Origin of the sequence: Brevundimonas sp. (assembly GCF_029946145.1) — a bacterium.
Classification (GTDB): domain Bacteria; phylum Pseudomonadota; class Alphaproteobacteria; order Caulobacterales; family Caulobacteraceae; genus Brevundimonas.
In genome coordinates, this window is the sequence record NZ_JAQSDY010000030.1 from 54,848 (window position 1) to 110,271 (window position 55,424).

The window sequence follows — 55,424 nt, forward strand, 5'->3', positions numbered from 1 at the left end:
TCGCCTTCCAGACAGGGTTTGCACTGGCGGCAGCTGTCGACCATGCAGCCGACGCCGACCCGGTCGCCGACCTTGAAGCGGGCGACATTGCCGCCGACCGCCGTGACCACGCCCGCGATCTCGTGACCCGGGACGATTGGATAGGTCGTGTTGCCCAGGTCGTTCTTCACGACGTGCAGGTCGGAGTGGCAGACGCCGCAGAATTTGATCTCGATGGCCACGTCGTCCGGGCCCGGGTCGCGCCGGTCGAAGCTGAAGGGCGACAGGGGGGCGGCGCTGGACGTGGCGGCGAAGGCGCGGGTGGCGATGGGCATGGAAACTCCTGCAGGGGCTTTCGTTCAAGTGAGCGCCGGAGCGAGCGCCCGCAAGGGCGCGTTGCCGGGTTGGCGGCGAAGCGCTAGGGTTGCTCTGTCGAAAAGGACCAGCGTCGGCAATTGGTAAGCCCGGCGTCCTTCCAAATTCTGGAAGGCTCCGTCGCCGCCCGGGCCCCCATGGGTCGGCGACCCTCGGCAAGCCTGGCGCACCCCGCGTCGCCCGGCTTGTCGGGCGTGTCCGCAGCGGCCCTCCCGTCAGGCCAATTTTGCTGGAGAGTCCCCATGCCCACGATCACCGCCGATGCAGGCGTCGTCACCCAGATCAATGTCTTCGAGGTCCTTCCCGGTCAGACCGGAAACCTGATCGCCCTGTTGCAGGAGGCCGCCGCGGCGTGCCGCACCAACGTGCCCGGATGGCTCTCCGCCAGCCTCCACGTCAGCGACGACGGCCGCCGGGTGATCAACTACGCCCAGACAAGGGATCGCGCGGCCATGGGCGAGGTCTTCGCCTTCCTCACGCGCCAGGGATTCCTGGAGCGGAACAAGGCTTTCGGCGTCGCCGGTCCGGGCCTCTACGAGGTCGTATGGACGCTGGAGCGCTGACCCGAAGGCGGCTCAGCCCAGCTTTTCGATCAGCGCCTGGGCCGCCGCCGGATTGCGCACCTTCGCCCCGGCGATGAAATAGGCGAAGACGTCGCCCGTCTTCGCCCAGTCGCGGGTCTGTTTGACGATCGCGTCCAGCTCGTCCGGGGACAGGCCCGTGGGCTCGTCCTCGCGGCTCGACATCAGCCGCGCGTACCTGAAATCGGCGGTGTTCTGGTCGATCCGCGGCCATTCCGGCGCCTCGTCGTCGTGGCCGTAGACGATGGCCGCGCCGTATTTGCGGGCCAGATCGTAGAACTGCTCGTTGTCGAACGTTCCGCTGCGGACCTCCAGCGCATGCCGCAGCCGCACCCCGTCCTTCTCCTTGGGCAACAGCTTCAGAAAGCCCTCGAAATCGACCGGATCGAACTTCTTGGTGGCCATGAACTGCCAGTTGATCGGCCCCAGCTTGTCCCCGAGCACGGTCAGGCCCTGATCGAGGAACCGATCGAAACTCTCGGCGCCTTCCGACAGGATTTTCCGGTTGGTGCAGAACCGGCTGGCCTTGACCGCGAAGACGAAGTCGTCTGGCGTCTCGTCGCGCCACTTCATCCAGGTCTCGGGCTTGAAGCCGGAATAATAGGTGCCGTTGATCTCCAGCGACTGCGTAGTTAGGCTCATAAACGCAAGCTCTTGTTTTTGCGGTAGTTTTTCTGGATAGAAGACTCCACGCCATGGTTCGTACGTCCAACCACCCACGCCAACCCTGATTTTGCCGGTCATTTCAGTCCCCAATTCCACCGAGACAGTTTAGCCGTTGGTGAGCTTCCAGATGAGCGGATTTTCACCGGCTTTTTGGCCCACGCGCATTTTCTGGAGAGCCTTTCTCGGATCGCTGAAGGCAGCCACGTCGGGATGAAAGCTACAGTTCTCACCCCTGACGGAATAGTGGCGCTCCAGTTGTCCGCAAACTAGTCCGGGCCGCACAATCCCGCCGCATCGCATGTGGTCATAAAACGCTGGGCGCGCATGCCATTTCCGACGGACCTGTTGATCCCGAAGCTGCTTCCATTGTTCGTCGTGCGTCATAGTGCTCTCCTCGCTGTCTGCTCTCCTATTTAACTTGGCGATTTCCTCCCGGACTTAGATACAGGACTCACCTTCACTGGGTGACATTTCCTGATTCGGCTTTGGCTATGTTATTATCGCTGCATCCACTAGGAGATTAGAAATGTCACGTACTAACAACACTGATTTCATCAACCCAAACCTCACTGCCATTCCTGCCCCTAATGCTGCCATTATGGAAGAGCTTCGACAAATCAAGGCGGCCGTTAAGCGCATCGAACAGCGTCAACTTCGAGACAAACAACAGCCGGACACTTAACACGCTTTATGGTGGCGCTTGTTTCTAGCAGGCCGCGGCCCATACTTGGCACCTCAGCAATAGGACAAAATATGAACTCGACTTCTTCTTTTGCGGTAATCAAGGCCTTGGTAGAGACCTGCTCTGAAATTCAGGGCGGCGGCCAACCCAATCTGGCCCATAAACTAGCGCCTGCACTGGCACAGGCAGAAGCCTACGGTTGGCATCAGGATGTAGACCAGCTCAAAGAGCTTATCGCCGCGCAACCCAGCTAGGGCAAAGAGGGACGCCCTTAGGGCTGTATAGACCGACTCTGTGACCTAATGCAGCATTTTCAACGACTTAGCCAGGTGCTTAACTCCGCACTACTGCTCGATCGAGGTCGTGTGCCGGCTGGCGTATTCCAGCTCGCGCTTCTGGCTCCATTTCTCGGGATAGAAGACGCCGCGCCACGGCTCATAGGTCCAGCCGCCGATGCCGACGCGGATCTTGCCTGTCATGTCGTCCTCCCTGTCCACAAGGGACCTAGGATCAGAGGGGCGAACTCACAAGCGCCCGGTAGGCTGCGGTCGCCTGCCCCCGCGCCGTCTCGTCATCCAGCAGGCGGCGCGAGTGTCCATAGGCCAGCACCAGCCCCTTGAACTGGAACACCTTGAGTTCCAGCGTCGTGTCGTCGGCGTCGGGACAAAGGGCCCGGAATTCGCGCTTCAGCGTCTTCGCCCAGAGCACCTGGCTGCCCTTCAGCGTGTCGCGCAGCGGACCCGGCTGGTCGTCCAGTTCCATCGCCGCGGCCTTCAGGGGGCAGCCTCCCGGGCGGTCCTCGCCGTCGATCCAGTCCAGTTCGCCCTTGAAGATCCGATCCAGCCGTTCGCGACCGGGGGCAAGAGGCTCAGCCGGGTCCCAGACCGCCGTCCTGAAACGGTCGATCATGGCGTCCACCACCTCGGCCTGCAGCGCCTCCTTGGACTGGAAATGCTTCAGCACGGCGCTCTTGGACACGCCCGCGGCGCCCGCGACGTCCTGCAGGCTGACGGCGGCGAGGCCTCGCACGGTGACCTGCGCCATCGCCTCGTCGATCAGCCGGGCATGCGTAGCGTCGCCTTTGGGCGGCATGAAATCAAACCTCTTGACTCGAAGTGACCGATCGGTCACTTAATGGTGCACGAACGGTCACTTTCCCACGGATCGTTCGCCATGACCAGCCCCGGAGGATACCATGCTCGTCCTGTCCCTGATGGCGGCCCTCGCCGTCCAGACCGCCGCCCCCGCACCGTCGTCGGGCGCCGCGGCCACCCTGCTTCAACCCCGCGAGGTCCAGCTGAACCTCGACGGCCGCAACTGGAACTGCGGTCCCGCCGGCCAATGCGTCGGGCGCGGCGGCGGCACGACCCAGCCGCTGATGCGCGAATGCCGCCGCTTCGTCAGCCGCGCGGGCCTGGTGTCCAGCTTCGGCCGCGCCGGCCTTTCCCTGACCGAGGCCGAGGTGGCCGAGTGCAACGCCACCGAAATCGCCCGCACCCGGCGGGCGGTCGGCGCCTGATGGCCGCCGGACGCAACCGCGCGACGCTTGAAGCCGTCTTCGAAGGTCTGGCCGTCGGTGACGGCCGGGCCTTCGTCGACGCCATGGCCGAGGACTTCACCTGGATCATGATCGGATCGACCGACTGGTCCGGCGTCTATCGCGGCAAGGCGGCGGTGCGCGGCGAGCTGCTGCGCCCGCTGATGGCGCGCTTCAAATCCTACCGGAACACGCCGCGGCGCTTCATCGTCGATGGCGACCGGGCCGCGATCCAGTGTCAGGGCGACGCCGAGACCCTGGACGGCAAACGCTATGACAACACCTACTGCTGGGTGGTGCGGTTCCGGAACGGCCAGTTGGTCGAACTGACCGAATACATGGACACCCAGCTGGTCGTCGACGCCCTCGGCCCCTACGAGCGCGGCGCGGCCTAGTAGGCGAAATCCCGGTACATCCGCCGGACATCGCCCTGCCACTCCCCGTGGTAGAGCTCCAGCAGCCGATCGGCGGGGGTGACCCCGCTGTCGGCGATGTCTTCCAGTTCCGACAGATAGCCCCGCTCGTCGACCATCCCGCCAGAGAAGCGGGCGCGGTTCTTGAGACCTTCGCGGGCGATGTGGACCATGTCCACGGCCACGTCCCGGACCGACCGGCCGGCCACTTCGGCCTTGAGACCCAGCCGTGTGACGTCGCGGCGCAGCCGCTCGTGGTCGGCGATGTCCCAGTCCTTGACCAGGTCCCAGGCCGCGGCCAGGGCCGCACCGTCATACAGAACGCCGGCCCACAGGGCCTGAAGCGCGCAGATCCGGCTCCACGGCCCGCCGTCCGCGCCGCGCATCTCCAGATACGACTTCAGACGCACCTCGGGGAAGAGCGTCGTCAGATGGTCGTTCCAGTCCTTCTTCGTGGCGCGCTCGCCCGGCAGGGCGTCGAGACCCTCGGTCATGAACCGGCGGAACGACCGGCCCGACAGGTCGACGTATCTCTCGCCGCGCTTGGCGAAATACATCGGCACGTCCAGGGCGTAGTCGGCGTAGCGCTCGTAACCGAAGCCGTCCTGGAACACGAAGTCCAGCATGCCGGTGCGGTCCGGATCGGTGTCGGTCCAGACGTTGGCGCGCGAGGACAGGAAGCCGCTGGGCTTGCCCTCGATGAAGGGCGAGCAGGCGAACAGGGCGGTGGCGATCGGCTGCAGCGCCAGCGAGGTGCGGAACTTGGCCACCATGTCGGCCTCGTCAGCGAAATCCAGGTTCGACTGGATGGTGCAGGTGCGCAGCATCATGTCGAGGCCCAGGGACCCCTTCTTCGGCATATAGGCCCGCATGATCTTGTAGCGGCCCTTGGGCATGACCGGCACGTCCTCGCGCCGCCACAGGGGATCGAAACCGGCGCCGATGAAGCCGAGGTTCAGGTGGTCGGCGACCTGTTTGACCTCCATCAGATGCTGGCCCGTCTCGTTGCAGATGTCGTGCACGTCCTTCAGCGGCGCGCCCGACAGCTCGAACTGGCCGCCCGGCTCCAGCGAGATCGAGGCGGTCATCCCTTCGTCGTTCTTCCGCTCGAGTGCGATGACGTAGCCAGCTTCCTCGACCGGCGCCCAGCCGAACCGCTGCAGGCCGGTCAGCATGGCGAGAATGCCGCTTTCACCCTCATAGGCCGGGCGGCGCAGGGTCGTGCGGTCGAAACCGAATTTCTCGTGCTCCGCGCCGATGCGCCATTGATCCTTCGGCTTGGCGCCTTTCGACATGGCGCCGATCAGGTCTTCCCGGGAAAGCGGCGCGTCGTCGGTCATGCGGATCTTTCAGCCCCAGAGCCCGAAGGCTGTCGTTGCGGCTAGATGGGGCGAAACAGCGCGTTCCTCAAGGGACGTCGCGATGAACCATGCCGTGTTTGCGGCGGGCCGTGAACGGCGTCATGACGCTGACGAAGAAGGCGACCGACCATCCCAGCAGGATGGCCCCCGCCACGCCCTCGATCGCGCCGAGCAAACGCCACTCCGGCGCCATCAGCGAGTCGTCGTAGCCGATCGAGCCGTAGCTGATGCTGGAGAAATAGACGGCCTCGCGCAGGTCGGGCACCGCGCCGATCAGCTTGTAGACGGCGGCGTACATCCAGATTTCCGCCCCGTGGACGACGAACAGGCCCAGGACCACGGCGATGGTCAGCAGCGCGTGCCGCCACAGCGGCCCCTCGACATAGGACCGGCCCGCCCTGCGTTCGTAGAATTCCAGCCCGCGGCCGAGGCCCAGCAGGCCGAAGCCATGAATGCTGACGGCGAGCAGGGCCATAACCGTCGACAGGGCCAGTTCGTTGAACATGCTGCATCCTGCCCTTAAGCCGCTGCTCCTGCTAGCGGTCCCAGTCGCCGACCGCCGCCTGCCATAGCGTCAGCGCGGCGATGGCGGCGGTGTCGGCCCGAAGGATGCGCGGACCCAGCGACACGGCGGTGGTGAACGGCAGGGCCCGCAGACGGTCCCGCTCCTCCGGCGAGAAGCCGCCCTCGGGGCCGATCAGCACGGCCCAGGGGGCTTCGCCCGCGACCTGAAGCGCCGGACCCGCCGGCACGCCGCCGGTCTCGTCGCAGAACATCAGCCGCCGCCCGGCCTCCCAGCCGTCCAGCAGTTCGGCCAGCTTCACCGGCTCGTCGATCATGGGCGCGTCGACCCGTCCGGTCTGCTCGGCGGCCTCGATGGCGATGGCGTCCAGCCTGTCCATCCGCACATGCTGGGTCTGGGTCCGGTGGGTGACGATCAGGCGGATGCGGCGCACGCCCAGTTCGGTCGCCTTTTCGACGGCGAACTCCAGCGCGCTCTTCTTCACCACGCTGATCAGCAGTTCCACATCGGGGCCGGTCGACTGGGCCCGGACCTGTTCTTCTGCTTTCAGCACGACGCCCTTCTTGAGCACTTCGGCGATCACGCAGCGCCACTCCCCGTCGTGGCCGTTGAACACCAGCAGGCTGTCGCCGATCTTCAGCCGCATGACCTGGGTCAGGTAACGCGACTGGTCGAGCGTCGGCATGACGGCGGCGTCGGACGACAGGGGCTGGGGAACGTGAAGGCGGATCATTCTCCCAACCTCTCCTTGAGCAGTTCGATGGCGATCGTGAAGGCCGCGATCCTGCGCGTGAGCAAGGTGTGCTGGGCCGTGCCGGGCTTGAGGTTCACCAGCGCCTTTTCGCATTTGGCGAGGGTCGACCCGATCGCCCGCAGCGCTTCCCTGAGATCGTGCTCGCTGTGAACGGTCATTGGACCGGTCCCATAGAGCGAACCCTCGGGCCCGTCGACAGCGACCCTACAGCGTCCGCGCAATCAGCAGCTTCATGATCTCGTTCGTGCCGCCGTAGATCCGCTGGACGCGGGCGTCCTTGTACAGCTGGGCGATCGGATATTCGTTCATATAGCCGTAGCCGCCGTGCAGCTGCAGCATCTCGTCGATGACCTCGCCCTGGATGTCGGTGACCCAGTATTTGGCCATCGAGGCTGTCGCGGCGTCCAGCTTGCCCTGCAGATGCAGGCCCAGGCAGTGATCGACGAAGACCTTGGCGACCGTCAGTTTCGTCTTCACCTCGGCCAGTTTGAACTGGGTGTTCTGGAAGTCGATCACCCGCTTCCCGAACGCCTTGCGCTCCTTGACGTAGGCCAGCGTCTCCCGCAGCCCGCGCTCGGCCGCGGCCACGCCCTGGACGGCGATGTTCAACCGTTCCTGCGGCAGCTGCTGCATCAGCTGGATGAAGCCCTGGCCCTCGCCGCCGCCGATGATGTTCTCGCCCGGGACCTTCACGTCGTTGAAGAACAGCTCGGAGGTGTCATTGGCCTCCATGCCGATCTTGTGCAGGTTCCGCCCGCGCTCGAAGCCCTCGGCCCCGTCGGTCTCGACCACGATCAGCGAGGTGCCCTTGGCCCCCTCGGCCGGGTCGGTCTTGGCCACGACGATGATGAAATTGGCCAGCTGGCCGTTGGTGATGAAGGTCTTCGACCCGTTCACCACATACTGGTCGCCGGTCTTGATGGCGGTGGTCTTGATCCCTTGAAGGTCGGACCCGGCCCCCGGCTCGGTCATGGCGATGGCGCCGACCAGTTCGCCCGACTGCAGGCGAGGCAGCCAGCGCGCCTTCTGCTCCTCGGTGCCGTAATGCCAGATGTAGGGCATGACGATCGCATTGTGCAGCGAGATGCCGAAGTGATCCGCCCCCTTCCAGCCCAGCTGGCGCATCAGCACCACCTCATGCCGGTAGTCGCCGCCCATGCCGCCGTCCGCCTCGGGCATCGACAACCCCAGCAGCCCCGCCTCGCCGGCGTCGTTCCACAGCTGGCGCGGCACCGAGGAGGCGGCGATCCACTGCTGGAATTTCTCCGGCGGCGCATGCTCATCGATCCATTTGCCGACGCTGTCGGAGAAGAGGACGATCTCCTCCTCCTGCATGAAATCGGGCTCGGGGACGTTGAGGACGTTCATGGGCTCGCTCCGTCGTCTTGAGAGCCCTCCCCCCTGGAGGGGGAAGGGTTGGGATGGGGGTGGAGGCGCCGGCCTCGACGACGGTGTCTCGCGACCGCGACGGACCAGGGCGGACAGCGGCTCATCGGAACCACCTCCACCCCCAACCCCGGCCCTTCCCCCTCCAGGGGGAAGGGAGCAGAATTCTAGAACGCCTCCGCCGGCATCTGCATCAGCACCTCGGCGCCGGTCTTCAGCTTGGTCAGATGCGCCCCCGTATCCGGCAGGATGCGCTCGACGAAATAGCGGCCGGTCATCAGCTTGGTGGCGTAGAACGGATCGGTCGACCCCTCATCCACCTTGGCCTGCGCCGCCTTGGCCATCTGGGCCCACATATAGGCCAGGGCCGTCAGGCCGAAGATGTGCAGATAGTCGGTGCTCGCCGCGCCGGCGTTGTCCGGGTTCTGCATGCCGTTCTGCATCAGCCACATGGTGCCTTCCTGCAGCTTCTTCTTGGCGTCGGCCAGGCCGTCGACGAAGGGCTTGATCGGGCCCTCGGCGCCGTTCTCGGACACGAAGGCGTCGATGTCGGCGAACCAGCTCATGATCGCCCGACCGCCGTTGGCCGGCAGTTTGCGCCCCACCAGATCCAGCGCCTGGATGCCGTTGGCGCCCTCGTAGATCATGGTGATCCGCGCATCGCGCAGATACTGGCTGGCCGGGAAATGTTCGGTGTAGCCGCTGCCGCCATGCACCTGCATGGCCAGGCTGGCGACGTGGAAGCCCTTGTCGGTCAGATAGGCCTTCAGCACCGGGGTGATCAGACCCATGTAGTCGCGGGCCTTCTGCGCCTCGGCCTCGTCGTTCGAATGCTGCAGGTCGGCCTGCAGGGCGGTCCACAGGGTGAAGGCCTGGCCGCCCTCGACGAAGGCCTTGGCCTCCAGCAGCATCCGCCGCACGTCCGGGTGGACCATGATGGAGTCGGCGGGGCCTTCCGGGTTCTTCGCCCCGGTCAGCGAACGGCCCTGCAGGCGGTCATGGGCGAACTCGACGGCGGCCTGATAGGCGGCGGCGCCGATGGACAGGCCTTGGAGGCCGGTGCCGAGGCGGGCCTCGTTCATCATGACGAACATCGCCGCCATGCCCTTGTTCTCGGTCCCGACCAGCCAGCCCTTGGCGCCGTCATAGGCCATGACGCAGGTGGCGTTGCCGTGGATGCCCATCTTGTGCTCGAGGCCGGCGCAGGCTGCGCCCTCGTTGCGCTCGCCCAGCGAGCCGTCCTCGTTGACGAAGACCTTGGGCACCACGAACAGGCTGATGCCCTTGATCCCCGCCGGCGCCCCCTCGATCCGGGCCAGCACCAGATGGATGATGTTGTCGGTGAAGTCGTGCTCGCCCGAGCTGATCCAGATCTTCTGGCCGGTGATGTTGTAGCTGCCGTCGCCATTGGGCACGGCCTTGGTGCGGATCAGGCCCAGGTCCGTGCCGCACTGCGGCTCGGTCAGGTTCATGGTCCCGCCCCATTCGCCGGTCGCCATCTTCGGCAGGTACATGGCCTTCTGCTCTTCCGAGCCGTTGGCGTTCAGACCCCAGTAGGCGCCGGCCGTCAGGCCCGGATACATCGAGAAGGCGGCGCTGGCCGCGGCCGTCATCTGGCCGAACGCCATGGCCACGACCGAGGGCATGCCCTGGCCGCCGTGCTCGGGCAGGGCCGACAGGGCGGGCCAGCCGGCCTCGACCATGGCCTTGTAGGCTTCCTTCCAGCCGGTCGGGCCGGTGACCTTGCCGTCGACCCATTTGCAGCCTTCCTGATCGCCGACGCGGTTCAGGGGGGCGATGACCTCCTCGGCGAATTTGGCGCCTTCCTCGAGGATCTGGCCGACCAGGTCCGACGACACGTCGGCGAACCCGGGCTGGTTGGAATAGCGGTCGATCTCCAGCACCTCGTCCAGAATGAACGTCAGGTCGCGGACAGGCGCCTTGTAAGCCATGGGATTACGCTCTCGCTTTGAAGGGCTGGTGGTGGGGATCGGGATTGAGCCGGGCCTTCAGCAGGTCGGCGTATTCCTCGGCGCCCGGGAGCAGGTCCGGGCGATATTCGCCCAGCTTCCGTTCCATCACGGCGCAGGCTTCCTCGGCCGTCTCGATGGCGGCGTCGAGGTCTTCGCGCTGCTGTTTCAGCGCGGCGATCTGTGTCCGGTGGCGGCGCAGGGCGACGGCCATCTGGTGGGCGTTGTGATTGTCGTGGTCGTAGAGGTCCAGCATCTCCTGGATCTCCAGCAGGCTGAAGCCGATGCGCCGTCCGCGCAGGATCAGCTTCAGCCGGGCCCGGTCGCGGGCGTCATAGACGCGCGTCTGACCCTTGCGGGCCGGGGTCAGCAGGCCCTTGTCCTCATAGAAACGCAGGGCCCGCGCCGTCGCCCCGAACTCGCGGCACAGCTGGCGGATCGAATAGGTGCGATGGTCATCGGCGGTCGCCATGCTGTCGTCATAACTTGACGTGCACGTAAAGGGAAGCCTTTAGCTCCGTATGGCTCGCAAACATGCCAACCCGGGCAGCGCCACGGACAAGCGCGATCTGCCGCAGAAGACGTGCATCGTCTGCGGCAGGCCGTTCTCATGGCGCCGCAAATGGGCGCGCGACCGGGACGGCGCGAAGGTGTGCTCGAACCGTTGCCGGGCCGCCGGGACCTAGGCTTGGCGAACTTCCCGCGCCCGATACCACAGCACGGGGGCGGTCATCGCGATCAGGATCAGGTTGGTCACGGCCGGACCGACATCCCCGCCGACGGCGTGCAGTCCCAGCATGACGACTTCCAGCGCCAGCAGGCCCGAGGCGGCCATGACCAGAAGCGGGCGACCCTGCTTCCACGACACCAGCGGGGCCAGAACCAGAAGGGCCAGGAGGATTTCCGCCAGGCCGAGCCCGCGCACCATGTTCGGCGCGACCAGCGCCGGCCAACGCATCAGGTCGACCAGATTGGCCATCGGCTCGGTGAGCTTGGCATAGCCAGCGCCGATGAAGAACATCACGAGCCAGCCCTGCAGGGTCCACAGGGTCAGGTTGCGATAGCTTGCGTTCAGGCGCGAACGGGCGGGGGAGAGGGTCTGAGAAGTCATTTTTCTGACGCCGGGGAGGGCGCTCTTGTGATTGGCAACAGTGGCGATGTCGGATCGCATGAGCCATTCCGCAAGGGTGCGAAGCGTGACCGTAACCATCCGTGACCGCCTTCTGCGTGAGCTACGGGGCCGAAGCGTGGCCGTATGCATAAATCTTTGTAATGCGAACGGCGTTGCAGCGGAGTTAAGGTCAGGCCTGCGGCGGGCGGCCTTCACGGACGGGTTGGGCATCGGGGCGGCTCACAGGCGGGCGAACCGGCTGACATCCGGCCCCGTCTTCCTACGCCCGCCCTGCCGCCACCCTGCTGTCAGCAGCCGCCAGGCCCCACGCCTCGCCCGCTTCGCGAACGCGTTCGATCTTTGTTTTCAGTGCCCCCCAGTCGTTGTCATCGTCGATCGCCGTCCAGATTGCCTCGACCTCGTCGATCAGCATTTCCTCGGGTTCAGGACGGGCGAAGACGGGATGCTCCAGCCGTTGGGGTCGGTCCGGCTCATGCTCGAACAGGGCGAAGCGGAAGGCGTCGAACGCCTCGCCCTGGTACAGCTTGCCGCGCAGTCCGCCCAAGGCTCTCGCGGACGAGGCGAAGCCGCCGAACCAGTCGAAGAACAGCGGCTCCCAGCGCAGCCCTTCGGCGCCTTCACGCAGCAGCGCCAGGGTCGTGTCCAGCAGCCGTTGGTCAGCCGCCTCGCCGACGCTCAGCACGCCCAGCCGGGCCAGGAAGGCCGCGCGCAGCTCGCGGATATAGGCCGGGCCGAAACCGTTCAGCGCCTCGGTCAACGGCCCGGCGTCGGTGACCGGCTTCAACGCTCCGCCCAGCTGGGTCAGAGCCCAGAACACCGCCTCCGGCTGGCGGGCGAAGGCGTACAGCCCGGTCTGGTCGAAATAGGCGGCCGTGAAGCCGGGTTCGTAATACGGCAGGAAACGCCACGGGCCGTAGTCGAAGCTCTCGCCGGTGACGTTCAGATTGTCGGTGTTCAGCACTCCGTGCACGAAGCCGGCGGCGATCCATCGCGCCGTCAGCCGGGCCGAGGCCTCGACCACGGCGCGCAGAAAACCGGGGACGTCGCCCGGCGCGACCTCGGGGTGATAGGCGGCCCGCGCATGCTCGACCAGGGTCTCGACCATGTCCTGGCGGCCCAGATACGCCGCCCGCTGAAAGGTGCCGAAGCGGATATGGCTGTGCGAAAGCCGCACCAGCACCGCTGACCGGGTCGGCGACGGCTCGTCGCTGCGCTGCAGGGGCTCGCCCGTCTCGATCAGGCTGAACGCGCGGCTGGTGGGAACGCCGAGCGCCTCCAGCATTTCTGCGGCCAGAACCTCGCGCATTCCGCCCTTCAGCGTCAGTCGCCCGTCCGCGCCGCGCGACCACGGCGTCTGGCCCGAGCCCTTGGTTCCGAGGTCCAGCAATCGTCCCCGGTCGTCCCGCAACTGCGCCGCCAGGAACCCCCGGCCATCGCCGAGGTCGGGGTTGTAGGTGCGGAACTGGTGACCGTGATAGCGCATCGCGATCGGACCGGGCTGGCCGGGCAGGGGCTCGAACCGGCCGAAATGCGCGATCCATTCGGCATCGGTCAGGGAGTCCAGCCCGACGCTCGCGGCGGCCCGGTCGTTGCGGACCCGCAGAATGGCCTCCGGAAAGTCAGCCGCCCTGACGGCGTCGCCGTAGTCCTCGCCCAGATTGAAAAAGCGGGGATCGGGGCAATAGGCGGGTGAGATCGGCATAAAAGTGCAGATGCGGTCTTCATACTCCGGGCGCAACGGTTGAATGTGCGCGGTCTGCCTCTATTGTGTGCGGCAGAGATCAGGCCGCCGCGGGCGGTCAGGCTGGCGTCCCGACGAGGATGAATCCGGTCCGGCGCCCGTCGATAACCTGGCGTCACGACTGACCTTTCTGATCCGGAGGCCGCCGTGGCGCGTAAACTCACTCTCGAATTCCTCAAGACCGAGGCTGGCTCAGGCGCGGTGCTGGGGTTCGCGGCTCTGTCCGCACTCGTGGTCGCCAACTCGCCGTGGTCGACGTCCTATTTCGGCTGGCTCAAGAGCGAGCACGTCCTGCAGCTCGGCCCGCTGGTCCTGAAGATGTCGATCTCGGAATGGATCAAGGAAGGGCTGATGGCGGTCTTCTTCCTCGTGGTCGGGCTGGAGATCAAATACGAGATTCTGCGCGGCGATCTCAGCGATCCGCGCAAACTGGCCACGCCGGTTCTGGCTGCGGCGGGGGGCATGATCGCCCCGGCCCTGGTCTATCTGGCGTTCTCGAGCCTGATGGGCGGGCCGCACGGCGGCTGGCCGATCCCCCTGGCCACCGATATCGCCTTCGCCCTCGCTGTTTTCGCCGTGATGGCGCGGCGGCTGCCCTCGTCGCTGCGGGTCTTCCTGCTGACCCTGGCCATCGTCGATGACCTCGGCGCCATCGCCCTGATCGCCGCGCTCTTTTCCAGCGGGGTCAGCCTGCAGCCGCTCGCCGCGATCGTCGCGGTTCTGGTTGTCGGCTTCTTCGTGGCCCGAAATCGCAAGATTCCGGCGCCCTTCTGGGTCCTCGGCTTCGGCGCGGTCTGGTATCTGACGGTGCTGGCCGGGCTGTCGACCTCGCTGACCGCGGTCGCCTTCGCCGCCATCGTGCCGGTCGTCGACCGCCGTTGCGACGGACAGAGTCCGTTGCAGGAGGCCATGCATGACCTGCACCCCTATGTGGCCTTCCTGGTCCTGCCGCTGTTCGCCTTCGCCAAGGCCGGCGTCAGCTTCGCCGGCCTGTCGCTGGACCAGATGCTGGCTCCGCTGGTGCTGGGCATCGCGCTCGGCCTGTTCATCGGCAAGCAGGTCGGGGTGCTGGGCGCGGCCTGGCTCGCCTCGGCCTTCCGGATCGGCTCCAAACCGACGGGCGCGACCTGGCTGGAAGTCTACGGGGTCAGCCTGCTGTGCGGCGTAGGCTTCACCATGAGCCTGTTCATCGGCGCCCTGGCGTTCCCGGGCGCCATCGACTCGCCGGAACAGGTCGAGGTCAAGTTGGGCGTGCTGCTGGGGTCGCTGCTATCCGCGATCGCCGGCGGCGCGGTGCTGGCGGTGGCCTCGCGACGACGCAAGATTTTGGCCGAGCAGGCGCCGGATACTGCCTCGGTCTAGGCGAATATTGACCTAGGGTCATCGATTTCTGTCGCTTTTGCGTCACAGTCATGCTTGCGCTATGGCGGAAACAGGGCCGTGAGCTGTCGCGCTGCTTGTCGCTGAGTCCGGCTTGGATTACCCCGGATGCTGGACTTTCCGCGCTCCACAGAAGGGCGCGGGCCAGGGATCAGGAAACGCCGCGGTCGCCGTCCTTGACGGGGTCCCGGCCCATGTCGGGGAGCGACCATGCGCCTTACCAACCTTCTTCGCACAACCGTGTCGGCCGCCGTCGTGGGCGCCTGCGCCTTCGGTATCGCCGGCGCCGCCTCGGCCCAGCAGGCGCCGCAGGAGCAGCCCACCACGATCGACGACATTATCGTCACCGCCCAGAAGCGCGAGCAGAACCTGCAGGACGTGCCGATCGTGGTCACCAGCCTGTCGCAGGAAGTGCTGCAGGACGCCGGCGTGCGCGACATCAAGGACCTGCAAATCCTGACCCCCGGCATGACGGTCACCTCGACCTCGTCGGAGGCCTCGACCACCGCCCGCATCCGCGGCGTCGGCACGGTCGGCGACAACCCCGGCCTGGAAAGCTCGGTCGGCGTGGTCATCGACGGCGTCTATCGTTCGCGCAACTCGGTCGGCTTCGGCGACCTGGGCGAACTGGCCCGCATCGAGGTCCTGAAGGGCCCGCAGGGCACGCTGTTCGGCAAGAACACCTCGGCCGGCGTCATCAACATCATCACGGAAGCCCCCTCGTTCACGCCAGGCTTCAACGCCGAACTGACCGCCGGCAACTACGGCCAGATGGGCGCTTCCGGGTCCGTCACCGGCCCGATCAGCGACACCCTCGCCTTCCGCCTGTACGCCGGCCGCCGTGTCCGCAACGGCTTCATGAACGTCGACACCGGCGACGGCCCGCGTCCGGAGACCACCGACGGCAACCAGGATTTCGGCACCGTCCGCGGCCAGCTGCTGTGGCTGCCGAACGACAATGTCTCCATCCGCATGATCGCCGACTATTCGTCGCGCGACGAGTTCTGCTGCATCGGCACCCAGATCCGCACAGGACCCACCTATCCGTTCGTTGACGGTCTCTCGAACGGCACGGGCCAGCGTCCGCCGGCCGCCGGCTTCGGCGCCCTGCCATTCTCGCGCACCGGCTTCGCCAATCGTGCGGACGGCCAGGAAGTCGAGGACAAGGGCGTCTCGATCGAGGCCAACATCGACATGCCGACCTTCCTCGGCGGGTCGACCCTGACCTCGGTCACCTCGCTCCGTCGCTGGACCTCCAGCCTCGGCCAGGACATCGACTATACGGGCGCGGATCTGCTGTATCGCGTCCAGGACGGCGACTACGGCTATGAGGTCGACAACCTGACCCAGGAATTCCGCCTGGCCGGGTCGAACGACCGCCTCGACTGGCTGGTCGGCCTGTTCGCCACCAAGGAAGATATCGGCCGGACGGACAGCTACTACTTCGGCGCCGACTATACGCCCTATCTGTCGTTCGTTCTCAGCGCGGCCCTGAACCGCGCCAATCCGGCCCTTCCCATCAGCCCCAACGACATCGGCTGCTTCACGCGGACGGCGCAGACGGCGCCGGGTCTGGGCGCCTGCCTGGGCACCGGCGGCGCCGTCAGCGGCGGCGGCATCGGCTTCGTGGTCGGACAGGGCGTCGAGGACCAGTACGACCAGCAGTCCGAGTCGATCGCCCTCTTCACCAACAACAGCTGGCACGTGACCGAGGCCTTCGACATCACTCTTGGCCTTCGCTACACCATGGATGACAAGAGCCTGGTGGCGCAGCAGCGCAACGTGAACGGCAACGGCAATACGTGTAACGCCGCCCTGGCCAACGCCGGAGCCATCGGCGCGGTGCTCGGCGCCTCGGCCCCGACCATCCTCGGCAACATCTGCCTCCCGTGGGCCAACTCGGCCTTCACCAACCGCAACATCTCCGAAAGCTTCGACGACGGGGAACTGAGCGGAACGGTCAAGGCGTCCTACCGCCTGAACCCGTCGATCCTGGCCTATGTGTCCTACGCCCGCGGCTACAAGAGCTTCGGCTACAACCTGGATCGCGTGCAGAGCGGCATCACCCCGACCGCCTCGCTGCTGTTCCCGTCGGAAGTGGTCGACAGCTACGAAGCCGGCGTGAAGATGACGCTGCTGAGCCGCACCCTGCTGCTGAACGCCACCTACTTCGACCAGACGTTCGAGGACTTCCAGCTCAACACCTTCCTCGGCACCGCCTTCGTCGTGGAATCGATCCCCGAACTGACCTCGCGCGGCGTCGACGCCGACATGGTCTGGTTCACCCCGATCGAGGGCCTGAGCTTCCAGGGCGGCGTCACCTGGACCGACGCCAACTACGGAAACTTCACCGCCGCCGATCTGACGACGCCGGGCAACTTCCCGCAGCTCTCCCTGCTGCCGGGAGCCCGCGCCTCGTTCGCGCCGGAATGGTCGGCCACCGGCTCGGTCAACTTCGAACGTAACATGGGGAACGGCCTGCGCGCCGGCTTCAGCCTCGCCGCCAAATACATGGGCGACTACAACACCGGCTCGGACCTGCTGCCCTACAAGCTGCAGGAAGCCTTCACCACGGTGAACGGCCGCATCATGGTCGGCACCGAGGACGAGCGCTGGACGGCCGAGTTCTGGGTCCAGAACCTGACCGACGAGGAATACATCCAGGTCGCCTACAACGCTCCGCTGCAAGGCTCGGCGTTCCAGACGACGGTGCAGCCGAACGGCACCTACTACAACCCGGCGCTGGACACCCAGACTTACGACGCCTTCCTGGGCCAGCCCCGCACCTACGGCGCGACCTTGCGCTTCAAATACTAGCCGCCCCGCCGCAGGGCGGGACGACCAGCCGGCCGGGGGAAACCCCGGCCGGTTTTGTTTTGGGGGCGGGTCCGTTGGGCCGTTATGGCCGGGAAGCGGGGCCCGAAGGGACCCGCGCCGCTACAGAAACAGAGCCATTGGAATATCGGCCTGACAAGACCCGTCGGAGAGCCGGAAACGCCGTTCGAAGCGGCCTTCCTGGCGGAAGCCGACGCGTTCGTAGAGGCGGATCGCATGCGTCAGGCCTTCCCTGACGACGAGTTCCACCCGCTCGATCCTCGGCGTCAGGGTCGCCGCGTTCGCAAGCAGTTCCGAAAACAACCTGTGGCCTGTGCCCCGGCCTTGCGATGCGGGGTCAACCGCGACGGTCAAATCCCAAAGCACATGCTGGAACTGCACGGAGGGCATGCGGCTCGCCTTTATGAGACCGACCAGCCGCGCCCCCTCCCAGGCGCCGATCGCAAGGCCGCCGTCCAGCGCGCTTGTGAGGGCCTGCTCCATCCATGGAAGCTCCATCTCGTCGGGCAGCCGACCAAGGCCGCCCTCGGCCCGGCGCATGAGGGCGAGAGCCGCGGGCGCGTCGGCCAGGCTCAACGGGCGAAGGGAGATGTGGGCCATCTGGTTCCTGGACTAATCCGCTTCTGCGACGGATCGGAAGCGGGCGGATGATCGCGCCCGCTTCCCAACCCTTCCTCGGCCCGCCCTATTTCGCCGGAGGCGCGACCGGCTCCGGCCGCACCGGCGCATGGCGCTGGCCCGCGAACATCTTGCTCATGCGGCGGGCGAAGAAGCCGGCGATGTCGTCGATGATGGTGAAGATGGGCGGAATGAACAGCAGCGACAGGAAGGTCGAGGAGATCAGCCCGCCGACCACGGCGATGGCCATGGGTTGGCGGAATTCCACGTCCGCGCCCCAGCCGACCGCCACCGGCATCATGCCGGCGCCCATGGCGAAGGTGGTCATCAGGATGGGCCGCGCCCGCTTGTGGGCGGCGTCCATGATGGCGTCCCAGCGCTTCATCCCGTCCTTCTCGGCCATGACGATATAGTCGACCAGCAGGATGGAGTTCTTGGCCGCGATCCCCATCAGCATCAGCACCCCGATCAGCGACGAGATCGAGAAGCTGGACCCGCCGATCACCAGCGCCACGAAGGCGCCGCCGATGGCCAGGGGCAGGGAGGCCATGATGGTGATGGGATAGGCGAAGCTGCGGAACAGCAACACCAGCACAGCATACATCAGCAGGATCCCGGTCAGGAAGGCGACGGCGAAGCCGGTGATCATCTCCTGGATGAACTCGGCGTCCCCGGCCGGCACCTGACGCACGCCGGCCGGCAGGTTGACGACGCCGGGCAGCTTCTTGACCGCGGCGTCGGCTTCGCCAGAACGGATGCCGTCCAGTTCGGCGGTGATCGAGGCGATCCGCGATCGGTCCTGACGCAGCACCTGCGACGGGCCCGAACCGAACTGGATGTCGGCCACGGCGCTCAGCGGCACGGCGCCGCCGCTGTCGGTCGGGACGCGCAGGGTTTCCAGCACCGACAGATCCTCGCGCGCCGCCTCTGACAGCTGCAGGCGGATGGGCACCTGACGGTCGCCCAGATTGTATTTGGGCAGGTTCTGGGCGACGTCGCCGATGGTGGCGACGCGGATGGTCTGGGAGATGTCGCCGGTCGAGACCCCCATCAGGGCGGCCTGATCCGGGCGCGGCGTGACGAGGATTTCCGGCCGCGCGATCGAGGCGGTGTTGACCACATTGGCCAGCCCTGGAACCGAGCGCATCTCGGCCTCGATCTGGCGCGCCGCGGCCTGCAGCGCCGCCGGATTGTCGCTCAGAATTGCGAAGGTGTAGCTGGTCCCGTCGGACGGTCCGCCGCCTTGGTTGCCGGTCCCGGCGCCGATCCGGGCTCCGGGGATGGCCTTCCAGCCGTCCACCATCTGGCGCGCGAAATCCTGCTGACTCAGCTCGCGCTCGCCCTTGTCGACCATGTCGGCATAGACATTGGCCTGATTGACGTCCTGACCTCCGACTGAAGCGTAGACCGAGGTGACCTCGGGCCGCTGACGCAGGTCGCGGGTGACCTGCTGCACGATGGCGTCGGTCTGACGCAAGGTGGCCCCGGGCGGCAGCTCCACCGAGAAGGCGGCGCGCGACTGGTCGCCCGAGGGCGAGAATTCGAACGGCACCTTGGTGGCCAGATACCCGCAGCCGACGAACAGCACGGTGCCCAGGGCGAACACCTTCCAGCGGTTGGCCAGCGACCAGCGCAGGGACTTCAGATAGGTCCCCATCCAGAACGGATCGGCGTCCTCGTGCTTCTGGTGCTTCAGCAGATAGGCGGCCATCAGCGGCGTCAGGGTCCGCGCCACGACCAGAGAGAAGGCGACGGAGACGCAGGCGGCCAGGGCGAAGGCCTTGAAGAACTGGCCGATGATGCCCGGCATGAAGCCGACCGGCGCGAACACAGCCAGAATGGTGGCGGTGGTGGCCACGACGGCCAGACCGATCTCGTCCGCCGCCTCCATCGAGGCGTGATACGGCGACTTCCCGTCCCGCATGTGCCGGACGATATTCTCGATCTCCACGATGGCGTCATCGACCAGGATGCCGACCGTCAGCGACAGGGCCAGCAGGGTGACCACGTTCAGCGACTGGTCCAGCGGCCCCAGGATGGCGAAGGCGGGGATCAGCGACAACGGCATGGCCGTGGCCGTGATGAAGGTCGCGCGCCAGTCCCTGAGGAAGATGAACACCACGATGACCGCCAGACCGGCGCCCAGCAGCAGGGCCTCGATCGAGGCGAGGTAGCTTTCCTCGATGTACTCGACGCTGGACGTGACCTTTTCGATGGTCAGTTCGGGGTGGGCCTCGTCGATCTCGGCCACGCGTTCGCGGACCTTTTCGGCGACCTTGACCTCCGAGGCGCTGCGCGAGCGCAGGAAGTTGAAGGTGACGGCCTCCTGGCCATTGTAGCGGGCCAGACGGCGCGGCTCGCTCCAGTGGTCCTCGACCGTGCCCAGATCGCCGAGACGGGCGGAACGGCCGCCGGGGAGGGGGATCAGCGTCTCGCGCAGCTGCTCGATCGAGCCGGCGGCGCCGAGGGTGCGGATCGACCGCTCGGAGCCCGAGATCGTCACCCGGCCGCCGGGCAGGTCGTTGTTGACCGAGGTCAGCGCCTGGCTGACCGAGGCCGCGGTCAGGCCGAACGAGGCCAGGCGGTCCGGATCGAGTTCGACGCGGATTTCCCGGTCGACCCCGCCCGAGCGGTTGACCTCGCCGACGCCGCTGATGGACAGCAGCGAGCGGCTGACCTCGTTGTCGATGAACCAGCTGATCTCTTCCGGCGTCATGGTCGAGGAGCGGACCACCCAGGTGATCAGGGCGTCGCCGGTGATGTCGATGCGCTGGACGCTGGGCTCCTGCATGTCCTGCGGCAGGTCGGCGCGCAGGCCGCTCATGGCGTTGCGGACGTCGTTGGTGGCGCGCTCGGTGTCGGTGCCCAGCTCGAATTCGATGGTCGTCTGGGATGAACCGTCCAGCACCTGGGAGTTGATGTGGCGCACGCCCGGCAAGCCGGCCAGCGAGTCCTCGATCAGCCGGGTGACCTGGACTTCCATCTCGCTGGGCGCGGCGCCGGGCCGGCCCGCATAGACGCTGATCAGCGGGAAATCGATGTCGGGGTTGTTGTTGATCCGCATCCCCATGAAGCCGTTGACGCCCGCGAGCGTCAGCAGCACGAACATGAGGATGATCGGGATCGGATTCTTGATCGACCAGGACGAGATGTTTTTCATCGTCCGGCCCTACTTCTTCGCCGGGGCGGCCGCACGGACCGGAGCGGGACGGGCGGCAGGCGCGATGGTCACGCGATCGCCCTCGCCGAGGAAGCCGGCCCCCGCCACCACGACCCGCGCCCCTGCGGCCAGGCCGCTGACCGCCGTCGAATTGGTGGTGCGCGACAGCACCGTCACGGGCTGGAAGTGGGCCCGGTTGTCGGCCCCCAGCATGAAGACGCCGGCGCGGTTCTCGCGGTACAGCACCGAGGCGGTTGGCACGGTCACGGCGGGTTGGTCGCCGACCTGGATGCGGGCGCGGGCGAACATACCGGGGCGGAAGCCGCCCCCGGTCAGGGCGATACGGGCCACGCCCAGACGGTTTTCGGCGTTGACCTCGGGGGTCACGATGCGGACACGGCCGGTCGTCTCGCCGATCTGGTCGGAGGTGATGACAGCGCTCTGGCCCGCGCGGACCAGCGCCAGATCGGTCTCTGGCACCTGGGCGTCCAGCTCGAGCCGGCCATCGCGGACTATGCGGAACAGTTCGGTCCCGGCCGAGATGATCTGGCCGCGCGTGACGTTGCGGCTGATGACCAGACCCGAAACGGGAGCCTTGATCGTCGCCTGCGACAGGCGCGTGCGCGTTTCGGACAGAGACGCCTGCGCCGCCAGGACATTGGCGCTGGAGGCGCGCTGGTTGGCCAGGGCCGTGTCCAGCGAGGCCTGGCTGAGGAAGCCCCGTTCCTTCAGCTCCTGGGCCCGGCCCAGGGCCGCCTGATCGCGCGCCGCGTTGGCCTCTGCGGTCTGCACCGCCGCCTGCTGCTGGCGCAGCTGGGCGCGCAGCAGGGCGTCGTTCATCTGCACCAGTGGCTGGCCTTGCCGGACCCAGGTCCCCTCGTCGACGTAGACGCCGGTGGCCGTCAGGCCGCCGGTCTCGGCGCCGACAGGCACTTCTTCCCAGGCCGACACCGTGCCCGAGGCCGTGACGGTGCGCGGCAGGTTTTGCAACGAAGCGACCACCACCGACACGGTCTGGCTGGAGGCGCCGCCGCCTGCCTTGGCGCCCGCCTTGGCCTCGGCCTTCCTGGCGTCGTCGCCGCCGCCGCAGGCCGCCAGGGCCAGGCTGACGATGACCGCGGCCGCGCCGGCCCCCATGTTCCGCTTGATGTTCGCCACGTCTGATCCCCTGCAGGGCGCCGCGGCGGGGAGGCCGCGCGCCGACCATCAGGCGCCGCTCCGGCGCTCTGTCATCAGCTGTTGAATAGCGGGTCCGCAACCGGTTCTCAAACCCGAAAGCGCGGCCTTACAGCGAAGTAATCCGCCACAATCGCGGTGCCGGGGCGACGGCAGGACGGCGTCCGCGTTGGCGATTCCGCCCCGCCGTGCTACCGGCGCGGCCATGACGACCCCTCCCATCGACCGTATCCGGAATTTCTCCGTTGTCGCGCACATCGACCACGGCAAATCGACCCTGTCCGACCGCCTGATCCAGTTCACCGGCGGGCTCACCGCGCGTGAAATGTCGGCGCAAGTGCTTGATTCGATGGATATCGAGAAGGAGCGGGGGATCACCATCAAGGCGCAGACGGTGCGCCTGAACTATAAGGCGAAGGACGGGCTCGACTACGTCCTCAACCTGATGGACACGCCGGGCCACGTCGACTTCGCCTATGAGGTCAGCCGTTCGCTGGCGGCGTGCGAGGGCAGCCTGCTGGTCGTCGACGCGTCGCAGGGGGTCGAGGCCCAGACCCTGGCCAACGTCTATCAGGCCATTGACAACAATCATGAAATTGTCCCGGTCCTGAACAAGATCGACCTGCCGGCGGCCGAGCCTGAGCGGGTGCGGCAGCAGATCGAGGACGTCATCGGCATCGACGCCTCCGAGGCCGTCCTCTGCTCGGCCAAGTCCGGCATCGGCATCGAGGACGTGCTGGAGGCCATCGTCACCCGCCTGCCGGCCCCGAAGGGCGATCCCAACGCGCCGCTCAAGGCCCTGCTGGTCGACGCCTGGTACGACCCCTATCTCGGCGTCGTCGTCCTGGTCCGCGTCTTCGACGGCACGCTGAAGACCGGCCAGCGCGTCAAGATGATGCAGAACGGCTCGACCCATCTGATCGACCGCGTCGGCGTCTTCCTGCCCAAGAACACCCCGGTCGACCAGCTCGGCCCCGGCGAGGTCGGCTTCATCACCGCCCAGATCAAGGAGGTCGCCCACGCCGCCGTCGGCGACACCATCACCGACGAGAAGAAGCCCACCGCCGAACCGCTGAAGGGCTTCAAGGACGTCCAGTCGGTGGTCTTCTGCGGCCTGTTCCCGGTCGACGCCGCCGATTTCGAGGACCTGCGCGCCGCCATCGGCCGCCTGCGCCTGAACGACGCCAGCTTCACCTATGAGATGGAGTCCAGCGCCGCCCTCGGCTTCGGCTTCCGCTGCGGCTTCCTCGGCCTGCTGCATCTGGAGATCATCCAGGAGCGGCTCAGCCGCGAGTTCAACCTCGACCTGATCGCGACGGCCCCGTCGGTGGTCTACAAGATCGCCTTGCGCGACGGCTCGGAGATGGAGCTGCACAACCCGGCCGACCTGCCCGACGTGATGCAGATCCTGGAAATCAGCGAGCCGTGGATCAAGGCGACCATCCTGACCCCCGACGAATACCTGGGCGGCGTCATCAAGCTGTGCCAGGACCGCCGCGGCTCGCAGGTCGAACTGTCCTACGTCGGCAGCCGCGCCCTGGTGGTCTATGAGCTGCCGCTGAACGAGGTGGTGTTCGACTTCTATGACCGGCTGAAGTCGATCTCGAAGGGCTATGCCTCGTTCGACTACGAGCTGTCGGACTACAAGGTCGGCGATCTGGTCAAGATGAACATCCTCGTCAACGCCGAGCCCGTCGACGCCCTGTCCATGCTGGTCCACCGCGGCCGCGCCGAGATGCGCGGGCGCAGCATGGTCGAGAAGATGAAGGAGCTGATCCCCCCGCACCTGTTCGTCATCCCCATCCAGGCGGCCATCGGCGGCAAGATCATCGCCCGCGAGACGGTGCGGGCGCTGCGCAAGGACGTGACGTCCAAATGCTACGGCGGCGACGCCACGCGGAAGAAGAAGCTGCTGGAGAAGCAGAAGGCCGGCAAGAAGCGGATGCGCCAGTTCGGCAAGGTGGAGATCCCGCAGGAGGCGTTCATCGCGGCGCTGAAGATGGATGAGGATTGAGGCTCGGCGAATAGAACTGACGCCAGTGCTCGACTTGCGGTTGGTAAGTCCTTGTTCCTGACTTGTTCTCCTGGCAGAATCTCCCCAACCTGCCACCCTGAACAAGCGCGGAATCGCCGTGTCGGAGTATGCCCTTATGGTGAAACAGGCTGGCCAGGCGGCGACCGATGAAGCGGTGCGCCGGGGCTATATCGAAGGCCCGCCTTCGCCTGTGGTCACCCAACCGGCCCTGAAGCTGCTTCGCGGCGGCAAGGATCAGCCACCCGCTGACTTCACATTTATCGACCTGTTCGCCGGGATCGGCGGGCTGCGGCGCGGGTTCGAGTCCATCGGCGGGCGCTGCGTCTTCACGTCCGAGTGGGACAAGTACAGCCAGAAGACCTACGCCGCGAACTTCCCCGACGACGACCACGAGATCAACGGCGACATCACCAAGGTGGATGTCACGGACATCCCGGCGCACGACGTGCTGCTGGCCGGTTTTCCGTGCCAGCCGTTCTCGATCGCCGGCGTGTCCAAGAAGAACGCCCTGGGCCGCGCCCACGGGTTCGAGGACAAGACCCAGGGGACGCTGTTCTTCGATGTGGCGCGGATCATCAAACATCATCAGCCCGCCGCCTTCCTGCTGGAGAACGTCCGCAACCTGGTCAGCCACGACAAGGGCAAGACGTTCCAGACCATCAAGGACGTTCTGACCGGGGAACTTGGCTACACCATCGACTTCCGGGTCATCGATGGCCGTCACTGGACCCCGCAGCACCGGGAACGGATTTTCATTGTCGGCTTCCGGGCCGATCAGGGCTTCCGCTTCGCGGATATGAAGCTGCCTGACGCGGCGCCCAAGCTGGTGGAGATTCTTCACCGCGAAGGCGACGAGTCCGAGATACCGGACCAGAAATACACCGTCGGCAACTCGGGTCGTGTGGCGGACAAATACACACTGACGGATCACCTCTGGAACTATCTCCAGCGCTACAAGGAGAAGCACCAGGCGGCCGGCAACGGCTTTGGTTTCGGTCTGGTGGGGCCGGAGAATGTCGCCCGCACCTTGTCAGCCCGCTACTACAAGGATGGGTCGGAGATTCTGGTGAAACGAGGTGAGGGGGAGACGCCTCGCCGTCTTACGCCGCGCGAGTGTGCGCGCCTGATGGGTTTCGATTCTCCGCGTGGCGCGGAGTTCATCATCCCGGTGTCGGACACCCAGGCCTATCGCCAGTTCGGCAATTCTGTTGTTGTGCCGGCCGTGAAAGCCGTCGCCGAACATATGAAGCCGCACCTCTTCGCCGCTCTCGGGAAACGGCCGAAGGCCGGGGTTGGCTGACGTCGTCGATCCGGCGACCCGCAGCCGGATGATGTCCGGCATCCGGGGCAAGAACACCAAACCGGAGTTGATGATCCGCAAGGCGCTGCATGCGCGCGGGTTTCGCTATCGGCTGCACTGCGATCTGCCGGGAAGGCCGGACATCTGCCTGCCTAAGCACCGGGCGGTGATCTTTGTGCACGGCTGCTTCTGGCACGGACACGACTGCCATCTGTTCAAATGGCCAAAGACGCGACCGGAGTTCTGGGAAGCAAAGATCGGGCGCAATCGGCAGGTCGATATCGAGGCCGAGAACAGACTTCTGGATGCGGGCTGGCGCGTGGCGACGGTATGGGAGTGCGCTCTCAAGGGACGTGAACGTCTATCGCTTGAAGAACTGACCACCCGCTGCGCAGACTGGTTGAAGTCAGGGCAACAACGTCTGACCATCAGAGGGACCTGATTTGCGCAGGGGAATGTTGTCCGACCTGTTCGCAGGCGCCGTCGCCAAGCGGCTGACGCTGGTTGAGACCATCACCGAGCGATCAAACCAGCACGAGTTCCAGGGCGTTCAGCCGCTTCGCCAGCTTTTGGGAGATGAGGACCGCAAGGGCGTTCCTACACGGTTTATCTGGCTTTCAGATGAGCAGGGCTCTCTCACCGAGGACGGATTTCTGAGTTGGTCGAACGTCCGCAAGGGCAAGCCTCGATCGCCGGAATATCACCTCTACTATTCCACCAACGCCGTAACCGAGGCGATGGCCGTCGGTGATCTGCTCGTCATCGCCTTGCAACGCGATGGATCATTCCTGACGATTGTCACACCCGCCGCCGGGGCAGTCCAAAACCAGCTTCTGTGGCTGTTTGGCCTGGAGCCGCCGGACGAGCAAAACGTCACTGTTCAGCATCTTGATGCGGAGCACGACACCGAGCTGGGATTTGCAGCAAGGTATATTCTCGATGAGCTTTCCATCGAGCCGGAAGAGCCCGAGGCTGATCGCCTCGATCAACTGATTGAACCGTATGGGCTGACCTTCCCCAAGACGAAGGTCTTCTCCGAACTCGCACGGCGTTCGCTGCCCGAAGTCTCAGCGATTGATGACCCGGACGGCGCGCTCGTCGATTGGCTGGATCAGGAGGAGCGGCTCTTCCGGAGACTGGAACGGAGGATTGTTGTCGAGAGAATTGGGAATGGCTTTCAAGCGGCCGGCGTTATCGACGTCGATGGCTTCCTGTCATTTTCCCTGAGCGTCCAGAACCGTCGAAAGGCCAGGGCCGGTCAGGCGCTCGAGAACCACCTTGAGGCGGTTTTTCTGGCACAGGAGATTCGGTTTGCGCGGGGTGCGCAAACGGAGAATCGCAACAAGCCGGACTTCCTGTTCCCCGGAGCGAACGACTACGCGGACGCTGCTTTCCCTGAAGCGCGGCTGACCATGCTGGGCGCCAAATCGACCTTGAAGGATCGATGGAGGCAGGTGCTTTCAGAAGCCCGTCGCATTGAGCACAAGCACCTTTTGACACTTGAGCCGGGCATCTCCGAGAACCAAACCGACGAGATGCGGGCAAAGTCATTGCAACTCGTCATACCGCGTCGGCTGCACGAAACGTTCATGCCCGCCCAAAGAGATTGGTTGATCGATTTGACGAGTTTTCTGGAGCTTGTTCGCGCCCGGCAGGACGTCATCTAGCCGCACCACGTCTTCGGACGATTATTTCCTAGCACTCCCATTCACGGCCCCGCCTGCGTTTGCGGGCCGATTTCGCCCGTTTGCCATACCCGCTGCGCGCCCCGCCCATAATTCGCGACATGACACAGACCCATGCCGATGAGCTCCCGCCCCGCCGACCGCGCCCGCCGGTCATCCCCGGCCACTATCGCCTGAGCAAGGAGAGCTGGGCCGAGATCGTGGAGGCGTACCGGAACGGCGCCACCGCGCGCGAACTGGCGGTCAAGTGGAGGGTCGCGCCGGGGTCGGTCTATTACCACGCGTGCCGGGACGGCTGGACCAAGAAGACCAATGGCGACGACCGGGCGCGGGCCCATGCGCGCGCGGTCGAGGCCGCCGAGGCCGTGCGGGCCGAGCGGCCGCGGGCGGACCGGATGGCGCTGAAAAACCTTTTCGCGCCCGAGGGCGCCGACGACCCTCTGGCCGGCGATCCCGTCGCCCTGGCGCGGGTGGCGGCGATGGCCTCGGGGCGGGCGATGCGGGGGCGGATGTGGGCCGAAGCCCGGGCGCTGACCGGGCTGGCCGAAAGCTATCAGCGGATGGCGGGGCAGGCGCAGGCGCGCGAGGCGGGGACGCTGGAGACCCTGCCGCTGGCCAGCGTGTTCAATGTCGCCATGGCCAGCGAGGAGCGGCTGGAGGCGCGCTTCCACGTCAACGAGCGGCCGGGGGTGAAGGACCCGGACCGGGACCTGAAGAACGAGTGGTGGGAGCTGCGGCGGTTCCGGCAGCAGCTGGAGACGGCGCAGGAAGGCTTGATGGAGGAGCTGGGCGCCCACAGCCGACGGCTGGAGGCGATGGTGCGGGCGGCGGGGCTGACGCCGCCGACGTTCGAACCGGCGCCGGTGACGCTCAAGACGGGGAGTTCCTGGCCCCCGGAGAGCGGCTGACGTTTCTGCCGGGAGGGGGCTGACCGGCCCGGGTTGACCCGTTTTCGCGATCCGGTTCTATGGAGGTTCAATCCTTGCGGGAGGGGGTCTCAATGAATTGGCGCATGGTGGTTTCGTCGGCTCTGGCTGCGGTCGTGTTGAACGGCTGCGCCACGCGCGACCCCTTCGTTCATACCCGGCCGCTGGTGTCGCAATCCGAACTGCTGGGCGACATCGACCGCTGTCAGGCTCTGGCGCGGACGGGCGGCGCCGGAGCGAACGGAATGCCGTACAATCCGGCGCTGCCGTCCCAGGCCGGCGCCGCGCTGGGCGCCGGCATCGGCCAGGGCATTGCCCAGGCCCAGGCGCAACAGACGGGCTATGAGCGCTGCATGGCCGACCGTGGCTATCTGCAGACGACGCTGACGGCTGACGAACTCACCGCCTACCGCGCGCTGAAGACCGAGGACGAGCGCAAGGCGTGGCTGGCGGCGTTCGCGGCCCGCGACCACGGCGAACGGTCCGTCCGCCGCACCGAGCCCGAGTGCAGGCCCAATCTGCTGGTGGCCTGCAACTGAGCCGCACGCCCGCGCCCTCGCGGCGGCCGCCGTCAGGGCCGTGGGGTCAGGGCATCCGCCAGACGGTTTCGCCAAATGCCGTCGCGGCGTGGGTGTGGAACTGGCGCACGACCTGACCCGGGAGGCAGGTGTTCCCTGTCGGGACGTATTCGAAGAAGGCATCCGGATAGCGCACGCAGGTGCCGATATCGCCCGACCATTCCCGGTTGGATCCGTCCGTGGTCACGCCATACAGGTAGAAGCTCCGGTTCATCGTCGTCGCCAGGGTGCTGCAGGCGCCGCTGGCGATCGCGAACCATCCCCGGGTGGCGAACCGCGTCTGCCCTTCGGGCACGTAGGACACAGCGACGACGGCCGGCATGCCGCTGTCGTTACAGGCCTTGATGCTGATGTTGGAAGGTTGCGGCGTCGGTTCGTCCTCCTCCTCCTCCCACGCTTCGTCGTCCCATTCGTCCTCGTCCGCGGACGAACGGAGCTCGCTGACGGAGAGCGTCGCCGCCGCCGTCCCTTCGGCCAGACGACCGACCCAGACGTCGTAGACGCCGGAGGTCGGCGTCTCGAACACGACCTCGGCGGCCAGCCCCGGTCCGCTGTCGTCGTCGCAAACCAGTCTTCCGTCGGGTCCGTTGACCAGCAGGGTCGTGTCAGCGTCCGAAGCCGTACGGAAAATCAGCGGCGAGACGCCCCCCGCCGTCCAGCGAACCTCATAAGTCGCCGCCTCGGTGATATGGCCGCGGCACGCCTCCGGCAGGCTGCGGCCCTCCACATTGGCCGGACCGCCGGCGCGCACGGTCACCTCATGCGGGTCCGGGCGGAAGCCGTAGCTCATCGCCCGGGAGCCGTAGAGCGGCGCGAGGCGCGTGTTCTGCGCCGCCGCGACGCCGGGCGTCCCGACGAGGGTCAGGCCCAGGATCGCCGACAGGGCGACGCGCGCGCCGGGCGCGGACTGGTTGATCATCAAAGGGTCCCCCGACCGCGGTTCAGAACAGTGCGCGGGGCGAACGCTAATCGGGAGACGTCCGGACGCCAACCCAATTCGGCCGGCGCCCCTCCACCGCGTCGCGGTCCCCCTTCGCTTCGCCAACGGGAGGAGAAACCGGGGCGTCTAGTCGTGCCCGTGGCCGTCGGTCTCCGCCTCCGCCGCGCCGGCGGCCCAGCCTTCGCCGCCGGTTTCCGCGAACCAGAACGGCGCGCGGGCCCGCTGACGCGGGGCGACCTCGTTCATGCCCGTGTCGTAGACCCGGCCGTTGGCGACCGTGTAGGCGATGGACGTGGTGTTGCGGATGTTCTCCAGCGGGTTGGCGGTCAGCACCACCATGTCGGCCAGCTTGCCGACCTGCAGCGAGCCGAGGTCGCGGTCCAGACCCAGCGACCGGGCGCCGTTCAGGGTGCCGGCGCGGATCACGTCGAGGGGGGCCATGCCGCCCTGGGCCAGGCTCCACAGCTCCCAGTGGGCGGCCAGACCCTCGCGCTGGCCGTGGGCGCCGATGGAGACGCTGACGCCCTGTTGCGACAGGCGGTTGGCCTCACGCGCGATGGAGATGTGGTTCCACTCGTTCTCCGGCAGGGTGACGGGGCGGCGGGCGCGGGCGTCGAGGATGCGGCGCGGGACGTATTGCGTCAGGATCGGGTGGTTCCAGACCTCGCTCTCCTGGTACCAGTAGTTTTCGCCATAGCTGCCGCCATAGGCCACGACCAGGGTCGGGTTGTAGGCCGTGCCGGTCTGGCGCCACAGCTGGTGGACGTCGTCGTAGAGGACGGCCAGCGGGATCGAATGCTCGATCGTGGTGTGGCCGTCGACGATCATCGACATATTGTGCTGGAACAGCGAGCCGCCCTCGGGGACGACCATCATGTTCAGCTGGCGCGCGGCCTCGATGATCTGCTGACGCTGGTCGCGGCGGGGCTGGTTGTAGCTCTTGACGCTCCAGGCGCCGGCGGCCTGCATGCGGCGCAGGGTCGACAGGGCGTCGTCCAGGCTCTCGACCTTGACCGTGCCGGCGCTGGTGGCGCCGTACAGGATGGAGCCGGTCGAGAAGATGCGCGGGGCGACGACGCGGCCGGCGCGGGCCAGCTCGCTGTGGGCGAAGATCTCGCTGGTGTCGCTGGACGGGTTGTGGATCGTGGTGACGCCGAAGGCCAGGGAGGCGTAGTCGACCCAGCTCTGTTCCGGGATGATCTCGTCCGACCCCATGGAGCCGTGCCAGTGGGCGTCGACGAGGCCGGGCATGATGGTCTTGCCCGCCATGTCCATGACCGGAACGCCGGCGGGAACGGGGGTGGTGGCGGCCGGGCCGATGGCCTCGATGCGGGCGCCGTCGACGATGATGACGCCGTTCTCGATGACCTCGGCGCCGTTCATGGTGATCAGCCGGGCGCCGGTCAGGGCCATGCGGCCCTCGGGCCGGTCCGTTTCGGCGCTGAAGCCGATGTTGATCCCGCGCTCGTCGGGCCGGGGCAGTTCGTCCGGCGCGCCGTCCACGAAGGTGAAGGACTGGTTCAGGTCGCGGCTGAACAGCTCGGGGCCCTGCGACCACTGCAGGCGGCGGCTGTCGCCGGACCAGCTCAGCCATTCGCCGGAATCGCGGGTGACCCGGGCCTGGGGCAGGGACTTGCCGTCGGGGGCGATGGCCTGGGGCCGGCCGGCGGCGACGAAGGGGGCGACATAGGCCTGGAACCGCTCGGTCCAGCCGACCCAGTTCCCGTCGGGCGAGATGGCGAACTCGGCGGCCCATTCGCTGGTCAGGTGGGTGCGTTTGTCGTCGCCGTCCAGGTCGACCGAGATCAGGGTGCGCTTGTCGCCGTCGCGGCCGGTCAGGAACAGGCGCTCGCCGTCGGCGCCGAACTGCGGGCCCTCGCCGTCGTCGGTGATGTGCACGGGCTCGCCGCCCGCCGTCGGGACGCGGTAGATTCCGGGGTCGCGGCTCCACAGGGCGGTGGTCAGGAAGCCGTCGCTGGTGGTGCGATAGACGATGGTCCGGCCGTCGGGGCTGAAGGTCGGCTCGACATAGTGGCCGGGGTTCGGCGTCACGACACGCCCGGCGCCGCCGGACGCCGGAACCACGCGGATGGAGCCCAGCTCCTGATCGTCCCAGGTGGTGTAGACGATCGACCGGCCGTCGCGCGACCATGACGGATAGAGTTCGAAATGGTCGCTCTGGCGGGTCAGGCGGCGGGCCGTTCCGGTCGGCAGGTCGCGGATCCACAGATTGCCCAGGGCCTCAAACACCACCTTGGTGCCGTCGGGCGAGGGGCGGGCCCAGCGGAGCATCTTCACGTCGAACCGGTCCGGCGCCGCCTCGATGGGGAAGCGGACGGTATCCTGCACCCGACGGGTGTCGGCGACGTGGAAGGGGATGTCCGCGACGGCCCGGGACGCCACGTCGACGCGCTGGATGCGGCCGTCGGCCCAGAAGACGATGGAGCGGTTGTCGGGCGTCCAGCTGATCGCCGGATAGACGCCGTGGATGGCCCAGGTCTCCTGCATGTCGCGGTCGAGGGCCGAGAAGACCGGGGTCTCGCGCCCGGACTCGATGTCCATGACATACAGGGTCGACTGGTAGCGAACGCGCCGGATGAAGGCCAGGGACTTGCCGTCGGGCGAGGGCGTCGGGCGGATCGAGCCGCCGGGACCCGTGACATAGGCGTCGATCTCGCCTGTCTCGCGGTCGAGGCGGCGGATGACGTAGATCTGGGTGTTGACGTCCTTGGAGTATTCGAACGTCGTGCCCGGCGTGGCGTCGTCGCTGAAATACAGATAGCGGCCGTCGGGCGAGAAGGCGGGTTCGCCCGTGTCCTTCTGCTGGGTGCGGCGCTCGGTCATCTGCACCCCGCCGCCGCCCGAGCGGTGGTACATCCACAGCTCGCCGGCCCCCAGCGAGCGGGCCGAGGTGAAATGCTTGCGGGCGACGATGAACTGGCCGTCGGGCGTCCATTCCGGCTGGTTCAGCAGGCGGAAGGTCTCTTTCGACACCTGCGTCGGGTTCGAGCCGTCGGCGTCCATGATCCAGATGTTGTCGCCGCCGCCGCGATCCGAGGTGAAGGCGATGTGGCGGCCGTCGGGCGACCATTTGGGCTGCATCTCCCAGGCCACGCCGCTGGCGATGGCGCGCGCCTCGCCGCCGGCGACCGGCATGACGTAGATGTCGCCCAGCAGGTCGAAGACGATGGTCTGGCCGTCGGGGCTGACGTCCAGCGACATCCAGGTGCCGCGGGTCACGTCGATGGGAATGTCGCGCGACGGTCCGGGCGGGTTCTGGACGTCCCATTTCGGTGTTTCGGCGGGAGCGGCCGCGGCTCCCTCCTGCGCCGCAACAGGAGCGGCGGCCGGAGCAGGAACCGGCGTCGGCGCCGGAACCGGCGGCGACGCCAGGGGCGATACCGGCTCGGGCGTCTGGGCCGTGGCCGGGAATGCGAACGCCAGCGAGGCGGCCGTGGCCAGGAGGATGCGCTTCATGGTTTCGTGCCCCGCAACAGACGTCTGAACCGCCCCCGGGGGCGCCGCGTCCTTGTCGGGCGGCAACAGAGCATTGCCGGGCAGGCCAAGTCCAGCCGTCGGGCCGCCGCCGCGCCGCGCCGAAGCGTGAATTCTTTGTCATGCGGCGACAGGTTGTGACCGCCTGCCGCCTGCGTCATGGTTCGTGAAACAACAAGGGCACAAATCCGCAATGCGTATCCAGATAGTGTTGGCCGGCGTCGCGGCGGCCGCCGTGATGGCCTTCCCCGCGCTGGCCCAGGAGGGCCAGTACGGCGAGCAGCTGAACCGGATCGTCACCGAGGCCGCCGCCGGAACCTGTCTGGAGGCGCTGATGGCTCCGTCCCTGCTGGACGCCTGCAACGGCCAGATCCAGGGCATGGCCCCGGCGCTGAGCGCCATGGGTGCGATCGAGTCCATGACCTTCGTCAGCGCGCAGGACACGCCCGGGGGCCGGGTCGAGACCTGGGCCGTCAAATTCGCGGGCGGCCAGACCCTGAGCTGGGTCATCGGCCATCAGCAGGACGGCAAGTTCAGCACCGTCGGCACCGCGGGCTAGCGAATGACCCTTCTGCCGGGTCTCATCCTCGCCGGACTGATCGCGGCCCAGACCGGGACGCAGACGCCGCCGATCTTCCAGCCGGGCGCGCCCGGCCAGGGCGCGCGGGTGATCACGGCCGAGCAGGCGGTGGCGCTCAGCCGATCGACCTTCACCGCCGCTGACGTCGCCTTCATGCAGCACATGATCGTTCACCACGCCCAGGCCGTGGAGATGGTCGGCCTGCTCGAGACCCGGGGCGCGAACCCGGCCGTCCGTATGATGGGCCGCCGCATCGCCCTGAGCCAGCAGGCCGAGATGGACATCATGCGCGACTGGCTGAGCCAGCGCGGCCAGCCGCTGGAGATGCCGGGCATGTCCCACGCCGGCATGGATCACTCGGCCCACATGGGCCACGCCCCCGCCCACGCCATGCCCGCCTCCGACACCCCGGTCATGGCCGGCATGCTGTCCCCGGCGCAGATGCAGACCCTCGCCGCCGCCACCGGCCCCGCCTTCGACCGCCTGTTCCTTCAAGGCATGATCCAGCATCACCAGGGCGCGCTCGACATGGTCGACGCCCTGCTGGCCAACCCCGGCGCGGCCGAAGACACCCTGCTGTCCGATTTCACCAACTCCGTCGTCGCCGACCAGTCGACGGAGATCCTGCGCATGCAATCCATCCTCTCAGACCTCTGAACCCTCACCCCAAGGAGCGGCCATGAACGTTCGCAGCACCCTGCTTTCCACCGCCGCCGCCCTCGGCGTGCTGATGAGCGCCGGCCTCGCCTCGGCCCAGGCGCCCGCCGCCCAGGTCATCACGGCCGACGCCCGCAGCGCCCTGACCGGCGGCCTGCACGACGCCGGCCAGCTGGCGAGCGGCATGACGCTGGAATATTCGGTCCAGCCCGCGCCCGGCTTCTACGATCCCGACGCCCTGTTCGCACCGCCGCAGAACGCCGCCGAGGCCGCTGCCTTCCAGGAGCGGATGCGCAACAATCCCAAATACGGCCCCCTGGCCCTGGCCAACAGCGACATGGCCATGTCCAACGGCCGGCTGTTCGTCGGCAATTTCAACGGTTTCAACGCCTATGACGTGACCCGCGGCGCGCCCGAACTGGTCATGTCAGTGGTCTGCCCCGGCGGTCAGGGCGACGTCTCGGTGGTCGGAAACCTGCTGTTCATGTCGGTGGAGCAGAACCGCGCCCGCCTCGACTGCGGCACGGCCCCCGCAGAGGGCGACGTCAACGCCGAACGCTTCCGCGGCATCCGCATCTTCGACATCAGCGACCTGAACGCCCCGCGCCAGATCGCCGCCGTCCAGACGTGCCGCGGCTCGCACACCCACACCCTGGCGCCCGACCCGGCCGATCCGCGCAGCCTCTACATCTACAACTCGGGCACCGCCGACGTTCGCAAGACCGAGGAGCTGGCCATCTGCACCGACGGCCAGCCGGACCAGAACCCCGAGACCGCCCTGTTCTCCATCGACGTCATCAAGGTGAACCTGGACCGGCCGCAGGACGCCGCCATCGTCAACCGCCCGCGCATCTTCGCCGACAGCCAGACCGGCCGCGTCGCCGGCCTGTGGCGCGGCGGCGCCGCCGGCATCGCCAGCCAGCGCACGGCCCAGACCAACCAGTGCCACGACATCACCGTCTACCCCGAGATCGGCCTGGCCGCCGGCGCCTGCAGCGGCAATGGCATCCTGCTGGACATCTCGGACCCCCGGAACCCGACCCGGGTGTCCGACATCTTCGACCCCGACATGGCCTACTGGCACTCGGCCACCTTCAACAACGCCGGGGACAAGGTCGTCTTCACCGACGAGTGGGGCGGCGGCATCGGCGCGCGCTGCCAGGCGACCGACCCCTCGACCTGGGGCGCCAACATGGTCGCCACCATCGAGAACCGCACCCTGCGCGGCCGGGCCTTCCACAAGCTGCCCTCGGCCCAGGGCGCCGACGAGAACTGCGTCGCCCACAACGGCATGATCATCCCCGTCCCCGGCCGCGACCTGATGGTCCAGGCCTGGTATCAGGGCGGCGTCTCGGTCATGGACTTCACCGACCCGACGAAGCCGTTCGAGATCGCCTATTTCGACCGCGGCCCGGTCGAGGAGGGCAAGCTGATCGTCGCCGGCTCATGGTCGGCCTACTGGTTCAACGGCCGCATCTACTCCAGCGAGATCGCCCGCGGCCTCGACGTGCTGAAACTGGTCCCCGGCGAGTTCCTGTCGGCGGCCGAGATCGCCGCGGCCGAGTCCGTCCGCTCCGACCAGATCAACCCCCAGACCCAGATGCGCATCAACTGGCCCGACCACCCCGACGTGGCCCAGGCCTGGCTTGACCAGATATCGCGTTCGCCGACCGCCGACGCCGCCCTGACGGGACAGGTCCAGGCGGGCATCGACCAGTGGCGCCGTCGGGCCAGCAACCGCCGGGGTTCCGCCGAGCTGGCCGCGGCCCTGACCGCGGCGGCCGACAAGGCGACCGGGGCCGACAAGGGCCGGATGCAGTCGCTGGCGGGGATGTTCGAGCGGCGGGCGGGCTGACGCCCGGGGCGGACGGCAGTCCGTCGGCGGAACGGCGTCCGGTCCCCGGCGTTATGCCGGGGAACCGAAAGAGTGTGTCATGTACAAGCTTATCCCGATCACCACCGCCCTCGTCCTCGCCCTCGCCGCCCCGACCGCCGTTCTGGCCGATCCCGGCAATGGAAAGGGCGGCGGCGACAGACAGGAGCGCGGCAATCGCGGCGGCGACGATGATCGCGGCAACGGCAATGGCCGGGGCAACGGCAACGGCCGGGACGATGACCGCCGCGCCGATCGGCCCGAGGTCCGGATCGTCGAGGCGGTGCGCGGCCGCAGCAGTGAACGCGGCGGCGATGACGCCTCCGACGACCGCCGCGAGGTGCGCCGCGAGGCCGCGCGGCAGGTCTTCCAGACCCGTGACGGCCGCCCCGTGGTCTATTTCAATCGCGACGACGACCGCGGTCTGATCGCCGGCTGCCCGCCTGGACTGGCGAAAAAGGACAACGGCTGCCTGCCCCCGGGACAGGCGCGCCAGATCGCCCGCGCCGCCGGCTTCGACCGCTATGAGTCGCTGTGGCGCCGTGAGGGGGACCAGTCCCGCTACCGCTATGAGGACGGCTATCTGTACCGCATGAACCAGCAGGGCTCGCTGCTGGGCTATTTGCCCGTCCTGGGCGGGGCGCTGGCGCCCGGCGCCGCCTGGCCCTCGCAGTATGCGTACCAGCCGGCCCCCGACTATTATTCCAGCTATTTCGGCCTGCCCGCGAACCAGGACTACCGCTATGCCGACGGCGCCCTGTACGGCGTCAATCCGCAGACGCAGATGATCAGCCAGGTCGCGGCCTTGCTGACGGGTCAGAACCTCAGCGTCGGCCAGCCCATGCCCGCCGGTTATGATGTCTACAACGTGCCGTCCGCCTACCGCGGCCAGTACGCCGACAACGCCAATGCGATGTACCGCTACAACGACGGCTATGTGTATCAGGCCGATCCCAAGACCCAGCTGGTGACGGCGGTCATCCAGCTGTTGACCTGATCCCGGACGCGACAGAGAGCATGACCATGAGACTGACAATGCGCTGGGCGCTGGCGCCCCTTTGCGTGATGGCCCTGGCCGCCTGCGGCGAGGGCGCCGACAAGACAGGAGAGGCGGCGGACGCGTCCGCGCCCTCGAACCGGACCATCACGGAGATGCTGAAGGGCGACCGGGCGTTCGGCACGCTGGAACGGGTGCTGGAGAATGCCGCGCTGGGCGACGTGCTGGCGGGCAAGGGCCCCTATACGGTGTTCGCCCCCTCCGACGCGGCGTTCACGGCCTCGGCCGGGGATCTGGGCGACGAGGCGATGAAGGCCCAGGGGGCGGCCATGCTGCGGGCCCATATCGTGCCGGGATCGCTGACCCGCGCCGACATCATCGCCGCGATCGACCGCGGCGGATCCGGCACGGCCCAGATGCGCACCATGGCCAACAGCCTGCTGACCTTCTCGAAGGAGGGCGAGGCCGTGATCGTGACCGGAGACAACGGCGCCCGCGCCCGGCTGACCGGCGACGAGGCCGTGGCTTCGAACGGGGTGGTCCAGCCGGTCGACGCCCTGCTGGTCAAACCCGCCGCGCCCGCGGCGAGCTGAGCATTGACCTGACGCCGGGCGGGGCCGACAGCTTCGGCTCCGCCCGCCGCCAAGGACCCCGCCATGCGCGCTGAAGGAAAGGCTCCCCGCCTCGCCGTGCTGATCGACGCCGAGAACGCCTCGGCGCGGATCGCCGAGGCGCTGTTCACCGAGATCGCCACCCTGGGTGAGGCCTCGGCCCGGCGCATCTATGGCGATTTCGCCAGCGCCCAGATCGCCGGCTGGACCCGGGTGCTGGCCCGCTACGCCATCCAGCCGCAGCAGAATTTCGCCAACACCAAGGGCAAGAATTCGGGCGACATCGCCCTGGTCATCGACGCCATGGACCTGCTGCACTCGGGCCGGTTCGACGGCTTCTGCCTGGTCTCGTCGGACGCCGACTTCACCCGGCTGGCGTCGCGCATCCGGGAAGAGGGCGTCGACGTCTTCGGCTTCGGCGAGCAGAAGACGCCCGAAAGCTTCCGTCAGGCCTGCACCCGCTTCATCTACACCGAGAACCTCAGCGCGCCCGCGGGCGCGGACGCGGCGCCCGCCGCATCCGGACGGCGGACGGCCGGGACGGGCCCCGGCGCGGGCGCCCCTCCCGCTCCGGCGCCCGGCAAGCGCAAGCCGGTCGAGGCCGCCCGGCTGATCGCCGCGGTCATCGCCGACATGGACGAGGACGGCGAGGGCTGGGTCACGGTCAGCGGCCTGGGCGACCGGCTGCGCAACGCCTATCCCGACTTCGACCAGCGCACCTACGGCTACGCCAAGCTGTCCGACCTGATCCGGGGGACGGGGCGGTTCGAGGTGCAGACCGGCGCCGCCGGCGGGGCCATGCGGATCCGCGACAAGGCCTGACGGGTCAGCGCGCGCCCAGCAGGTCGGACCAGCGCCAGTCGCCGCCGCCCAGCGCCAGCCGCGGCGCGCCCGGTCCCTCGGCGAAGGCGATGACGGCGAGGCCGCGCATCGGCTGGCTCCGGCATTCCCGGGGGGAGAAGGCGACCTCAAGGGCGATGGCCTGCCGGACACCGGCCAGGCCCTTGCCCGCCTGGCCGGGATCCTGGATCCAGTCGCCGTCCCAGACGAGGATGGCGCGGCCCGAGGCGGGCATGGCGCGATGGGCCTGGGCCATGGCCGCGCGCACCTCGGGGTCGGCCCGCAGCGCGTCCTGCAGCCGGCGAACCATGTCGCAGGACCCGCCCGCCGCGCCGGCGCCGGCGCCTCTACCTCCACCTCCGCCCGATCCCGAACCGCCGCCCTGACCGGTCCCGGCCTTGAGGGCGCCGGCCAGCTGGGCCTCGCCGATCACGGCCATGGGGGCGACGACAGGGGTCGGGTTGGCGGGCAGGGTCGGGACGTCGGGCGGCAGCGGCGCGCGGACCGGTCGCGGACGCGGCGCGGCGCGGGCCGGTACCGGGCGCGGCGGCGCGGGCGAGGGGGCGGCGGCGGGCTCGGCCGTGACCGGACCGGGCGGCAGCTCGGCGATGACAGGGGCAGTGGGCGGCGGCGGAGGCGGCGGTGGTCGGGTCAGGGTGACCGCCACGGCCCTCGGCTCGGGCGCGGGCGCAGGAATTGTGATCGGCGGCGGGGAAGAGGAGGCGAGGACCAGAAACAGCGTCAGGTGCGCCGACAGACTCAGGGCGACGGCGGGCGCCCATGCCCGCATCCGGCGGCCGGACGGGGCGGGACGGCGCGGGGCCGATGCGGTGGCGCCGGGTGATGTTCCGGCTTGCGTCTCAGGGTCTGGCCGCACGTCAACATCCCGACCGGCGAGCCCGCTGGCGCCCGCGCCGATCTGAAGACCATCCGCCCGCGTCAACAAGGTGGCGGCGGAAAGGCGTCTGCCGCGCCCGCTCCGATACGGCTCAGCTAATGGTCAAGGTGACGCGTTTTGGCCCCATGCGGGTCATCACTCCGCCCTCCGGGTTACGGCAGGTTCACGTCCGCGCACCTATGCGGGAGCGGCGCCCCGCCAATCAGGAGACGACACTTGACCCGATCGAAACTCAGGACGGCGGCCATGACCGGCGTGGTTCTCGCCCTCGGCCTCGCCGCCAGCGGCTGCGCCAGCCACAAATTCGTGCGTGAGAACCTGGCCGTGGTCGACACCCGGGTGACCCAGGTCGAAGGCACGGCCGGACAGGCGCTGGAACGGGCCACCGCGGCCCACAAGCTGGCGGAAGGCAAATTCCTCTACGAGGTCGTGCTGTCGGACGACTCGGTGAAATTCCCCACCGACCGCCACGCCCTCTCGCCCGAGGCCGAACAGCGCCTGGCCGAACTGGCCCAGCGTCTGAAGGGCGAGAACCGCAACGTCTATCTGGAGATCCAGGGTTATACGGACGCCAGCGGCGACGCCGAATACAATGATCAGCTGGGCGAGGCCCGGGCCGAGGCCGTCCGCCGCTCGCTGAGCCGTCAGGGCATCGCCCTGAACCGGATGGCGACCATCTCCTATGGCGAGGAATCGCCGGTGGCGCCGAACGAGACGCCGGAAGGCCGGGCCCAGAACCGGCGCGTCGCGATCGTCGTCCTCAGCTAGGACGACCCCGCAAGCGGGCGGCCGGGCCTTCGGGGCCGGCCGTCTGTTCGGGCGACGGATTCAGGCGATTGACGGCGCGCCTGCGCTCCCCTCTTGTGTCGGCCCCTTCGATCCCGAGTTGACCATGACCGACGCCCAACCCCTCGTCTTCACCGACAATCCGATGAACCCGCTCGAGGAGGCCCTGTACGAGGGGCTGGCCGATGCGTCCCGGATGGGCCTGTTCGAACGGCTGATGCTCGAGGCCGACCTGTACGCCGTGCCCGAGCCCGAAGGTCCGGGCGGCACGCCCGGCGACGACGGCGCCAAGGTGCTGCGGGCGGGCGAACAGCTGATTCTGCGCGGCGTGGTGCTGAACGATGGCCGCAACACCGTGACCCTGTTCACCGATCCGCGCCGGGCCACGAAGATGTTCGGCGAGGACGCCCGCATTCTGGCCATGCAGGGCCGGGCCCTGCTGGATATCCTCAAGGACGCGGTGGTGCTGCTGAACCCCGAAGGCGGCAAGGGGCTGTTGCTGAACCCTGATCAGATCAAGGCCGTGCTGGAGCATGAGCCTGTACGGCCGCTGCGCCCGGTCTCGGGCCGCGTCGAACTGCATGAAGTCGAACCGGAGAATGAGCCGGTCATGCTGACGCAGGCGATCAGGGACACCTTCCCGGCGCCGATGGTCGAGGCCGTCTGGGTGGCCCGCGCCGTCTGGCCCGATCTCGGCCAGATCGGCTGGTTCATGGACATCCGCTCGGACCGCCCGGCGGACGAGTTGAAGGCGCTGGCTGTGCGCGGCGTGCGCGGCCTCAAATTCGGACCGGAAACCCTCGACGTCTCGGTCAGCAAACCCGGCGGCAAGCCGGGCGTCGGCGTCAAGGTGATCTAGAAGCGCACCACCGTCCGCACCGCCCGACCGTCGGCCAGCCGGTCGAAGGCGGCGTTTATGTCTGACAGGGCGATCACCCCTGTCAGCAAACGGTCGACAGGCAGGCGGCCCTGTCTGAACAGGGCGACATAGCGGGGGATGTCGCGGCTTGGGACGCAGGTCCCGATATAGCTGCCCTTCAGGGTCCGTTCCTCGGCGACCAGCGAGACGACATTGACGGCCAGCGCCGCCTCGGGCGGCGGCAGGCCCGCGGTGACGGTTGTCCCGCCCCGCCGGGTCATGCGCCAGGCGGCGTCCAGGGCGCGGACCGAACCGGCCATCTCGAACACGAAATCCGCGCCGCCGCCGGTCAGGGCGCGGACCTGTTCCACGGCGTCGGCGTCGCCGGCGTTGACCGTCCGCACCGGACCCAGGGTGCGGGCCAGCGCCAGCTTGTCTTCGGACAGGTCGACCGCGACGACCGGCGACGCCCCGGCCGCCAGCGCGCCCAGCACCGACGACAGCCCGACCCCGCCCAGGCCGATCACGGCCACGCTCTGGCCCGCCCGGACCCCGGCGGTGTTCACCACCGCCCCCACGCCCGTCAGGACGGCGCAGCCGAACAGGGCGGCGTGTTCGAACGGCAGGTCGACGTCGACCTTCACCAGCGAGCGGCGCGAGACGACGGCGTGACCGGCGAAAGCCGAACAGCCGAGATGGTGGTTCAGGTCGCCCGCCGCGTCATGGATGCGGCGTCCGCCGGTCAGCAGCTCGCCCTTGCCGTTGGCGGCGGCGCCCGGCTCGCACAGGGCGGGGCGGCCCTCGGCGCACGGGTTGCAGTGCCCGCACGAGGGCATGAAGACCATGACGACATGGTCGCCGACGGCCAGATCGGTGACGCCGTCGCCCAGCGCCTCGACCACGCCCGCGGCCTCGTGACCCAGGGCCATGGGCAGGGGGCGGGGCCGGTCGCCGTTGATGACGCTGAGGTCCGAATGGCACAGGCCGGCGGCCTTGACGGCCACCAGCACCTCGCCGTGGCCGGGCGCGTCCAGGGTGACGGTCTCGATCGAGAGGGGACGGCTGTCCGCATAGGGACGGGGGGCGCCCATGGTGCGGAGAACGGCGGCGGTGGTCTGCATGGCGGCACGCTAGGCGCTTGACGCGGCGTCCGCCAAGCCCAAGGCTGAGGTCAGGCGCGCACAGACGCGCCGGGGAAACATTGCGCTCAAGCAGCGAGGCGCCGCGCGCCGAGCGATAGCGCACCAAAGAGGGACTTCATGACCGGCACCATCGAACGCACGAAGCGCGGCGACTATCGCCGGTTCCAGGCCATCTCAACGCGATGGATGGACAACGACGTCTACGGCCACGTGAACAATGTCGTCTATTATTCGTGGTTCGACACGGCGGTGAACCGGCTGCTGGTCGTCAACGGCGTGCTGGACATCCATCACGGCACGACCATCGGCCTGGTCGTCGAAACGGGTTGCCGCTATTTCGCGCCGACCGCCTTCCCGGATGAAATCCAGGCCGGGGTGCGGGTCGCCCATGTGGGGACCAGCTCGGTCCGCTACGAGATCGGCCTGTTCCGCAACAACGAGGACGACGCCGCCGCCGTGGGCCATTTCGTCCACGTCTATGTCGACCGCGAAACCAAGCGGCCGGTGCCGGTGGATGACAAGATGCGGGGCTTCCTGGAGAGCCTGAAGGCGTGATGCGACTTCTCCCTCCCCCTTGTGGGGGAGGGAGATACGTCGCTTCAGTCGTCCAGCCGGCCCATCAGGGCCAGGGCGCCGACGGCGGTCAGGGCGCCGAGGGTGAAGGCGGCGATGATCGAGCCGGTGGCCACGGCGGTGGAGACGCTGACGGGACGGGTCTCGTACCATTCCACGATGTCGGCCTCGTCGAGGTCGCCGTCGGTGTACAGGTCAGCGTCGTAGATGACGTCTTCGGCGGTCATGGAAACGGCTCCGGTTGCGATGCAACAGGAATGTGCGCGGACGCCGGCGGTTCCTGCGTCGTGACAGCGCGCCCGCCATCGGCTAGACGCGCGGCTCACCCGTACGCCGTCGCGCCCAGGCAGCGAGCGACCGCGTCGCGAGCGATAGCGCCCACGTTAAGAGAGCTTCATGGCCGGCCATTCGAAATACAAGAACATCATGCACCGCAAGGGACGCGCCGACGCGGTGCGTTCCAAGCTGTTCTCCAAACTGTCGCGCGACATCACCGTGGCCGCCAAGCTGGGCATGCCCGACATCGCCATGAACCCGCGCCTGCGCCTGGCGGTCAACAACGCCAAGGCCGAAAGCCTGCCGCGCGACGTGATCCAGCGGGCCATCAACAAGGCCGCGGGCGGCGACGTCGATACGATGGAAGAGGTCCGCTACGAGGGCCGCGGCCCGGGCGGGGTCGGCATCATCGTCGAGGCCCTGACCGACAACCGCAACCGCGCCAACTCCAACATCCGCTCGTGCTTCACCAAGAACGGCGGCCAGCTGGGCGAGATGAACTCGGTCGCCTTCATGTGGGATCGCGTCGGCCGCATCACCTATCCGGCCGAGGCCGGGACCGAGGACGCCGTCATGGAGGCCGCCATCGAGGCCGGCGCCCAGGACGTCGAGAGCGATCTGGTCAAGCCCGACATCTACGAGGACGCGCCGGGTCACACCATCTGGACGACGTTCGAGGACCTGAACGAAGTGGCCGAGGCCCTGTCGAAAATCCTCGGCGACGCCAAATCCACGGCCCTGGTCTGGCGTCCGCAGACCGAGGTTCCGGTCAACGGCGAGGCGGTCGGCACGCTGATGAAGCTGCTCGACGCGCTGGACGCCGAGGACGACGTGCAGAACGTCTATTCGAACGAGGACATCTCGGACGAGGACATGGCGAAGTACGCGGGCTGAACGGAACGGCCAGGGGGCGGGCGGGTTAGGGCAGGCGAACCGCAACGCTTGCCCACGGACCCCTCATGGACATCACCCAGCTGATCCTCGACGACCACGCCGAGCAGCGTCGCCTGTTCGCCATCCTCGAGCAGATCGATCCGAAGGATGTCGACGCCCTGACCAAGGTCTGGACCCGTCTGTCCGCCTTCCTCGACGTCCACGCCGAGGCCGAGGAACGGTTCTTCTATCCCGAACTGATGAAGGTCGGGAAATCGGCCAATGACGCCGAGGGGAATGACGCCGGTCCCGAAACCGAAGACGCCATCGAGGACCACAACAAGCTGCGCGACGCGGTCAGGGCGGTGGAGAAATATCCCGTCGGAACCGGAGCCTGGATCGAGGCGGTCGGCAGGGCCAACGTCGTCAACTCAAGGCACATGGGCGAGGAGGAGCGGCAGGGTCTGACCGACTTCCGCCGCCACGCCCCGCTGCAGACCCGGCACGACCTGGCGGTGAAATTCGCCGCCTTCGAGGCCGATCACATCACCGGGGTGAAGCCGGTCAACAAGGACCCCGAAGCCTATGTCGAACAGCACGGCTGAGGCGACGCCTCAGCGCTGCATCGCATAGGCCTTGACCAGGTCGAACAGGAAGTCGCGGCCTTCATAGAGCGAGCGGACGCGGATGCGTTCGTTCAGGCCATGCGCGCCACCGCCGTCAGGATCTCCGAACATGCCGGTCACGCCATAGGTCGGGATGCCGGCCTTGTTGGTGAACCGGCCGTCCGTGGCCCCCACGGCCATGGTCGGCACGACCGGCACGCCGGGCCACATCCGGCCCGCGATCTGACGGATCGGGTCGAGGATGGCCGGGCTCAGCGTCGGCGGCGGCGAGCTCGGATCGGGCGCGCCGACGGTGGTGATGGCGATGGCCGGATTATCCAGAACCCGGGCGATCCCGGCCTGGGTTTCCTCGATCGTGTGGCCGGGCAGGATGCGGCAGTTGACGTTGGCCGTGACGCGCTGGGGCTGGGCGTTGGGCGCATGGCCGCCGTTGATCAGCGTGGGGATGCAGGTCGTCCGCATCGTCGCGTTCCAGATCGGATTGGCGGCGGACAGGCGCGCCGCCGCCGCGGCGTCGGGCGCATCGCTCGCCGTCAGGGCGCGAAGGTCCTCGGCGAATTGTGGCGAGGTGTCCGCCACGGCCGCGAAATAGGCGCGGGTGACCGGGTTCAGCTCCAGGGCGAAGTCATGATCGCCGAGCGCCGCCAGTGACCGCGACATGGCGGCGATGGCGTTGTCCTTGCGCGGCCGGGCGCTGTGGCCGCCGGGGTTGGTGAGCTCCAGCTGAAAGTCCTGATAGAGTTTCTCGCCGGCCTGGACGTTCAGGGCGATGCGGTTTCCTTCGGCGTCCAGCTGGCCGCCCGCCCCCTCGTTCAGGGCGAACCCGGCCTGAAGCGCGTCGGGGTGTTCGCGCAGCAGCCATTCGACGCCGTTCCAGGTGTCGGCGGTTTCCTCGCCGCAGGTCAGGGCGATCTTGATGTCGCGGCGCGGCCGGAAGCCGGCGGTCTTCAGCCGCACCAGCGTGTCCACCCAGACCGAGGCCTGGGCTTTGTCGTCGGTGGCTCCGCGGGCGTAGAAATAACCGTCCTCCTCCACCAGGGTGAAGGGATCGCGGGTCCAGTCCACCCGGTTCGCTTCCACCACGTCGATATGGGCCAGCAGCAGCAGGGGCGCGGCGGCCGGATCCGAGCCGCGCAGAACCGCCGCCAGATTTCCGTCCTTCGGCCGGTCCGTCGGCGTCAGGACCCGCACGTCGGCGGCGGGATAGCCGGCGGCGAGCAGGCGCGCGGCCATGCGCTCGGAGGCGAGGGTGCAACTGCCTTCGGACAGGGTGGTGTTGGTTTCGACCAGCTCTTCGTACAGGTCGCGGAAGGCGGCCTGATCGGGGCGGACGCCAGGCGTCTGGGCCCGGGCGCGCGTGGCCCCCAGGGCGAACAGCGCGATGACGATGGCCGCGACCACGATCAGGGCGAGGACCGCGCGCAGGCGCCGGCCGTCGCGCACCGCCTCATGAGCGCGCTCGTCCAGCCAGTAGCGGTCGCCGCTCTCGCGCACGGACCCGGTCCGCACCAGCCGGCGCAGGGCGGATGCCCCGCCGGGCCGGCCGACAGACAGGGGTACGGCCCGATCCGCGGCCATGGCGCCGTGCTCGCGCAGTGTCTGGACGATGGTTCGTTCCGCCCGTCGGGCAAGGGCCACCACGACCGCGCCGCCTGAAGTCGACATGCTGTATTCTCCCGATCCCGGAATGACGCTAGCGCGGAAAGCGGGTTGAGGGGAGAGCCCTCCACTTGATCCCCCGTCGCGCCCGGGACTAGGTTGAAGATTCGTCAGTCATCGGAGCGAATTACACACATGGACCTGGATCTGGTCTGGCCGGTCGCGGCAGCCATGACGGCCGGGGGGCTGATCGGCATCGAGCGCACCTATCATGGCCACCCGGCGGGTTTCCGGACGCACATCCTGGTGTGTCTGACCTCCTGCCTGCTGATGCTGGCGGCGATGCACCAGTCGACCTGGGCCTTCACGGCCCTGCCCGGACAGACGGTGGTGATCGATCCGACACGGATGTCGCACGGCCTGCTGACCGGCATCGGCTTCCTCTGCGCCGGGGTCATCTTCCGCGAGGGGTTCTCGGTCCACGGCCTGACCACGGCGGCGTCGCTGTGGGTCACCTCGGCGATCGGGGTCCTGTACGGCGTGGGGATGATGGAGCTGGCGCTGATCGGTTCGGGCGCGACCCTCGGGGTGCTTGCCGTGCTGCGACTGCTCGACGCCAAACTGCCCCATGTGGGGGTGATGGACGTCGTCCTGCGCTGGAAGCGGGGCCAGGCGCCCAGCGGCCTCGCGGTGCGCGACCTGCTGCGCGGCAACGGGGTGAAGGTGGTCCGTCTCGGCCATGTGATGAGCCACGACGGCGCGATCCACGAGCACCATCTCAAGGTCAAGGGGCACGTCCCGATCGACATCGACCGCCTGGTGGCCCAGCTCGGCGCCGAGGACGGCCTGGCGGGCTTTTCCATCCTGCCCCGCGAGGAGTGACGGCGGTCATTGTTCGTCAACCTCGTTTGAGGCATGAATGGAACGAATGACGAACACCTTGATTCCAGACGGGACGACTCGCATCCTCGGCCTCGACCCCGGCCTCCGCCGCACCGGCTGGGGCGTGGTCGTGGCCGAGGGGTCGCGTCTGCGCTGGGTCGCGCACGGGGTGATCAGCCCTCCGGAGGCCGCGCCGTTCAGCGAGCGGCTGCTGCATCTGCTGGAGGCCGTGGGCGAGGTCTGCGCCGCCCACAGCTGCGATGAAGCGGCGATCGAGGAGGTGTTCGTCAACATGAACCCGTCCTCGACGCTGAAACTGGGCCACGCCCGGGCGGCGGTCATGCTGGCCCCCGCGCGTTGCGGCCTGCCGGTGGCGGAATATTCGCCCAATCTGATCAAGAAGGCGGTGGTCGGCGCCGGCCATGCCGACAAGAGCCAGATCGCCTTCATGGTCAAACGGTTGCTGCCCTCGGCCGGCGACGTGAAGGCCGACGCCGCCGACGCCCTGGCCGTCGCCATCACCCATGCGCAGATGCGCAAGCGGACCCTGCTGACCGCATTGCGGGGCGCGGCGTGATCGGCCGTCTGAGGGGCCTGCTGGCCGAGGTCGAGCAGGATCACTGCCTGATCGACTGCGCCGGCGTGGGCTATGTCGTGGTCTGCGGGGCGCGGACGCTGCAGCGGCTCCCCGCGCCGGGCGATGAGGCGACCCTGCAGATCGAATCGACCTGGAACGCCGAGAGCGGCCCCCGGCTGTACGGCTTCCTGACCCGCGACGATCGCCGCGCCTTCCGCACCCTCACCGATATCCAGGGCGTGGGACCCAAGGCGGCGCTGTCGGTGCTCGATGTCCTGCCGCCGGGGGATCTGGCGGCGGCGGTGGCGCGCGAGGACAAGGCGGCCGTGGCGCGAGCCAATGGCGTCGGCCCCAAGCTGGCCCTGCGCATCGTCACCGAGCTGAAGGGCAAGTCGCTGGGCGACGTGTCGTTCACCCCCGGCGCGCCGGGGGTGCATGTCGAGGCCCCGGCCCCGGTCCCCAGCGTCACGGGCGAGGCGGTGTCCGCCCTGCTGGGTCTGGGGGTCGCCGAGATCAACGCCCGCCGCGCCGTCGATCAGGCCCTGATCCGTCTGGGCGAGGACGCCGAACTGTCCGCCGTCATCCGCGCCGCCCTGCAGGAGCTGGGGCGATGAGCCCCTCTTTCCCCGTCATCCTCGGGCTTGACCCGAGGATCAGACCATCCGGGGCTCGCTGGAGGGATTGCGGTCCCGCGCGTCGGGCCGTCTCCGCCGCACAGCCCGGCCTCGCCTCTGATCCTCGGGTCAAGCTCGAGGATGACGGCAGAGGGGGGAGTGTGGCGCCATGACCGACGACCGCATCATCTCCGGCGCCCCCGTCCCCGGCGAGATCCACGACCGCGCCCTGCGGCCCCAGACCCTGTCCGAGTTCGTCGGTCAGGCGCAGGCCAAGGGCAATCTGAAGGTCTTCATCGACGCCGCCCGCGGCCGGGGCGAGGCGCTGGACCACGTCCTGCTGTTCGGCCCGCCCGGACTGGGCAAGACCACCCTGGCGCAGATCGTGGCGCGCGAACTGGGCGTCGGCTTCCGCGCCACCTCGGGGCCGATCCTCGCCAAGGCCGGCGATCTGGCCGCCATCCTGACCAATCTCGAACCGCGCGACGTGCTGTTCATCGACGAGATCCACCGCCTCGCCCCGACGGTCGAGGAGATCCTGTACCCGGCCATGGAAGACCATGTGCTGGACCTGATCATCGGCGAGGGCCCCTCGGCCCGCTCGGTGCGGATCGATCTGGCGCCCTTCACCCTGGTCGGCGCCACGACCCGGGCGGGCCTGCTGGCCACGCCGCTGCGCGACCGCTTCGGCATTCCGCTGCGGCTCGAATTCTACACGCCCGAGGAACTGGTGCGGGTGATCACCGGGGCGGCGCGCAAGATGGGCGTCGCCGTCGATGACGAGGGCGCCCGCGAGATCGCCTCGCGCTCGCGCGGCACGCCGCGCGTGGCCGGACGGCTGCTGCGCCGGGTGCGGGACTTCGCCGAGGCCGAAGGGTCGCCGATGATCGACCGGCTGGCCGCCGCGCGGGCGCTGGCGCGGCTCGAGGTCGACGAGGCCGGGCTCGACGCCAACGACCGCCGCTTCCTCAAGGCCCTGATCGAGAATTACGGCGGCGGGCCCGTCGGCATGGACACGCTCGCCGCCGCCATCGCCGAGGCCCGCGACGCCGTCGAGGACGTGATCGAACCCTATCTGCTGCAGCAGGGCTTCATCCAGCGCACCCCGCGCGGCCGGATGGCCTGCGCCAGGGCCTATGCGCATCTGGGCCTGACCGAGCCGCCGAGGGGGCCGGAGCAGGGCGGGCTGTTCGGGGGCAAGTAAACCGCTCATCTATGTCCGCTCATCCCGGCGAAAGCCGGGACCCAGTGCTTTGGGCGACCCGGTCCGACCGGCGACGCGCTGACGCCTATCCCATGCAGACTGCCTCGCGAAAGAACCGGGTCCCGGCTTTCGCCGGGATGCACGGGACAGGAGAGGGCCTCTTCCCGCAATCGCCGAACCCCGGCATGCTCCGCCCGAAGGAGACGGCATGGCGCGAAGGGCGATCCGAACCGACCGGCTGATCGCGGTGCTGGGCGCCGCGGTGCTGCTGCTGGGCGCGGTGATCGTCTGGAACACCGCTCGCGCCTCGCGCCCCGGCTTCGTCGAGGAGCCGCCCGCCCGTCGGGTGCTGCGCCAGGCCCGCGAACAGCTGGGCCGCACCGCGGAAATCCGCCTGCTGGACGAGGGCCGCGGCCGGGTCGTCTGCGGCTATGTCGGGCGGCGCGGCGAGAGCGGGGCCTGGAGCTTCATTTCGCGGCCCAACCGGATCATGATGAGCGACGACCCCCTGGCGACCGAGTTCCAGGCCATGCTGCGGGCCGACTGCCCGAACCTGCCCAAGGCCCCGCCCGGAAGCGCCGCCCCATGAGCGACCAGCCCACCGCCGGCCGCTTCGAGGGCCGCGAACACCGCCTGCCCATCCGGGTTTATTACGAGGATACCGACTTCACCGGTCTGGTCTACCACGCCAACTACGTCCGCTATTTCGAGCGCGGCCGCTCCGACTGCCTGCGACTGATGGGCATCGGCCATACGGATCTGCTGGACGGCGACCAGCCCATGGCCTTCGTGGTCACGAAGCTGGGACTGACCTTCCTCAAGCCGGCTCGCATCGACGACGCCCTCGTCGTGCGGACCCACTATGACGCGGTGAAGGGCCCGCGGCTGCTGATCTCGCAGACGATCACCCGCGGCGATGACCTGCTGTGCCGGGCCGATGTCGAGGTCGCCTGCATCCATATGGACGGACGTCCCCGCCGTCCGACACGGGCCCTGGTCGAAAAGGTCGGGCCCTGGCTTCTCCTCCCCATCGCCTGACGATGGGGAGGTGGCTCGGAGGCGACAGCCGACGAGACGGAGGGGGCGACTCGGTGTTCAGGGATTTGCGATTCCCATCGCTCGCCGGCGTCGCCCCCTCCGTCACGACGCGTATCCGCGCCGCGCCACCTCCCCCTTGCTGCGCAACGGGGAGGAGAGAGCAGGTGACGCCGCCGCCACACCTCGCTAGACCCGCTGGAACCCGCCACACAACCGCCACGCCCGTCCGGTGCACAGGGACGGACAGACGGAAGGACGCCCTTCGATGACCACCGCCGCCGAAGCCTCGATGATCAACCCGGTGACCCTGTTCCTGACGGCCGATATCGTCGTGCAGGCGATCATGGTCGGACTGGCCGTCGCCTCGCTGTGGTCCTGGGCCGTGATCATCGACAAGGCGGTCCGGTTCTCCGGGCTGAACAGCCAGGCCGACAATTTCGAAAAGGCGGTCGGTTCGGGCCGGTCGCTGGAAGAGGTCGCCGCCCAGGCGGGGCCGGATCCGGCGCATCCCCTGCCGCGCATGCTGGTCATCGCCCTGGCCGACTGGCGCGAGGCCCGCACGCGCGGTCCGCTGACCGAAAACCAGGCCAATCTGGTGATGTCGCGGATCGACCGCGCGCTGGACAGCCTGATCGCGCGCGAGGGCCAGCGGGTCGAGAACGGCCTGGGCGTGCTGTCGGTGGTGGCGACGTCCTCGCCGTTCATCGGCCTGTTCGGCACGGTCTGGGGCATCATGAACGCCTTCGGGGCCATCGCCTCGTCGGGCAACACCAATCTGGCGACCGTGGCTCCGGCCATCTCCGAGGCCCTGTTCGCCACGGCCCTGGGTCTGGCCGCCGCCATCCCGGCCTATATCGCCTACAACAAATTCTCGATCGACGCGGGCAAGTTCACCGGCCGGCTGGAAAGCTTCGCCGACGACCTGCAGGCCGCCGTGGCGCGCCGCCTGGGCGGTTCGAGCGCGCCCCCGGCGACCCCGCCTTCGGGCGACTACAGCCGTCGGGAGCTCTGAGCCATGGCGTTGGCGGGCGGCGGCGGGGGCGGACACGTCCGGGGCCGCAGACGGCCGCGCAAGCGGCCCCTGAGCGAGATCAATGTGACGCCGCTGGTCGACGTCATGCTGGTGCTGCTGATCATCTTCATGATCTCGGCGCCCCTGCTGACGACCGGCGTCGAGGTCGAACTGCCCAGGACCGAGGCCAGCGCCGTCGAGACCAATCAGGAACCGGTGGTGGTCTCCATCGACCGCGACGGCGCCATCTTCGTCGCCGACAGCGAGGTGCCGTGGGACCGTCTGATCCTCGCGGTGGCCCGGGAAGGCGGCGAGGGCGCGCGCGAAAAGCCGGTCTTCGTCCGCGCCGACGGTCGGGCGCCGTATCAGGCCGTGGCCCGCGTCATGGCCCGGCTCTCGGGCGCCGGCTTCACCAAGATGAACCTGATCACCGACACCTCGGCCCAATCTTCCGGATCAGGCGGGGAGGGCTGACGCCTTGGAACGGCCCGGCCCGGCCCTGATCGGTTCCCTTCTGGTCCACGGCGGCGCGATCGTCGCGGTCATCGCGGCCGGCCTGATCGCGCCCAAGGCCGAGCTGCGTCCGGTCGTCAACGCGGTCCCTGTCTCGATCGTATCTGACGTGGTGATCGAGGCCGCCGCCGCCGACAATCCGAGCGAGGAACTGGTCACCGAGGACGCCGCGACCGCGCCGGTGGCTTCGCCGCCCGAGCCCGTTCCCGCGCCGCCCGAGCCGAAACCCGTCCCGCCGCCGCTTCCCACGCCGACCCCGGTGAAGAAGGCCACGCCGCCGCGTCCGACGCCTCCGCGCGCCCAGCCGCCCCGCCCCACGCCCCCACGGCCGACCCCGCGCCGGGAGGAGACGCTCGACCTCGACTCCCTGGCGGGGCCGCCGCGTCCCGCGACCCGACCCGGCACGCGTCCGGCGACGGGCCAACAGGGTCAGGGCTCCGCGCCCCGGGCGACCGGCCCGCAGATCACCGCCATCTTCAACCAGGTCTATCCGAACTGGATACTGCCCTGCGATATCCCCGGGGCTCGCGACCTGCGTATCCAGATGGACGTCACTCTGGATGCGCGCGGCCGCATCACCGCCGGGCCGACGCTGATCGGCGCCCGTTCGGACCCTGTATGGCGCGCGGCGGCCGACGGCGCGGTGCGCGCGATCCGTCAGACGGCGCCCTTCGACGTGCCCGAAGGATTCCCGGGCGGCCCCTTCCGCCCGACCTTCGTGACCGAACGCGCCTGCGCCAATCGCTGAAGAAGCGTGACCGGGCCTGAAAGTCGCCCCATTCACGGCCATGCTGGCCTTCTGCGCACGGTCTGGCGATAAGGACCGGCGTACGTCTGAACCGCGGGAGCCCCTGATGCGACTGAACCGACTTCTGGCGAGCGTCGCCCTCGTGGCGATGGCGGCGACCTCGGTCACGGCCCAGACCCCGCCTCCGCAGTCCACCGATCCGGTCGAGGTCGAGATCGATCAGGGCGTGCTGCGGCCGCTGCAGATCGCCGTGGTCAATTTCGACGGCCAGAACGGCGCCGACCTGGGCGGCGTCATCCGCGCCGACCTGGGCCGCTCGGGCTATTTCGAGCCGATGGACCCGGCCAGCTTCGTCGAGACCGGCCTGACCCTGGCCAATGCGCCCAACTTTCCGCAGTGGACCTCGATCGGCGCCCAGGCGGTGCTGTACGGCGCGGTGACGCCCCGCCCCGACGGCCGCAACGACTTCGGCTTCCGCCTGTACGATCCCTATCGCCAGTGCCAGCTGGCCTCGTACCAGTTCACCGCCACGCCCGAGCAGTGGCGCCGTATCGGCCACAAGATCGCCGACCTGATCTATCAGCGCATGACCGGCGAGACCGGCCTGTTCGACAGCCGCGTGGTCTTCGTCTCGGAAAGCGGCACCCAGCTGAACCGCCTGTCGCGCCTCGCCATCTCGGACCAGGACGGGTTCAACCCCGTCTATCTGACCCAGGGCGACGAGATCATCATGTCGCCGCGCTTCTCGCTGAGCGACCCCAACGAGATCACCTATGTGGCGCTGGGCAAGGACTACAGCCGCATCTATCTGTACAATCTGTCAACCGGCCGGCGCGAAAGCCTGGGCGAGTTCGACGGCCAGGTGCTGGCCCCGCGCTTCTCGAACGACGGCTCGAAGATGGCCTTCTCGATCATCCGCGGCGGCAATACCGACGTCTATGTGATGGACCTGTCCAGCCGGCAGGTGAGACGCCTGACCAGCGACCCCGGCATCGACACCTCGCCGTCCTTCAGCCCGGACAACAGCCAGATCGTCTTCACCTCGGACCGGTCCGGCAGCGCCCGCCTGTACGTCATGCGCGCCGACGGCTCGGGCCAGCGCGCCATCGCCCGCGGCGGCGGCCTGTACACGGCCCCGAACTGGAGCCCGCGCGGCGATCTGATCGCCTTCACCAAACAGGGCGGCGGCCGCTTCTCGACCGGCGTCATGAAGCCCGACGGCTCGGGCGAGCGCATCCTCTCGTCCAGCTATTTCGAGGAGGGTCCGTCCTGGGCCCCCAACGGCCGCTACATCATGTTCGCGCGCCAGAGCCCCGGCGGCGACACCCGGCTGTGGACCGTCGACCTGTCCGGCCGGGTGGTGTCCCAGGCCGGCTACAACGGCCGCGGCTCGGACCCGGCATGGTCGCCGCTGCTGGACGAACAGCCGTCCAACCTCGGCGGCGGCGGTCCCGACGGCTGCCCGACCTGATCCCGACGGAGCCTTGTGGCTCAAACCCGCGTTATCGCGACTGGCGAAACCGGTGGCGTGTCAGTACCAACCCTTTAAAGCCAAGCTGAGGCCCAGGCCTCCCCTGAAGGAGACGACCCGATGATGAAGCCCTCGACCCTGGTCCGTCTGGCCGCCATCGGCCTGGCCGTGACCGCCATCGCCGCCTGCACGCCGCGCAAGCCCGTCGACACCGGCGCCGGCGAGACCGTGCCGCCCGCCGGCAACGACCAGTACAATGACAACAGCGCCGCCCCGATCACCGGCGGCGCCGTCGGCGCGCCCGCGCCGGGGTCCGAGCAGGACTTCGTCGTCAACGTCGGCGACCGGGTCTATTTCGACCTCGACAGCTATCAGCTGCGCTCGGAAGTCTATCCGCGCATGGACGCCCAGGTCGCCTGGCTGCAGCGCTACCCCAATGTGACGATCCGCATCGAGGGCAACGCCGACGAACGCGGCACCCGCGAATACAACCTGGCCCTCGGCGCCCGCCGCGCCGAATCGGTCCGCAGCTATCTGGTCGAGCGCGGCATTTCCGCCGGCCGCATCGACACCATCAGCTATGGCAAGGAGCGCCCGATCGCGGCGGGCTCGACCGAGGAAGCCTTCGCCCGCAACCGCAACGCCCACACGGCCATCGTTTCCGGCGCGACGCGCTGAACGATCCTTCGCCCCGTCGCGTTCGCGGCGGGGCGGAGACCTTGAACCGGCCCCAAAGGGGTGGGACGACAACGACCATGCTGAAGCTGCCCGCCGCCCTCCATTCCCGTAACGCCCTGGTCTCGGTCCTGGGCGTGATCCTGATCGCCGGGACGACCACGGTCGTCGCCCAGACCGCGCCGCTTGAGCCGATCCAGTGGGACAAGCGCCGGCTGGACCAGCTGGACCGCAACGTCCGCCGGCTGGAACGCGCCGTGACCCAGCGCAAC

58 protein-coding genes and 1 pseudogene (2 of these 59 running past the window's edge) are annotated in these 55,424 nt (G+C 68.2%); 36 read left to right on the top strand and 23 right to left on the bottom strand.

Annotation, left to right across the window (positions count from 1 at the left end; genetic code table 11):
* Positions 1–314 carry the start of an NAD(P)-dependent alcohol dehydrogenase gene (locus PSV23_RS16505; protein ID WP_300471228.1) on the bottom strand. The gene continues 745 nt to the left of window position 1, outside the view, so 314 of the gene's 1,059 nt are visible here — the first part of the coding sequence; the start codon lies at positions 312–314; the stop codon falls past the left edge of the window.
* A 282-nt stretch (positions 315–596) separates the two neighbouring features.
* Here PSV23_RS16505 and PSV23_RS16510 point away from each other — a divergent pair, with 282 nt between their 5' ends.
* Positions 597–917 carry an antibiotic biosynthesis monooxygenase gene (locus tag PSV23_RS16510; RefSeq protein WP_300471230.1) on the top strand — a complete coding sequence of 107 codons (321 nt, stop codon included), beginning with the start codon at positions 597–599 and terminating at the stop codon, positions 915–917.
* Positions 918–929: 12 nt separating this feature from the next.
* Here the strand turns inward: PSV23_RS16510 and PSV23_RS16515 are convergent, their stop codons facing one another.
* The gene (locus PSV23_RS16515) at positions 930–1,679 is read right to left on the bottom strand and encodes a DUF72 domain-containing protein (protein ID WP_300471233.1); all 750 of its coding nucleotides are present in this window, start codon (positions 1,677–1,679) and stop codon (positions 930–932) included.
* A 27-nt stretch (positions 1,680–1,706) separates the two neighbouring features.
* The gene (locus tag PSV23_RS16520; protein WP_300471235.1) at positions 1,707–1,985 is read right to left on the bottom strand and encodes a hypothetical protein; all 279 of its coding nucleotides are present in this window, start codon (positions 1,983–1,985) and stop codon (positions 1,707–1,709) included.
* A gap of 369 nt (positions 1,986–2,354) precedes the next feature.
* On the opposite strand from PSV23_RS16520, the gene PSV23_RS16525 reads away from it, so the two are divergent.
* Complete coding sequence (locus PSV23_RS16525) at positions 2,355–2,537, top strand: hypothetical protein (RefSeq protein ID WP_300471237.1); 183 nt, start codon at positions 2,355–2,357, stop codon at positions 2,535–2,537.
* Between the two features lie 96 nt (positions 2,538–2,633).
* On the opposite strand, the pseudogene PSV23_RS16530 reads toward PSV23_RS16525, so the two are convergent.
* Positions 2,634–2,762, bottom strand: a pseudogene (locus tag PSV23_RS16530) (DUF72 domain-containing protein); the annotation flags it as partial.
* Between the two features lie 31 nt (positions 2,763–2,793).
* Positions 2,794–3,375 carry a TetR/AcrR family transcriptional regulator gene (locus PSV23_RS16535; protein ID WP_300471240.1) on the bottom strand — a complete coding sequence of 194 codons (582 nt, stop codon included), beginning with the start codon at positions 3,373–3,375 and terminating at the stop codon, positions 2,794–2,796.
* 103 nt (positions 3,376–3,478) lie between these two features.
* Here PSV23_RS16535 and PSV23_RS16540 point away from each other — a divergent pair, with 103 nt between their 5' ends.
* Complete coding sequence (locus PSV23_RS16540) at positions 3,479–3,802, top strand: hypothetical protein (protein ID WP_300471243.1); 324 nt, start codon at positions 3,479–3,481, stop codon at positions 3,800–3,802.
* A complete protein-coding gene (locus tag PSV23_RS16545) occupies positions 3,802–4,215 on the top strand; it encodes a nuclear transport factor 2 family protein (RefSeq protein ID WP_300471245.1) in 414 nt (137 codons plus the stop codon). The genes PSV23_RS16540 and PSV23_RS16545 overlap by 1 nt, the downstream gene beginning before the upstream one ends.
* On the opposite strand, the gene PSV23_RS16550 is transcribed toward PSV23_RS16545, so the two are convergent.
* The 7 genes from PSV23_RS16550 to PSV23_RS16580 all read right to left on the bottom strand — a co-directional run bounded on the left by PSV23_RS16550 (position 4,212) and on the right by PSV23_RS16580 (position 10,699).
* Positions 4,212–5,573 (bottom strand): glutamate--cysteine ligase, encoded by a 1,362-nt coding sequence (locus PSV23_RS16550; RefSeq protein WP_300471246.1) that lies wholly within the window; start codon positions 5,571–5,573, stop codon positions 4,212–4,214. The two genes, PSV23_RS16545 and PSV23_RS16550, sit on opposite strands and share 4 nt — an antisense overlap.
* A 67-nt stretch (positions 5,574–5,640) precedes the next feature.
* Entirely contained in the window at positions 5,641–6,099 is a 459-nt protein-coding gene (locus tag PSV23_RS16555) for an ion channel (protein WP_300471248.1), read from the bottom strand.
* A gap of 31 nt (positions 6,100–6,130) precedes the next feature.
* On the bottom strand, positions 6,131–6,850 hold the full coding sequence (locus PSV23_RS16560) for a 16S rRNA (uracil(1498)-N(3))-methyltransferase (protein WP_300471250.1): 720 nt from the start codon (positions 6,848–6,850) through the stop codon (positions 6,131–6,133).
* Entirely contained in the window at positions 6,847–7,029 is a 183-nt protein-coding gene (locus PSV23_RS16565) for a hypothetical protein (protein ID WP_300471252.1), read from the bottom strand. The genes PSV23_RS16560 and PSV23_RS16565 overlap by 4 nt, the downstream gene beginning before the upstream one ends.
* Positions 7,030–7,075: 46 nt before the next feature.
* Positions 7,076–8,239, bottom strand: coding sequence for an acyl-CoA dehydrogenase family protein (locus PSV23_RS16570; protein WP_300471254.1), 1,164 nt, complete (start codon positions 8,237–8,239; stop codon positions 7,076–7,078).
* Between the two features lie 185 nt (positions 8,240–8,424).
* Positions 8,425–10,209: an acyl-CoA dehydrogenase C-terminal domain-containing protein gene (locus PSV23_RS16575; protein WP_300471257.1), complete on the bottom strand. Its 1,785-nt coding sequence runs from the start codon at positions 10,207–10,209 to the stop codon at positions 8,425–8,427.
* 4 nt (positions 10,210–10,213) lie between these two features.
* Positions 10,214–10,699, bottom strand: a complete 486-nt coding sequence (locus PSV23_RS16580) for a MerR family DNA-binding transcriptional regulator (protein ID WP_300471259.1) — start codon at positions 10,697–10,699, stop codon at positions 10,214–10,216.
* Positions 10,700–10,748: 49 nt separating this feature from the next.
* Here PSV23_RS16580 and PSV23_RS16585 point away from each other — a divergent pair, with 49 nt between their 5' ends.
* Positions 10,749–10,913, top strand: coding sequence for a DUF2256 domain-containing protein (locus PSV23_RS16585; protein ID WP_300471262.1), 165 nt, complete (start codon positions 10,749–10,751; stop codon positions 10,911–10,913).
* On the opposite strand, the gene PSV23_RS16590 is transcribed toward PSV23_RS16585, so the two are convergent.
* Together PSV23_RS16590 and PSV23_RS16595 are read right to left on the bottom strand one after the other, a co-directional pair.
* Complete coding sequence (locus tag PSV23_RS16590; RefSeq protein ID WP_300471264.1) at positions 10,910–11,338, bottom strand: DoxX family protein; 429 nt, start codon at positions 11,336–11,338, stop codon at positions 10,910–10,912. The genes PSV23_RS16585 and PSV23_RS16590 overlap by 4 nt on opposite strands.
* Before the next feature lie 280 nt (positions 11,339–11,618).
* Positions 11,619–13,061, bottom strand: coding sequence for a protein adenylyltransferase SelO family protein (locus PSV23_RS16595; RefSeq protein WP_300471267.1), 1,443 nt, complete (start codon positions 13,059–13,061; stop codon positions 11,619–11,621).
* 186 nt (positions 13,062–13,247) lie between these two features.
* On the opposite strand from PSV23_RS16595, the gene nhaA reads away from it, so the two are divergent.
* On the top strand, positions 13,248–14,462 hold the full coding sequence (gene nhaA, locus PSV23_RS16600) for a Na+/H+ antiporter NhaA (RefSeq protein ID WP_300471270.1): 1,215 nt from the start codon (positions 13,248–13,250) through the stop codon (positions 14,460–14,462).
* A 228-nt stretch (positions 14,463–14,690) separates the two neighbouring features.
* The gene (locus PSV23_RS16605) at positions 14,691–17,297 is read left to right on the top strand and encodes a TonB-dependent receptor (RefSeq protein ID WP_300471272.1); all 2,607 of its coding nucleotides are present in this window, start codon (positions 14,691–14,693) and stop codon (positions 17,295–17,297) included.
* A gap of 120 nt (positions 17,298–17,417) precedes the next feature.
* Here PSV23_RS16605 and PSV23_RS16610 read toward each other — a convergent pair whose 3' ends face one another.
* From PSV23_RS16610 to PSV23_RS16620, 3 genes are all read right to left on the bottom strand, one after another.
* On the bottom strand, positions 17,418–17,915 hold the full coding sequence (locus PSV23_RS16610) for an N-acetyltransferase (protein ID WP_300471274.1): 498 nt from the start codon (positions 17,913–17,915) through the stop codon (positions 17,418–17,420).
* Between the two features lie 85 nt (positions 17,916–18,000).
* On the bottom strand, positions 18,001–21,093 hold the full coding sequence (locus tag PSV23_RS16615; protein WP_300471277.1) for an efflux RND transporter permease subunit: 3,093 nt from the start codon (positions 21,091–21,093) through the stop codon (positions 18,001–18,003).
* Positions 21,094–21,102: 9 nt separating this feature from the next.
* On the bottom strand, positions 21,103–22,251 hold the full coding sequence (locus tag PSV23_RS16620) for an efflux RND transporter periplasmic adaptor subunit (RefSeq protein ID WP_300471280.1): 1,149 nt from the start codon (positions 22,249–22,251) through the stop codon (positions 21,103–21,105).
* Between the two features lie 223 nt (positions 22,252–22,474).
* On the opposite strand from PSV23_RS16620, the gene lepA reads away from it, so the two are divergent.
* The 6 genes from lepA (at position 22,475) to PSV23_RS16650 (ending at position 28,754) form a co-directional block, all read left to right on the top strand.
* A complete protein-coding gene (gene lepA, locus PSV23_RS16625; RefSeq protein ID WP_300471283.1) occupies positions 22,475–24,283 on the top strand; it encodes a translation elongation factor 4 in 1,809 nt (602 codons plus the stop codon).
* 136 nt (positions 24,284–24,419) lie between these two features.
* Positions 24,420–25,604: a DNA (cytosine-5-)-methyltransferase gene (gene dcm, locus PSV23_RS16630; protein WP_300471286.1), complete on the top strand. Its 1,185-nt coding sequence runs from the start codon at positions 24,420–24,422 to the stop codon at positions 25,602–25,604.
* A complete protein-coding gene (locus tag PSV23_RS16635) occupies positions 25,597–26,046 on the top strand; it encodes a very short patch repair endonuclease (RefSeq protein ID WP_300471288.1) in 450 nt (149 codons plus the stop codon). Before dcm ends, PSV23_RS16635 begins: the two co-directional genes overlap by 8 nt.
* A 16-nt stretch (positions 26,047–26,062) precedes the next feature.
* On the top strand, positions 26,063–27,271 hold the full coding sequence (locus tag PSV23_RS16640; RefSeq protein ID WP_300471291.1) for a type II restriction endonuclease: 1,209 nt from the start codon (positions 26,063–26,065) through the stop codon (positions 27,269–27,271).
* Between the two features lie 119 nt (positions 27,272–27,390).
* Positions 27,391–28,197: a hypothetical protein gene (locus PSV23_RS16645; RefSeq protein WP_300471294.1), complete on the top strand. Its 807-nt coding sequence runs from the start codon at positions 27,391–27,393 to the stop codon at positions 28,195–28,197.
* A 92-nt stretch (positions 28,198–28,289) separates the two neighbouring features.
* Positions 28,290–28,754, top strand: coding sequence for a hypothetical protein (locus PSV23_RS16650; RefSeq protein WP_300471296.1), 465 nt, complete (start codon positions 28,290–28,292; stop codon positions 28,752–28,754).
* 46 nt (positions 28,755–28,800) lie between these two features.
* Here the strand turns inward: PSV23_RS16650 and PSV23_RS16655 are convergent, their stop codons facing one another.
* Entirely contained in the window at positions 28,801–29,712 is a 912-nt protein-coding gene (locus PSV23_RS16655) for a DUF1036 domain-containing protein (protein WP_300471298.1), read from the bottom strand.
* Between the two features lie 147 nt (positions 29,713–29,859).
* Complete coding sequence (locus PSV23_RS16660; RefSeq protein WP_300471300.1) at positions 29,860–33,210, bottom strand: amidohydrolase family protein; 3,351 nt, start codon at positions 33,208–33,210, stop codon at positions 29,860–29,862.
* 211 nt (positions 33,211–33,421) lie between these two features.
* Here PSV23_RS16660 and PSV23_RS16665 point away from each other — a divergent pair, with 211 nt between their 5' ends.
* The 6 genes from PSV23_RS16665 (at position 33,422) to PSV23_RS16690 (ending at position 38,768) form a co-directional block, all read left to right on the top strand.
* Positions 33,422–33,787 (top strand): hypothetical protein, encoded by a 366-nt coding sequence (locus PSV23_RS16665; protein ID WP_300471302.1) that lies wholly within the window; start codon positions 33,422–33,424, stop codon positions 33,785–33,787.
* Between the two features lie 3 nt (positions 33,788–33,790).
* The gene (locus PSV23_RS16670) at positions 33,791–34,465 is read left to right on the top strand and encodes a DUF305 domain-containing protein (protein ID WP_300471305.1); all 675 of its coding nucleotides are present in this window, start codon (positions 33,791–33,793) and stop codon (positions 34,463–34,465) included.
* Positions 34,466–34,487: 22 nt separating this feature from the next.
* A complete protein-coding gene (locus PSV23_RS16675; RefSeq protein ID WP_300471307.1) occupies positions 34,488–36,320 on the top strand; it encodes a hypothetical protein in 1,833 nt (610 codons plus the stop codon).
* 79 nt (positions 36,321–36,399) lie between these two features.
* A complete protein-coding gene (locus PSV23_RS16680; RefSeq protein WP_300471309.1) occupies positions 36,400–37,335 on the top strand; it encodes a hypothetical protein in 936 nt (311 codons plus the stop codon).
* 26 nt (positions 37,336–37,361) lie between these two features.
* Positions 37,362–37,928 carry a fasciclin domain-containing protein gene (locus PSV23_RS16685; protein ID WP_300471312.1) on the top strand — a complete coding sequence of 189 codons (567 nt, stop codon included), beginning with the start codon at positions 37,362–37,364 and terminating at the stop codon, positions 37,926–37,928.
* A gap of 63 nt (positions 37,929–37,991) precedes the next feature.
* Positions 37,992–38,768 carry an NYN domain-containing protein gene (locus PSV23_RS16690; RefSeq protein WP_300471314.1) on the top strand — a complete coding sequence of 259 codons (777 nt, stop codon included), beginning with the start codon at positions 37,992–37,994 and terminating at the stop codon, positions 38,766–38,768.
* Positions 38,769–38,772: 4 nt separating this feature from the next.
* On the opposite strand, the gene PSV23_RS16695 is transcribed toward PSV23_RS16690, so the two are convergent.
* Complete coding sequence (locus tag PSV23_RS16695; RefSeq protein WP_300471318.1) at positions 38,773–39,663, bottom strand: hypothetical protein; 891 nt, start codon at positions 39,661–39,663, stop codon at positions 38,773–38,775.
* A gap of 237 nt (positions 39,664–39,900) precedes the next feature.
* On the opposite strand from PSV23_RS16695, the gene PSV23_RS16700 reads away from it, so the two are divergent.
* Positions 39,901–40,452, top strand: a complete 552-nt coding sequence (locus PSV23_RS16700; protein WP_300471321.1) for an OmpA family protein — start codon at positions 39,901–39,903, stop codon at positions 40,450–40,452.
* Between the two features lie 124 nt (positions 40,453–40,576).
* Positions 40,577–41,329, top strand: coding sequence for an SseB family protein (locus PSV23_RS16705; RefSeq protein ID WP_300471323.1), 753 nt, complete (start codon positions 40,577–40,579; stop codon positions 41,327–41,329).
* On the opposite strand, the gene PSV23_RS16710 is transcribed toward PSV23_RS16705, so the two are convergent.
* The gene (locus PSV23_RS16710) at positions 41,326–42,450 is read right to left on the bottom strand and encodes a zinc-dependent alcohol dehydrogenase family protein (RefSeq protein ID WP_300471326.1); all 1,125 of its coding nucleotides are present in this window, start codon (positions 42,448–42,450) and stop codon (positions 41,326–41,328) included. The genes PSV23_RS16705 and PSV23_RS16710 overlap by 4 nt on opposite strands.
* Positions 42,451–42,588: 138 nt before the next feature.
* On the opposite strand from PSV23_RS16710, the gene PSV23_RS16715 reads away from it, so the two are divergent.
* The gene (locus tag PSV23_RS16715; protein WP_300471328.1) at positions 42,589–43,026 is read left to right on the top strand and encodes a thioesterase family protein; all 438 of its coding nucleotides are present in this window, start codon (positions 42,589–42,591) and stop codon (positions 43,024–43,026) included.
* A 44-nt stretch (positions 43,027–43,070) separates the two neighbouring features.
* On the opposite strand, the gene PSV23_RS16720 is transcribed toward PSV23_RS16715, so the two are convergent.
* On the bottom strand, positions 43,071–43,271 hold the full coding sequence (locus tag PSV23_RS16720; protein ID WP_300471330.1) for a hypothetical protein: 201 nt from the start codon (positions 43,269–43,271) through the stop codon (positions 43,071–43,073).
* Between the two features lie 169 nt (positions 43,272–43,440).
* On the opposite strand from PSV23_RS16720, the gene PSV23_RS16725 reads away from it, so the two are divergent.
* Both PSV23_RS16725 and PSV23_RS16730 read left to right on the top strand, forming a co-directional pair.
* Positions 43,441–44,214, top strand: a complete 774-nt coding sequence (locus PSV23_RS16725) for a YebC/PmpR family DNA-binding transcriptional regulator (protein ID WP_300471333.1) — start codon at positions 43,441–43,443, stop codon at positions 44,212–44,214.
* 65 nt (positions 44,215–44,279) lie between these two features.
* The gene (locus tag PSV23_RS16730; RefSeq protein ID WP_300471335.1) at positions 44,280–44,798 is read left to right on the top strand and encodes a hemerythrin domain-containing protein; all 519 of its coding nucleotides are present in this window, start codon (positions 44,280–44,282) and stop codon (positions 44,796–44,798) included.
* Between the two features lie 9 nt (positions 44,799–44,807).
* Here PSV23_RS16730 and PSV23_RS16735 read toward each other — a convergent pair whose 3' ends face one another.
* Positions 44,808–46,484 (bottom strand): M20/M25/M40 family metallo-hydrolase, encoded by a 1,677-nt coding sequence (locus PSV23_RS16735; RefSeq protein WP_300471338.1) that lies wholly within the window; start codon positions 46,482–46,484, stop codon positions 44,808–44,810.
* A 129-nt stretch (positions 46,485–46,613) separates the two neighbouring features.
* Here PSV23_RS16735 and PSV23_RS16740 point away from each other — a divergent pair, with 129 nt between their 5' ends.
* The 12 genes from PSV23_RS16740 to PSV23_RS16795 all read left to right on the top strand — a co-directional run.
* A complete protein-coding gene (locus tag PSV23_RS16740) occupies positions 46,614–47,300 on the top strand; it encodes an MgtC/SapB family protein (protein ID WP_300471340.1) in 687 nt (228 codons plus the stop codon).
* A 46-nt stretch (positions 47,301–47,346) separates the two neighbouring features.
* Positions 47,347–47,877: a crossover junction endodeoxyribonuclease RuvC gene (ruvC, locus tag PSV23_RS16745; RefSeq protein WP_300471344.1), complete on the top strand. Its 531-nt coding sequence runs from the start codon at positions 47,347–47,349 to the stop codon at positions 47,875–47,877.
* Positions 47,874–48,491, top strand: a complete 618-nt coding sequence (gene ruvA, locus PSV23_RS16750) for a Holliday junction branch migration protein RuvA (protein WP_300471347.1) — start codon at positions 47,874–47,876, stop codon at positions 48,489–48,491. The genes ruvC and ruvA overlap by 4 nt, the downstream gene beginning before the upstream one ends.
* 169 nt (positions 48,492–48,660) lie before the next feature.
* A complete protein-coding gene (gene ruvB, locus PSV23_RS16755; RefSeq protein WP_300471350.1) occupies positions 48,661–49,695 on the top strand; it encodes a Holliday junction branch migration DNA helicase RuvB in 1,035 nt (344 codons plus the stop codon).
* A 208-nt stretch (positions 49,696–49,903) separates the two neighbouring features.
* Positions 49,904–50,284, top strand: coding sequence for a hypothetical protein (locus PSV23_RS16760; protein ID WP_300471352.1), 381 nt, complete (start codon positions 49,904–49,906; stop codon positions 50,282–50,284).
* Positions 50,281–50,733 (top strand): tol-pal system-associated acyl-CoA thioesterase, encoded by a 453-nt coding sequence (gene ybgC / locus PSV23_RS16765; protein ID WP_300471354.1) that lies wholly within the window; start codon positions 50,281–50,283, stop codon positions 50,731–50,733. The genes PSV23_RS16760 and ybgC overlap by 4 nt, the downstream gene beginning before the upstream one ends.
* A 265-nt stretch (positions 50,734–50,998) precedes the next feature.
* Positions 50,999–51,745, top strand: a complete 747-nt coding sequence (gene tolQ / locus PSV23_RS16770) for a protein TolQ (RefSeq protein ID WP_300471356.1) — start codon at positions 50,999–51,001, stop codon at positions 51,743–51,745.
* Positions 51,746–51,748: 3 nt separating this feature from the next.
* Positions 51,749–52,219: an ExbD/TolR family protein gene (locus PSV23_RS16775; protein ID WP_300471359.1), complete on the top strand. Its 471-nt coding sequence runs from the start codon at positions 51,749–51,751 to the stop codon at positions 52,217–52,219.
* A 4-nt stretch (positions 52,220–52,223) separates the two neighbouring features.
* Entirely contained in the window at positions 52,224–53,006 is a 783-nt protein-coding gene (locus PSV23_RS16780) for a hypothetical protein (RefSeq protein ID WP_300471362.1), read from the top strand.
* 106 nt (positions 53,007–53,112) lie between these two features.
* Complete coding sequence (gene tolB / locus PSV23_RS16785; RefSeq protein ID WP_300471364.1) at positions 53,113–54,477, top strand: Tol-Pal system beta propeller repeat protein TolB; 1,365 nt, start codon at positions 53,113–53,115, stop codon at positions 54,475–54,477.
* A gap of 123 nt (positions 54,478–54,600) precedes the next feature.
* Positions 54,601–55,155, top strand: coding sequence for a peptidoglycan-associated lipoprotein Pal (gene pal / locus PSV23_RS16790; RefSeq protein ID WP_300471378.1), 555 nt, complete (start codon positions 54,601–54,603; stop codon positions 55,153–55,155).
* A gap of 77 nt (positions 55,156–55,232) precedes the next feature.
* Positions 55,233–55,424 carry the start of a tetratricopeptide repeat protein gene (locus PSV23_RS16795; protein ID WP_300471369.1) on the top strand. The gene runs 699 nt beyond the window's last position, so 192 of the gene's 891 nt are visible here — the first part of the coding sequence; the start codon lies at positions 55,233–55,235; the stop codon falls past the right edge of the window.

Bases quoted from the DNA above. Each gene is read 5' to 3' on its own strand.
- PSV23_RS16550 (WP_300471246.1), bottom strand. From the start codon at position 5,573: ATGACCGACGACGCGCCGCTTTCCCGGGAAGACCTGATCGGCGCCATG.
- PSV23_RS16645 (WP_300471294.1), top strand. From the start codon at position 27,391: ATGACACAGACCCATGCCGATGAGCTCCCGCCCCGCCGACCGCGCCCG.
- PSV23_RS16525 (WP_300471237.1), top strand. From the start codon at position 2,355: ATGAACTCGACTTCTTCTTTTGCGGTAATCAAGGCCTTGGTAGAGACC.
- PSV23_RS16685 (WP_300471312.1), top strand. From the start codon at position 37,362: ATGAGACTGACAATGCGCTGGGCGCTGGCGCCCCTTTGCGTGATGGCC.
- PSV23_RS16575 (WP_300471257.1), bottom strand. From the start codon at position 10,209: ATGGCTTACAAGGCGCCTGTCCGCGACCTGACGTTCATTCTGGACGAG.
- PSV23_RS16540 (WP_300471243.1), top strand. From the start codon at position 3,479: ATGCTCGTCCTGTCCCTGATGGCGGCCCTCGCCGTCCAGACCGCCGCC.
- PSV23_RS16545 (WP_300471245.1), top strand. From the start codon at position 3,802: ATGGCCGCCGGACGCAACCGCGCGACGCTTGAAGCCGTCTTCGAAGGT.
- PSV23_RS16565 (WP_300471252.1), bottom strand. From the start codon at position 7,029: ATGACCGTTCACAGCGAGCACGATCTCAGGGAAGCGCTGCGGGCGATC.
- PSV23_RS16615 (WP_300471277.1), bottom strand. From the start codon at position 21,093: ATGAAAAACATCTCGTCCTGGTCGATCAAGAATCCGATCCCGATCATC.
- PSV23_RS16520 (WP_300471235.1), bottom strand. From the start codon at position 1,985: ATGACGCACGACGAACAATGGAAGCAGCTTCGGGATCAACAGGTCCGT.
- dcm (WP_300471286.1), top strand. From the start codon at position 24,420: ATGGTGAAACAGGCTGGCCAGGCGGCGACCGATGAAGCGGTGCGCCGG.
- PSV23_RS16680 (WP_300471309.1), top strand. From the start codon at position 36,400: ATGTACAAGCTTATCCCGATCACCACCGCCCTCGTCCTCGCCCTCGCC.
- PSV23_RS16775 (WP_300471359.1), top strand. From the start codon at position 51,749: ATGGCGTTGGCGGGCGGCGGCGGGGGCGGACACGTCCGGGGCCGCAGA.
- PSV23_RS16665 (WP_300471302.1), top strand. From the start codon at position 33,422: ATGCGTATCCAGATAGTGTTGGCCGGCGTCGCGGCGGCCGCCGTGATG.
- PSV23_RS16655 (WP_300471298.1), bottom strand. From the start codon at position 29,712: ATGATCAACCAGTCCGCGCCCGGCGCGCGCGTCGCCCTGTCGGCGATC.
- PSV23_RS16735 (WP_300471338.1), bottom strand. From the start codon at position 46,484: ATGTCGACTTCAGGCGGCGCGGTCGTGGTGGCCCTTGCCCGACGGGCG.
- PSV23_RS16595 (WP_300471267.1), bottom strand. From the start codon at position 13,061: ATGCCGATCTCACCCGCCTATTGCCCCGATCCCCGCTTTTTCAATCTG.
- PSV23_RS16715 (WP_300471328.1), top strand. From the start codon at position 42,589: ATGACCGGCACCATCGAACGCACGAAGCGCGGCGACTATCGCCGGTTC.
- PSV23_RS16730 (WP_300471335.1), top strand. From the start codon at position 44,280: ATGGACATCACCCAGCTGATCCTCGACGACCACGCCGAGCAGCGTCGC.
- PSV23_RS16555 (WP_300471248.1), bottom strand. From the start codon at position 6,099: ATGTTCAACGAACTGGCCCTGTCGACGGTTATGGCCCTGCTCGCCGTC.
- PSV23_RS16710 (WP_300471326.1), bottom strand. From the start codon at position 42,450: ATGCAGACCACCGCCGCCGTTCTCCGCACCATGGGCGCCCCCCGTCCC.
- PSV23_RS16660 (WP_300471300.1), bottom strand. From the start codon at position 33,210: ATGAAGCGCATCCTCCTGGCCACGGCCGCCTCGCTGGCGTTCGCATTC.
- PSV23_RS16705 (WP_300471323.1), top strand. From the start codon at position 40,577: ATGACCGACGCCCAACCCCTCGTCTTCACCGACAATCCGATGAACCCG.
- PSV23_RS16740 (WP_300471340.1), top strand. From the start codon at position 46,614: ATGGACCTGGATCTGGTCTGGCCGGTCGCGGCAGCCATGACGGCCGGG.
- PSV23_RS16580 (WP_300471259.1), bottom strand. From the start codon at position 10,699: ATGGCGACCGCCGATGACCATCGCACCTATTCGATCCGCCAGCTGTGC.
- PSV23_RS16690 (WP_300471314.1), top strand. From the start codon at position 37,992: ATGCGCGCTGAAGGAAAGGCTCCCCGCCTCGCCGTGCTGATCGACGCC.
- tolB (WP_300471364.1), top strand. From the start codon at position 53,113: ATGCGACTGAACCGACTTCTGGCGAGCGTCGCCCTCGTGGCGATGGCG.
- ruvC (WP_300471344.1), top strand. From the start codon at position 47,347: ATGACGAACACCTTGATTCCAGACGGGACGACTCGCATCCTCGGCCTC.
- PSV23_RS16560 (WP_300471250.1), bottom strand. From the start codon at position 6,850: ATGATCCGCCTTCACGTTCCCCAGCCCCTGTCGTCCGACGCCGCCGTC.
- PSV23_RS16585 (WP_300471262.1), top strand. From the start codon at position 10,749: ATGGCTCGCAAACATGCCAACCCGGGCAGCGCCACGGACAAGCGCGAT.
- ruvB (WP_300471350.1), top strand. From the start codon at position 48,661: ATGACCGACGACCGCATCATCTCCGGCGCCCCCGTCCCCGGCGAGATC.
- lepA (WP_300471283.1), top strand. From the start codon at position 22,475: ATGACGACCCCTCCCATCGACCGTATCCGGAATTTCTCCGTTGTCGCG.
- PSV23_RS16670 (WP_300471305.1), top strand. From the start codon at position 33,791: ATGACCCTTCTGCCGGGTCTCATCCTCGCCGGACTGATCGCGGCCCAG.
- PSV23_RS16720 (WP_300471330.1), bottom strand. From the start codon at position 43,271: ATGACCGCCGAAGACGTCATCTACGACGCTGACCTGTACACCGACGGC.
- PSV23_RS16590 (WP_300471264.1), bottom strand. From the start codon at position 11,338: ATGACTTCTCAGACCCTCTCCCCCGCCCGTTCGCGCCTGAACGCAAGC.
- PSV23_RS16610 (WP_300471274.1), bottom strand. From the start codon at position 17,915: ATGGCCCACATCTCCCTTCGCCCGTTGAGCCTGGCCGACGCGCCCGCG.
- tolQ (WP_300471356.1), top strand. From the start codon at position 50,999: ATGACCACCGCCGCCGAAGCCTCGATGATCAACCCGGTGACCCTGTTC.
- ybgC (WP_300471354.1), top strand. From the start codon at position 50,281: ATGAGCGACCAGCCCACCGCCGGCCGCTTCGAGGGCCGCGAACACCGC.
- PSV23_RS16535 (WP_300471240.1), bottom strand. From the start codon at position 3,375: ATGCCGCCCAAAGGCGACGCTACGCATGCCCGGCTGATCGACGAGGCG.
- PSV23_RS16650 (WP_300471296.1), top strand. From the start codon at position 28,290: ATGAATTGGCGCATGGTGGTTTCGTCGGCTCTGGCTGCGGTCGTGTTG.
- PSV23_RS16510 (WP_300471230.1), top strand. From the start codon at position 597: ATGCCCACGATCACCGCCGATGCAGGCGTCGTCACCCAGATCAATGTC.
- pal (WP_300471378.1), top strand. From the start codon at position 54,601: ATGAAGCCCTCGACCCTGGTCCGTCTGGCCGCCATCGGCCTGGCCGTG.
- PSV23_RS16570 (WP_300471254.1), bottom strand. From the start codon at position 8,239: ATGAACGTCCTCAACGTCCCCGAGCCCGATTTCATGCAGGAGGAGGAG.
- PSV23_RS16515 (WP_300471233.1), bottom strand. From the start codon at position 1,679: ATGACCGGCAAAATCAGGGTTGGCGTGGGTGGTTGGACGTACGAACCA.
- PSV23_RS16725 (WP_300471333.1), top strand. From the start codon at position 43,441: ATGGCCGGCCATTCGAAATACAAGAACATCATGCACCGCAAGGGACGC.
- PSV23_RS16605 (WP_300471272.1), top strand. From the start codon at position 14,691: ATGCGCCTTACCAACCTTCTTCGCACAACCGTGTCGGCCGCCGTCGTG.
- PSV23_RS16760 (WP_300471352.1), top strand. From the start codon at position 49,904: ATGGCGCGAAGGGCGATCCGAACCGACCGGCTGATCGCGGTGCTGGGC.
- PSV23_RS16675 (WP_300471307.1), top strand. From the start codon at position 34,488: ATGAACGTTCGCAGCACCCTGCTTTCCACCGCCGCCGCCCTCGGCGTG.